This is a genomic window from Brevibacillus sp. AG (genome assembly GCF_028369215.1).
Lineage (GTDB): Bacteria > Bacillota > Bacilli > Brevibacillales > Brevibacillaceae > Brevibacillus > Brevibacillus porteri.
Map to the genome: position 1 here is coordinate 1 of NZ_JAQMYO010000003.1, position 56,879 is coordinate 56,879.

Below are 56,879 nucleotides of genomic sequence, written 5' to 3' on the forward strand. Positions count from 1 at the left end.
GCATTTTTTCCTCATCGCCCAGAGGCGACTTTCTTAATTTACCACATAACCACTTGTGAAATCAAGTGTTTTTTAAAACTTTTTTCTCGGCCGCTCTGCGTTAGCGCAGCAGCAACGTTTGTTAATATAGCATGGATCACAAATAGAAGTCAACACGAATTGAAATTTTTTTATCCCATTAAAATAAAACCTGTTTCTCTGTCGCCATTTCCCCCTTCTTTGCATACGATCTCTTGGATCAACAAGCGCTGAAGCATCTTATCTATCACGAGAGGAATCTCAATCTCTGCCTCTTGAATCATCGGGTGGTTCATCAACTCTTCCAAACGCCAAGGCCCTGATTTCGTCTCCATAAGCTCAACCAGGTATCGAACAGATTCCTTTGTTCTGGATGCGATCCAAAATTCAATTGCCAGTACAAGTAGTTCAATTCGCTTCTCCAATGCTTCTGCATTAAAAGATAGCTCCTCATACAACTTATAAATAGAAGGATCTATCTGTTTGACTTGCGTCCATAATGCTGGCTGAGGATGATCTCCCGCTTCATATACAATGAGACGAGCCAAATAGTGAATCGTTTGAATGGCAGAGTGATGCGCATCCAGCATCATGCCTTGCTGCAAAAACTCTTTTGTCTCGTGAAAAAAACGAAGGATTTGGGAATACTCCTTACAGATATGTTTTTTCTGAAGAGAAGATGACAAACTAGCCAGGCGCAGCTTCATTTGTTTCATATAATGCTCTTTGTCCCAAACGATTTCTGCCCTTCGAAGCATCTCGGCAAGTCGTTCATCCAAACCACAGATGACTCCCTTCTCCAACTGCCACGTGCTGATTTGCTGCTCGATGATTACTTGTTCCTGAAAAAGCATGCGACGGATTTTACCATCAGCATGGGGCTCATTTACTACGACGAAATAAAAGATTCCCTCGCGAAAGGGGACTAGCATATCCGAATCATTCAAAACAAGCACCGCTCGCACATCCAAACGCTGCTGGAGATTTTTCAGATACGTCTGCCTTACAGTCATGCCTTGTTCCTCCCTGCCCCCTGGGTTGAACTTATGGATTCTACAAGTCTTGTCCGTTTCCTGCTTGTCAACAGACAAATCCTTTGTATGCTATACTATAGGGTAGGAGGAATGATCATGAAAAATACAGAACGCCTGAGCAAGATCAAACGCATGCGCACATGGGGCAACTGGAGCATGGTAATCGGCATTTTGCTGATGTATACAGGGTACGCATTTTTTGCAGGTTATTTGGACTTTATTCCTTTACTTGGAAGCCTCTTAAAAGGCTCTTACATTTTTATGACGCTGCTTTTGATCATCGGGTTCATTCTGACAATGGGCAGTACAGTCTTGTTTATGATTTCCGGGATGGTCTCCACTTCGGCTCCACAGGTGCAATGCCCTTCATGCCAAAAAGTCACGAAGATGTTGGGTAAAGAAGACGCCTGTATGTTTTGTGGACAACCTTTACGCATTGAAGACGGACATCCTCAACAAAACCAGACATAATATAATTCCTTTCATCTATACGTAAAAAGCCACCTGCTATTTCCCGAGCATTCGGGGTGCAGGTGGCTTTCTTTCGTGAAAGCTGTCTGTCTTTTATTTCAGAGTCTCGTCAATTGCTTGCCATATCTCCGGCACCTCAAAACCACGGCGCCAAGAAGCTGCACCCGCCAAGTCGTACTTATTGACGATCTCCATACGCTTCTTCATAGAAGTTACATCTTCTATCCACATTTTATAGACGTTGCCATCCTTCGGGTCTTTGTACTCCACGTAATGTTGACCGGAAGCTTCATCCATAACTGGCGTCAGCTTGCGTTCGTTGATCCATTCCTGGGCTTTCGTCATGGAATAAGCTTTGGAGCTAACCTTCACAGTGCCATCAGCCTGCTTGGCTTCTGTCCACAAGCGTGTGTAAAAAGGTACACCCAGCAGCAGTTTTTCGTTAGGGACCTCTTCCAACACTCCTTGCAAGCCTCGCTCCACCCATGGCAACGATGCGACAGAACCAGCTTTTGGACTCGCTGCCCAATGCTCATCATACGTCATCACCGCAACATAATCGACGACCTCGGCCAAAGCTTTCCGATCCAGGAACATGGACCATTGCTTAGCATTTGACTTGATCGTCACATCTATGGAAACGGTCAGTCCTTGCTGATGGAGATACGGCGTCAGCTCCCGAACAAACTGAACGAGTTCCTCTTTCTCTTCTAAATACACGTTCTCAAAATCGATGTTGATGCCATCGAGATCGTATAGATGAGCGTAGTACAAGAGTTGGGCAATTAACTTATCTCGCTTGTCATAGCTGCTGAGAACGGACTTCGTCCAATCAGGATTAAAGCCGTTTGTAACTAAACCCCAAACCTTGTAGCCCCTCTTATGGGCCCATTTGACGTACGCAGGATCGGCTCTGTTCAACAGATTTCCATCTGCATCCTTCATTTCAAACCAAGTAGGAGAAACTACATTTACCCCTGGTAGTGCACCAATTTTTGAAACATCCGGATTTTTATTGACGACGTGCTCCCATACGAGGTTGATCTTGCCCTCAGGCTTCCAAGTAGCATGTTGTTGTCCGGTAGCAGTCGAATGCTCCAGCTGGACTTTGCGCACATCCGTCATCTCAATACTTTTCTCTGAAATGAATCCTCCTACTCCCGAGGCGGTTAAAACGCGATACCAGTTTTCCTTTTTGCCAAGAACGTCGACAACCTCACCCGCAGACAGCTCTGCTACAATCGGTGTTCGGTGAGAAGCACCAGTACGGACTGCTTGTTTTTCCTCGGCAGCGATCACTTTGGCTTGCTGGATTTCGTAGCCCTCTTTTTCGACGACCAGGACACCCGTATCTGCTTTTCGCTCAAAAGAATAAGGATACAGCTTTTCCAAAGGATCCAACGGTACATAGCGTGTGCCGTCGACCTCTTTCACCGGAACGAGTAAATCCACAGGTTTTTTGTTCAGATAGGCGACAACTTCTCCGCTCTCCATCCGAAGCACCTTATCCTTCGTCGTGACAATAACGGAACGTGTGGGCTCATCCCAAAAAATAGCTGGATCAATGTTCTCTTTAATGAAATCAAAGGGCAGCAATATTTGCTCTGATTCCACTATATACGAGGACTCTTTCCGCGAGCCTTCGTATACAATCACATTTTTATCTCCATCATACGGCTGCACATGCTCAGTTGAGGCACGGAGCACAAAAAACCAGTAAATGCTGCCGAAGATGGCCAACAAGAGAAAACTTAACAAAAACATCGTGCGAAAAACCCTTCGTTTTCTTCGTCTTGGTCGCAGAGTTCTACCCGACTCCCTGCTCATAATCTCCACCTGCTTCCCGGTACATAAGCCTGTCTTCTGACTTGGGCTGTATGATTTGACTCATTATTTCGATCATAGCGTTGGTTCAATCCATTCACAACCTTTTGTATTCTGGTAATTCACGGACAAGCTTCCTACCAAGAAGAAGACGTATGAGAAGCCAAAAGGTTACAGATATCGACAGAAAGGGTTATGTCCTCCAAAAGCAAACACCCCCTGCATCACCGGGATTATCCGATTCAAGCAGGAGGTGCTCATCCATCCAATACATTCTTAGTGGGGATTCTTTTGACAGGAATCACAAACGCCATAAACTTCCATACGATGCCCGGTTACTTTGAAGCCGATGTCTTTGGAAGCAGCTACTTCTGCATCCCGCAAATACGGAAAGTGGAAGTCTCTGATTGCACCACAGGTGGAACAGATTGCGTGATAATGATCTTCTTCCACATTGGCATCGAATCGGCTGGACGCATCCCCGTAAGTGAGCTCTGTAACCAATCCAGCATCTTTAAAGACTCGCAGATTGTTGTAAATCGTTGCAACGCTCATATTCGGGAATTTGCCTTCAAGGGCTTTATATATTTCGTCAGCCGTCGGGTGAGTCATCGTTTCCAGCAAATAGGTCAAAATTGCATGGCGCTGTGGTGTCATGCGAACCCCGGTATTCTTCAGGATTTCAACAGCTTTCTCCACACGTTGTACCATCTTGTTACACCCCACAGTCTTTCGCAAGACAAAAGAACAAGCTTCTCTAATGTCATTGATTAGAATTACTATAAATAAGTGTACGTCTAGTCGGCGAAAACTGTCAATATCCATTCATCCGATTTAAAAAGAAAGAAGTGGAAAATCAAGTTTTTCACTTTGCTTTTGCGGGCTTTTTGGTTGCAGGTTTTTTGGATTTTTTGGCTTCCGCTTGTGCAAACTTACACATGGATTGGATTGTACAGCTGCCGCACTGTGGATTGCGCGACGAACATACACGTCTGCCGTGCCAGATTAACCAATGATGCGCATCCGTCCACTTCTCTTTTGGAATGCGTTTCATGAGCTGACGCTCCACTTCGTCCACATTGTCGCTATTCGCAAGGCCTAATCGGTTTCCGACGCGGAATACATGCGTATCCACCGCAATCGCAGGAATTCCGAATGCATTAGACAAAACGACATTTGCAGTCTTTCTCCCTACCCCTGGCAATGCTTCGAGCTCGGCATGCGTTTGTGGAACTACGCTATTGTATTTTTCGTACAAGATTCTACAGGTCTCTAAAATGTTTTTACTCTTATTCTTATACAACCCGAGACCTTTTATATGCTCTTCCATTTCTTCCTGTGTCAAATGAAGGTAATGCTCCGGCTGGTTTAGCTGCTGGAACATGGGTGCCGTAATCTCATTCACCCGTTTATCTGTACATTGGGCAGAAAGAATGGTCGCAATGAGAAGTTCAAACGGGGTTGTATAATTCAACTCACAGTGCGCATCCGGATAAAGCTGCTGCAAATTATCCAAAATGTCGGCCACAGGTACTTTGCGTTGTGCCATAAATATATCCCCCTTTTCCCTACATTATACCGCCTTGGTCAACACAGCGATCGATAGCACCGCAAGCTGCACCTGTTGTACAATAAGTCTGGAAGGATTTAACGGGAGGAGGTTTTCCATGAAAGTATTCCTGACTGGTGCCACAGGGTTTGTTGGAAGGGGTATACTCGAGCGCTTGCAGGCAGAAGGATATGAGACGGTTTGCCTCACCAGGGCTGGTTCAACAGCTAAGCTTTCCTACAACGAAACTTCCAATGCGCATATAACGGAAGCAACTGGCGATCTATTTAATAAAGAATCACTGATGAGAGCGATGCAAGGCTGCGATGCTGTCATCCACCTCGTCGGAATTATTCGCGAACAACCGGGGAAAGGCATTCTCTTTTCTCGTATCCATGTAGAAGGCACAAAAAATGTACTGGAGGCCGCCAAGCAAGCTGGAATCAAGCGTTTTGTCCATATGAGTGCTCTGGGTGCACGTGAAAACGCCACGAGCGCCTATCACCGAACCAAATACGAAGCAGAGCAGCTTGTTCAAGCAAGCGGTATTCCGTACGTCATTTTCCGTCCATCTGTCATTTTTGGTCCTGGGGATGAATTCGTGAACATGCTCGCCGATCTGGTTCGGTTACCTGTCACACCGGTCATTGGCGATGGCTCCTACCCTTTGCAACCAGTTGCTCGCAAGACGGTGGCGGATGTATTCGTCCAAGCATTGAGCAGACCCGAATCAACCAATCAAACCTACGAAACAGGTGGGCCCGAACCACTCTCCTACGGGCAAATCCTCGATACGATTGGCGAGGCCATCGGAAAGCGGAAGGTCAATAAATTTCACATTCCCCTTGCTTTCATGAAGCCTGTGGTAAATATGATGGAGAGATTCCCCTTTTTCCCGATTACCAACACGCAGCTCACCATGCTGCTAGAAGGAAACGCATGTAAGGACGGAAAGCTTCTCTACGATACTTTTCACACAGAGAAAATCGACTTTCTCCCGGGAATCACCACTTACCTGCGGACCAAATAAAAAAAGGAAGCCCCCTGCTTGATCCCAGGGGGCTTTTGCCTATTCGTGCAGCGTTTTCTCAACTGCATCTGTTTCTTTATTAATATGACGAGCCACAACGAACAGATAATCAGACAAGCGGTTGAGGTATTTGACCACGGACGGGTTTACCTGCTCCTGCTGTGCCACATGGACTGCTTTGCGCTCTGCACGTCTGACGACCGTACGCGAAACATGGAAGGCTGCCGCAGCCGGATGTCCGCCAGGCAATATAAAATTGGTGAGCGGAGGCAACTTTGCATCTAGCATGTCAATTTGCTCTTCCAGAAAAGTAACGTCCTCTTCTGCAATTGGCCAGCCTACCTTTTTGCCTTCTGGCGTCGCCAGCTCAGCCCCTACATGGAACAGCTTTGTCTGAATGACATGGAAGACATCCTGCAATTCCTTCCATTCTTCTGTCGCAGGCAACAGAGCCAGTGCCAATCCAATCTGCGAGTTGGCTTCATCGCACGTACCGTATGCCTCTACACGGTCCGCAAACTTAGGCACGCGGACACCTGCAACCAGTGACGTCTCGCCCTTATCCCCTGACTTAGTATAAATCTTCATTCCGTATCCCCTCCACAGGTTCCGTTTACAAAGCTTCTGCGACCAGAATCAACTCTGAGCTATTCGCATCAAAAGGTGTCTTTGCAAAAGAACCATATCGTTGTGTGACCTTCAAGCCGTTTAAACGAAGCAGATGATGGAGCTCCGCGGGGAAAATATAGCGGAGAGTAAATCGGCCCCTCACCCGTTCCGTTATAACTCCCTGTGCATCCGTACGCTCGTATATGCGTGTCACTTCGGACAGTTGCTGAAAATGGTCATAACGAGTGTAATCCCACATCGCAACCTCTTCCCCCGACGGGAGTGGATACGTGCCACGCAAGGACATTTTTTCATTTTCCTCGTAAAAATGATGAATCTTGGGGACAAACACGTTCATGATGAACTTCCCGCCTGGAGCCAGATGCTTGCGAATGCACGTCAAGGCCTTCATTTGCTCTTGAACATGCAACAGGTGCAAAAACGATCGAAAAGGAATCATAATCAGCGAAAATGACTCCTGCAGATCAAAGGTGCGCATATCCCCCTGCAATAGCTTCAAGCCGGATGTTACACCTTGTTCCTCTGCTTTTACCTGAGCCCTTGCCAGCATATCCTGGGATAGGTCAATTCCGGTAACGTCGATGCCAGCCTGCGCCATCGGAATGCTGATTCTTCCGGTGCCGCAAGCGAGATCTAGTACGTTTCCCCCTGCCAGCTTGGCTTGTTCCAGATAGAACTCAACATCACCCGGAACACCGCGTTGAGTAAGATCATAGTAGTCAGCCCATTGATACATATTGCTCATCTGGCCCTCCTATGCTTGCATTTCTTCTGATTGAAGGTAGGCCATAACGAGCTTTGCCGTGTTATCGAGTGCTTCTTTATGTGTACGTTCATGGGAGTGGGATGCATCTACTCCCGGTCCGATCAAACCATGGACAACGTCATATCCGGCTCTCAGTGCAGCACTCGCGTCAGAACCATAGTAAGGATAAATGTCCACTTGGTAGTTCAGACCATTCGCTTGTGCGAGCTTGGTCAGATGGCTGCGCAATCCGTAGTGGTATGGTCCAGTGGAATCCTTCGCACAAATGGACACGCAATACTCATCTGTCGTCTGTCCATCCCCAATCGCGCCCATGTCGACAGCCAGATACTCCACCACGTTGGCAGGGATGCTGGAGTTGCCGCCGTAGCCGATCTCTTCATTATTGCTGATAAAAAAGTGCGTGGTGTAAGGCAGCTTCGCACCGGATTCACTTAGTTCTTTTAGAACCCCCAGCAGCACAGCTACGCTTGCTTTGTCGTCGATATGACGGGACTTGATGAAGCCGCTATCCGTTACCGTCACGCGCGGATCAAAGGAGACGAAATCTCCGACGGAAATCCCAAGTGCAAGTACTTGCTCTTTGTTTGTAACCTTCTCATCCAGCCGAACTTCCATGTTCGCCTCATTGCGCTCAGCTTTCCCCGCTTCTGAGCTGTATACATGCACGGAAGCTTTGGTAGACAAAATCGTACCAGTTACAAGACGACCGCTACTAGTCTCTACAACGCAGTGCTCCCCTTCAATCGCATTGAATGCAAATCCACCGATCAAGGTCAGCTTCAAACGTCCGTTGCTCTTTATTTCTTTTACCATCGCGCCCAGCGTATCGACGTGAGCGGTCAAGAGTCTTGCTTTGTCGTTATTGGCCCCCGCTACGGTTGCAACGATTGCCCCTTTGTTTGTCCGTTTATAGAAAACGCCAAGATTTTCTAACTCTTGTGCAACCCAGGCCATTACTTTTTCCGTATTGCCAGACGGACTTGGGATGTTCGCCAATTGGCAAAAGCTTTGTACAACATATTCCGTGGATACACTCATTTGTATGTTCCTCCATTCGCCCGTTGCGAAATAAACGTTAGGATTGAAGCTCTTCCTTAATAAATTGAAGCACTTCCTGTACATGCCCTTTGACCTTTACTTTTGCCCATACTTTTGCAATGTTGCCTTCTTTGTCGATGACGAACGTCGTGCGTTCTATGCCCATATACTCTCGTCCGTACATTTTTTTCAATACCCACACACCATAAGCCTCTGCCACTTGGTGATCCGGATCTGCCAAAAGTGGAAAAGGCAATTCGTGCTTCGCGATAAATTTGTCATGCGATTTCACAGAATCCGGACTGATTCCGAGAACAACTGTATTCAGCTCAGCAAAGCCCGAATGGAAGTCACGAAAGTCGCATGCTTCTGTGGTACATGTCGGCGTTTGGTCCTTCGGATAAAAATAAAGCACTACATTTTGTCCATAAAATTGGGAAAGTGAGAGGGTCTGATTGTCGCTCGCCTGCAAAGTAAATGCAGGTGCAGCTTGTCCTACTGCCGTCAAACTTTTCCCTCCTCTCGATAATATCCTGTTTTCGCTGGTCCCATTTTACCACAATCTAGTAGTCACTTCATCCGCATACAAGTTGCGCTTTGATTCAGAAAAGGATAGAATAAAAAAAAATAAAATTTGGCCTAGTCAGTTGGATGGTGAATTCGCATGAAAGAGTTTTTTGAAGTAACAGATCCAGAAGCGCTAAAATCGCTTGCTATAGCGGAACGGGTTAAAATTTTGGAACTCTTTGAAGATTTGGAGCCCAGAACGGCCAAACAAATCGCTACAGAACTAGGCGAAAATGCTGCACGGCTACATTACCATGTGAAGGAGCTCGTGCGTGTTGGGCTGCTCGAGCAAGTGGATACCCGGGTAAAAGGCTCTATTGTGGAGAAATATTATGAGCCTGTTGCCAAGGTCATTCAGGTCAAGCTCCAATTGATGATTGAAGAAAACGCTCAACAATTAAGTGATGTCATGTTTACTCCGTTTCGTACTACGGAAAAGGATCTCATGCGAACTCTCAATCGCTTCGTCGCAAGCGACCAAGATGTTCGGAAAGAATACCAAAATACGTTCGCTTTTAATTTGACTGAATTTTATTTGAGTCAAGATGAACGAAATCAATTTGTGGAAGACATCTCTGAGCTGTTGCAAAAGTACAAAGGGTTCAAAAAGGAATCTGGCCGTCGAAAATTCAAGTTTTTCGACATCCTGTTCCCGTTGACTCCAGCTGACCCAACAGATGATTCAGATGACCCTTTTGATGATTCGAATGAGTAAGTCACCAAGAAAACCATCAGATACGATGGTTTTCTTTCATTTTCTAATCAAAGGAGGACTCCAATGCGGACGATCTTGTTTGATTTCGACGGCACAGTTGCCGATACCCTCCCCTTGATCTTCACCGCTTTTCGTTCTACCTTTCAGCAGTTTTTACAAGAGCATTATACTGACGAGCAGATTGTAGCTCTCTTTGGCCCCACAGAGATAGGCATTTTGCAAAACGAGCTTCCCTCACATGCGCATGACAACGCCCTCGCTCATTTTTATCGTGTATACACAGATGAACACTCCCGCGTACAAAACCCGGAAAATATCCGAAGCATGCTCGACGAACTTCACTCAGCAGGTATCCAAATGGGAATCGTAACAGGAAAAGGACGAAAAAGCGCTGACATCTCCCTTCGAGAATGGGGATTAGATTCGTATTTTTCCGTCGTGATCACAGGGGATGAGGTCACACATCCAAAGCCTCATCCAGAAGGTATTTTTACCGCTATGCAACAGCTAGGTGCTACGCCTGCAGAAACCATTTTCGTAGGTGACAGTGATGCTGACGTGTTAGCTGGTCGAGCCGCTGGCTTGCGAACAGTCGGTGTGGATTGGCTTTTGGTTACACAAAAGTCGGGAAAATTCGATCCCGAGCCTGACTACCACTTTACGGATGTGCACGCTTTTACCGATTGGATACTCAGACGCTAGATGAAAAAAGGGTGTGCCCTGCCGCCGAAGCGTGGGATTAATATGCCCGTCCGAACCAGACGCTATGCTGTGACTCTTTACCGCAGCAAATGCAGGCTTTCTTTCGTACAGGAGGCTCAAACGGGATGTTGCGAGAGGTGAACTTGGTTTCCTCTTTGATCTTCGATTCACAAGCATCATCCCCACACCAGCCAGCTAACACCCATCCACTCAGCTTGTTTTCGCTCTCGCTTTTGGCAATATGAGCGGACAGTTGCTCCAGTGTATCGATCCCCAAATGTGAGTTCTCATCACGGAAGGCTAGTGCTTTTTGGAACATATGTTGCTGAATCTCTTCCAACAGTTGAACAACTGTTTGCGCGATACCTTCAAGTGAAACCGTCACCTTCTCCCCTGTATCACGTCGAGCCAGAATGACTTGACCATTTTCCACGTCGCGTGGGCCGAGCTCCAGACGCAGAGGAATCCCGCGCATTTCCCACTCATTGAACTTCCAGCCTGGTGTTTCTTCACGAAGATCAGCACGGACACGCACTCCTGCGGCCTTGATCTCGTCAAAGAGTGGATCAAACGCCTCCATGACTTTCTCGCGCAGTTTCATCGGACCGACTGGGATCATAATAACCTGTGTCGGAGCCATGCGAGGCGGCAACACTAGACCACGGTCATCGCCATGCACCATGATCATCGAACCAATCAGTCGCGTAGAGGTTCCCCATGATGTAGTGTGAACGTACTTGAACTGATTGTCACGATCCAAAAACTTGATTTCAAAGCCGCGCGCAAATTTATCGCCCAAATAGTGCGAGGTACCCGCTTGCACTGCTTTGCCATCCTTCATCATCGCTTCAATGGAATACGTGTCTACAGCACCAGCAAAGCGTTCACTTGGTGTTTTTTGTCCCTTCCAAACCGGAATGGCCAGCTCCTGCTCGACGACCTCTCGGTAAATCTCCAGCATTTGCATCGTTTCCTGACGAGCTTCCTCCTCTGTCGCATGTGCCGTGTGGCCTTCCTGCCAGAGAAATTCCGATGTCCGCAAGAACGGCATCGTCCGCTTTTCCCAACGAAAAACGTTTGCCCATTGGTTGATTAATACAGGCAGGTCGCGGTAGCTCTGAATCCATTGGCTGTACATATGTCCGATGATCGTTTCGGAGGTTGGACGTAGCGCGAGCTTCTCCTCTAGAGGCTCGCCCCCAGCCTCTGTTACCCAAGGCAACTCTGGATTGAAGCCCTCGATATGCTCTTTTTCTTTTTGAAAGAAGGACTCGGGGATCAGCATCGGGAAATAGGCATTACGATGTCCTGTCTCTTTGAAGCGCTTATTCATCGCCTCTTGAATTCGCTCCCAGAGCTCAAAGCCATCCGGCTTGAACACGATGCAGCCGCGTACCGGTGTGTAGTCCATCAAATCCGCCTTTTTAATGGCATCGATGTACCAACGCGAAAAATCCTCCGATTGCGGTGTAATTTCTTTTACAAACGCTTTGTCCTCTTTCATCCGTCTACGCTCCTTTTTGATCTTACGTAAAATGCAAAAAATCCCCCATCCCAAAAAGGGACGGAGGATTAACTTCCGCGGTACCACCCTGATTGACTACAGCATAGCCATAGTCCTCTCGATAACCCGATAACGGTGGGCATCCGGCTAAGCTCTTCACCAGCGGCTTCAGGATGGGGTGCAGTTATCCTTTACGTATCAGCCTTCCAGACTAGGGCCGACTCTCTGTCACGGGGAATAGCTGTGGGTCCTTTCATAGCCTTTTGTGACTATCTATTAACTAAACATATTAGCGAGTCACATCGTGGTTGTCAATTGTTGGTACGCGCAGCGATTCTGGAGCCGAGCTTCACGTAGATCGGATACGCGACCACTGAAATCATAACACCTTTGAAGAGATTGAATGGTACGATTCCGTACAGAACCAAGGACCAGATACTTGTCGCATTGAACATGGTCAAAAGCTGTTCAATCGGCATTTGATAAAGCACAGCGTACGCAGGCAACAGTACATATGCATTTGCCACAGCCATGACAATCGTCATCAACAGCGTTCCCAGAGCAAGACCAGTCAGGAAGCCTTTTTTGCCTTGGCCGAGACGCTGCATGTAGACAGCCGCAAAAATAAAGCTTGATCCTGCTACGACGTTTGCGAGCTCACCGATCAACAGACCGTCTGTATTTTTGAAGAGCATGTGCAATGTATTTTTTAGTACCTCGATAATAACGCCAGCTACAGGTCCGTACATGAGTCCCCCGATCAATGCCGGGAGTGTACTGAAGTCCAGCTTCAAAAAGCTTGGCATCAGCGGAACAGGAACCTCGAGATACTGCAGAATAAATGCAACGGCCGCCAGCATGGGAATCGTCACCAGCTTTTGGGTTGCACGTGTGCGCGAAGAATGCAGCGCTGTTTCTTTCATGTTTACCATCTCCTCATTTTTCTACTCCTTCTTGAGGAATGGCAACAGTCGTTGTAGGCTCACACGTCTTGTTACACAAACAGAATAAACCCTGTGGCTATAAGTTCCACAGGGCATTTGCAAGCGTATGACAAAACCGTGCGCAAATAAAAGGTACAAGAAACAAGAGGGCTTGCCTCTACGTTCTCGTCCCGTTTGCACAGGCAAACAAGCACGTGTGATAAACGTACTGTCGTCATCCTTCTCCCATCCAGACTGTACTGTCGGCTCTGGAATCACACCAGATCCTGCACTCCGTCGCTATTTGCAGCTCGGGAGGCTCGCGGGCTTAACATGCACAAAGCATGATCACCGCCGGTCGGGAATTTCACCCTGCCCCGAAGGAATGTGTAGTTGTATACAGCATATTATACTGCTGTTTTTTGATTTGACAATAGAGGAAACTGCCAGCTCGACACTTTTTGTTTATTTTTCCGATGAGTTTAGTGCGAATAACGAATAAAAAAAGACACTTGCTAACTAGAGAGCATTTTCATGCTATCATTCGCTTGTACAATAGTATCGGCTCCTCAAGGGTGGTCGCGGCTCATCCCCATTTGATAGGGGGTGAGGCCTGTGGTAACGAATGAAACACTCGGACTGCTTTTCCAGTTTGGGTTGTTCCTGGTCGCTTTAATCGGCTTGGTTGTTACCTTGACCAAAAAGAAATAGACCGCCCTTGAGTTCGCACCTCAGCGGTCTATTTCACACCCAGATTTGAGCCGCACCCCTATGGGGGAAGCTCCTATTGTACCGACCGTTCCGGTTGCCGCCGGAACGGTCTTTTTTACTTTATGCTTGTAGATCTCGTTACATCCAATATTACCACAGCGAGGTCGAATGATAAATAATCAAGAACCCGCTCCCCGATATTTCGTAACTCCCCAGTTCCAGACGATCAGTCCGATCCCGAAAAAGATGATAGCCACTACCGGAGTCATTGCGGCATACGTGTACCAAACTTCCTTGCGCAAAAAGTAAGCCGCCGGATAAACACCCACGAAGGCAAACGGCAGCACGTATGTGAGCACAAAGCGAATAGCTTTGTTGTACACGTCTACCGGATAGCGCCCATATTGCTGGATGTTGTAGATCATCGGGGCAATCCCTGTCCGCGAGTCAGAAAAGAAGCTAACCGCAGCAATTGCAGTATACACGCCACCGTAAATCAGTGCCCCGCTGATTGAGAGCCCGATAAAGATGAACACGTCGTACCAGTAAAACGACAAATCGAGTTGAATGGCAGCATACCCCATGATGATGATCCCGGTTATGACTCCAAAAATGCGGTCTGGCGCAATCGACTCGAGGCATACCTGTGCCAGATTGTGAATCGGTCTCGTCAGGATGCGATCCATCTCGCCCCGAATGATATACCGTTCGTTGAAGTCCCAAAAGCCGAAGAACATCGAGAACAACGCGTACGGAACCAAAAAGAAACCATAGATAAAGATAATCTCATCACGCGTCCAATCCCCCATCAAAGGAACATGCGTGAACACGACAATAATAAAGATGAGATTGATCAGCTCAGAAACTAGATTGGACACAAAATCACCGATAAAATCTGTTCGATAGGCAAGTCTCGTCTTGAAGTACTGGCTCAGGTAGTCGGCAAAAATACTGAAAATATGTCTCATGTTTTGCATGCTCTACCCTCCTTGCACAACCAGCTTGTTGCGGGCAAAACGCCACATCACCAAGATGGGAACCAGTATGACAAACATCCAGATGACCTGAAAACCGATCAATTCCCAGGAACGTTCCGTAGTAATCGCACCTGTGAAAATCAAGCTCGGATAGTAGTTAACTGCCTGAAATGGAAGGTAACCCATTACCGTTTGCGCCCAGCCAGGGAAAAAGCTGATCGGAAGCACGAGACCAGACAACAGATCCACTACGACCCGCTTGGCTCGCATCATACCATCGTTTCGGAACAGGAAGAAAGTCAGCAAGCCTGTCACCAGGTTGATTTGTGTATTGATCAAAAACGCACACATCAAGCTGATCAAATACAGTCCCCATCCAGTCACTGTCGCCGGGAAGCTGAACGGAATGATCAGGCTGATAAGAAAGATCCCTGGACCCGCGAAAAAGAAAAAGCGAAAGATCCCTTCCCCAAACGCCTGCGCCGTTTTCACGGACAAGTAATTATAAGGGCGTATCATTTCGATCGCGACCTTGCCTTCTCGGACGTCCTGGGCTATTTCTGAATCGATGTTGTTAAAATAAAACGCCCGCGACATCCAAGCAATCGCAACGTAGGAAGTCATCTGTTCCACCGTAAGCCCGCCCAGCTGCTGCTGTCCTCCGTAGATCGCTCCCCATAAAAAGTAGTACGCACCGATGTTGATCGCGTAGATAATGATCCCGCTGTAATAATTCACACGATAGGCAAGCATCGTCAAAAACCTCATGCGGATGAGTTCCATATAAAGCTTACGCATGGCTGGCTACCTCTTGGTCGGAGGAATAAATGTTGCGAACGATATCCTCTGTGCTCGTCTCCTCGATTTTCACGTCGCTGACTTCAAAGGATGACATGACCGTCGACAAAACAAAGGGTAGCATTTCCTGACTTCGCGCTACTTTTACATTGAGGGTAAAATCATTGATTTGCTCGATCTCACAAGGCATCTCTCCCAATGCTTGACGGATTGCGGCTGCTGAAGTGCGTTTTTTCATTTGGAAGGACACCTTTGTACCATTACCCCATTTTTCCTTGAGGTCATTCAGCAAGCCATCGAAGATCAGCTTCCCTTTGTCCATGACAAGCACGCGTTTACAGAGTGCTTCGATGTCTGACACATCGTGAGTCGTCAACAAGATCGTCATATTTTCCGTCTCGTTCAGATTGCGGAGAAACTCACGGATTTTTTGCTTAACGAGCACATCGAGTCCAACTGTCGGTTCATCGAGAAATAGCAGGCGCGGCTTATGAATCAACGAAGCAGCCACTTCACAGCGCATCCGCTGGCCTAGACTTAGTTTGCGCACTGGCTGACTGACGAACGGAGAAATCTCCAGCTCCTCAATCAAACGCTCCAGCCACTTTTCTCCTTCTGCCTCGTCTACCTTATAAACACTCTTCAACAGACGGAAGGACTCTAGCGGAGAAAGGTCCCACCAAAGCTGAGAGCGCTGCCCGAAAACAACTCCGATGGAACGAACGTACTCTTCCCGCTGCTTGAAAGGCACATAGCCGTTAATGACGATTTCGCCGTCGCTCGGGGTCAAGATTCCGGTCAGCATCTTGATCGTGGTCGATTTTCCGGCACCATTTTCCCCAATCAGCGCGAACATTTCCCCTTCCTTCACTGTAAAGGAAAGGTCATCCACCGCTTTTACCGTCTTGTACTCCCGACTGAACAAATCACGAAAAGCACCACCAAGGCCCGGTCTGGACTGATGGATGCGGAAATCCTTTTGTAAATGATTTACCTGAATCATGGAAAACCGTCCTTTTTTCTTCGCTTAAATACCATTTGTAGTGTATATGAGCCAATCGAATTGTGCAAAAGGCAAACTGCACCAAACTGTTAATGAAGATAAAGGATCATTCCCGTTTTGTCGTCTGACTTTTTGAAGCGGATATAGCGAATGCATTCGGGATCGTTGTTTTCCAGAGAGATGAGCTCGTCTGTATAACGTTGCAGCCCTTTATGTACGATCGGCAGCACCGTCTCTTCCCACTTCGGCTGTGCTCCACCTAAAGCTCTCGGCATGAAAAGACCATCCGTTGCCAGCACCAATGCCTTCACGCCAACTCGATTCATGCGGCCATACTCTATAAAATCCCGACAGGCAGCATCACCATTCAACACTCCGTAGCCTCCTGGTCCATTCGCCTGATAGCGGTTATGGATCAGGATGTCCATACATCGTTCATACAGCTCTGTTCGAGTACACAATCCTTCTTTGATTCCTTCTTCCCACTTCGCCAAGGCTGCCTGTTCCAAATGGCTGACTTGCGTATGCGTCAGGGGTCGTACCGTGTCATCATCATAAACGGCAAATATCATGCAATCTCCCAACTGCGCGTACTCGATATGGGCATCTCCTACACGGACGCCTGCACAGGCCGCTCCCCACAATGCTTCCTTTTTCTCAAGATCAATGCCGCTTTGCCGCATCTGCTCCTGAAGGGCTAAGTTTATCGTCTCCAAATAAACGTGCAAAGCTACATCCTCCGGCATTGCTTCCAACTGCTTTTTTACGAGCTCAGCCGCGATAGCTCCGCCTGTCTGTCCTGCTGCGTTCTCATACGGAATCAGCGACGTAATGCCGTCGATAACCGCATACACATGCTTGACCTGCTGAATCACATAGGCGTCCTCATTGCTTTTGCCGCTTCCTTTCATGGAGATGCTCTCAAGTTTCATGATGACCCCGCCTTTACCCATGGAGTGATTTGCTTGAAAATTGTATCATTTTTCCTTTCCTTCATCTATAGCTCTCCGTTCATATCCAGTTGTTGAACAGCTGTGGTAAGATAATGAAGGACTTTTTCCAAAAGAGGTAGTTTCAAAAGAAAAGAGGGAATATGCATGAAACGTGAACGATCCGCGCAACTGCACGAGGAAGCACTCGACGTCATTCTAGGCGGGGTAAACAGCCCTTCCCGCTCTTTCAAGGCTGTAGGCGGGGGAGCACCCGTAACGATGGAACGTGCCCAGGGCGCGTATTTCTGGGACGTGGACGGCAATCGATATATTGACTACTTAGCAGCATATGGCCCCATCATTACTGGCCATGCACATCCACATGTGACCGAAGCGATTTGCGAAGCAGCTGCCAACGGAACCCTGTACGGTACTCCTACTCCATGGGAAATTACCTTCGCAAACATGATCCGCGAAGCAATCCCTTCGATGGAGCGCATTCGTTTTAACAACTCCGGTACAGAAGCAGTCATGACCTGCATTCGTGTAGCACGTGCCTATACCGGACGTGTCAAAATCATCAAATTCGCAGGCTGCTACCACGGTCACTCTGATTTGGTGCTGGTTGCAGCTGGCTCCGGACCATCAACCTTGGGGATTCCAGACAGTGCGGGTATTCCACAAAGCATCGCCAGCGAAGTCATTACGGTACCTTTTAATAATGTCGAAGCATTTGCAGAAGCTATGAACAAATGGGGCAGCGAAACGGCTTGCGTCCTCGTGGAGCCGATTGTCGGCAACTTCGGTATCGTGGCACCTGAGCCTGGCTTCTTGGAAGAGGTTAACCGCATTACGCATGAAGCAGGCGCACTTGTCGTCTACGATGAAGTGATTACGGCCTTCCGCTTCTGCTACGGCGGAGCACAAAACCTCCTCGGAGTCGAGCCTGATCTGACTGCATTGGGCAAAATTATCGGTGGCGGTCTGCCAATCGGTGCTTATGGCGGTCGTCGGGAAATCATGGAACAAGTCGCCCCACTCGGACCTGCGTATCAAGCAGGAACAATGGCTGGTAATCCTGCTTCCATCCGTGCGGGAATCGCCTGCCTAGAAGTATTGAAGCAGCCGGGCGTGTACGATGAATTCGAACGACTGGGCTCCATGCTTGCGAACGGAATCACCGAGGCAGCCAACAAACACGGCGTAACCATCCAGCTCAATCGTGTAAAAGGGGCATTGGCAGTTTACTTTACGGACGAGCCTGTTCATGATTATGATGCAGCTCAGAAAGCGAATGGAGAAATTTTTGCCCGCTTCTTCCAGCTGATGCTGAATGAAGGTGTATGTCTGGCACCATCTAAATATGAAGCTTGGTTCGTGACCACAGCTCATACAAAAGAAGACATTCAATTCACCATCGCAGCTGTAGACCGCGCCTTTTCTCAGCTGTAAACCATTCCCACGTCCTTTCGCATCCGTCCAAGGAAATAATAAGCCTGTTCGCGATTATGTTTTCGAGGAGGATATTTCGGTGTCCAAAGGTGAAAAATCATATCCGCAGGCTCCTGAAAAGACGTTGGATTCCAAAATGAGCAGTAAAATGCTCGAAGTGACCGGCTTTCAAAACCCGCGAAAAACCGAGCATCACAAAACTCAAAATCACGACAGATAATCAAGAAAACAGACACATTCCCCATCATGATGACGAGGAATGTGTCTTGTTTTTTCGCATGTGGCAACATTGTCAATAATGGTCAGAGATTGTACAATAAAATAGTGAAACTGTCATAGGACTTATTCGTATACATGAATATGGGACAGAATGAAGTAGTAAGGTTACATGTATGGCTTAGCAACATTTCGTTTTCATAGATTACAACGAGGAGTGAGTGTGGAATGTTTTTCCATCCTATGGATTTCCTGATTCTGATTGCATTCGGACTGTCGCTCTGGGCACAGTTTCGTGTGAAAGGAACTTTTAACAAATTCGCCGAAGTTCCTACCTCCTCCGGTCTTACCGGTGCAGAGGCCGCCCGCCGCATGCTTGATGCGAACGGCTTGACGAACGTTCCTGTTCAACATATCCCAGGTACATTGACTGACCACTACGACCCGACTGATCGTGTCGTACGCCTGTCTGATCCTGTATACTTCGGCAACTCGATTGCCTCTCTGTCCGTTGCTTGTCACGAGGTCGGCCATGCGATTCAGCACAAGGTCTCGTACCCGATGCTGGTAGCACGCCATCGCATTTTCCCGGTAGTCAACCTGGTGTCCGGTGTAGCACCATTGCTGCTGTTGGCTGGTTTCTTCTTTAAAATGGCTGGACTTTTGCTCATCGGGATTATCTTCTTCTCCGGAGCGGTTGCCTTCCAGCTCGTCACACTACCTGTCGAGTTTAACGCAAGTAGCCGTGCGAAAGAACTGATGCTCAAAATGGGCTTCATCCGCAATGAAGAAGAGCGTGGCGCAAGCAAAGTACTGGGCGCAGCCGCTCTGACGTACGTAGCTGCCGCTCTGATCTCTGTTCTGGAGTTGGCGAAATACATCATGATTTTCCGTAGCTCTGACGACTAATCCGTTTAACGAAACGGCAAAGGTACAGCTCTCTCACAGGGGAGGCTGTACCTTTTTTCATAAGGCTACGTTACAATTAGGCGGGGGGTTTTGCACATGCGAATTGGAATCATTGGATTAGGCAGTATGGGACAAATGCTGGTGAAATCGCTCTGTAAAAGCGGTGTGATCCAGCCCGAGCATATCACCGTCTTCAATCGAACAAGAGAAAAGGCTGAAAATCTGCAGGCATCACATGGTATTCTCATAGCCGAAAGTGCGCAAGAGGTGTGCAACCAAGCAAATCTGGTCTTCCTCTGCACAAAGCCACTGGATATCCTGCCTGTACTGCGAGAGTTGTCTATCCCTGAAAGTGTACATATCGTTTCTGTGGCAGCAGGTGTTAGCATCGATGATTTGGAAACCGTCCATGCTGGTGCCGTAAGCAAGGTAATTCCTACCGTTACTTCGCAAGAGCTGCATGGTGTATCTCTATTTACATCTAGCTGTCGAACAAGTACAGAGGATCGCAATGAGCTTCTCACTCTCCTGTCTTCCATTAGTCAATCACAGGAAGTATCCGAGGTCGAGATTGAAACAGCGACGATCCTCACCAGCAGCGCACCAGGACTGATCGCAGGGATTCTTGATTCGTTCGCGCAGGCAGCCGTTCGCAAAGCACCAGAGCTAGACCTGGATACGGCGAGAAGCATGCTGGTGGAAACGATGCTGGGAACCGCTCTTTTGCTCAAAAACGAACAGCTTAGCTTCGACCAACTGATCGAACGTGTGGCTACCAAAGGTGGCATTACCGAGGAAGGCTTGCGTGTTCTTGACAAGACGCTTCCTTCTGGGTTTGACGAGTTATTTGCGATGACAGAATCCAAGCACGCTGCTTTGAAGATACTTGTCCAACAACAAATAAAAGCATAAATCGCGGATAGGAGAACAAGACGATGATCATCGGTTGGATTGGTTTAGGAAACATGGGCATACCAATGGCTAGCAATCTGCTGGCTGCTGGCTACGACGTACGTGTCTGGAATCGTACGCCGGGAAAAGCTGCACCATTGGTGGCATTAGGTGCGAAAGAGACTGCGACTTTGTCCGAGCTGGTAGCACAAAGCGATGTTCTATTCACCATGGTAAGCGACGATGATGCCGTAAAAGCAATCTATACGGGCTCAGATGGTCTCTTTAGTCTTCCCGTGCAAGGAAAACTGGCGGTGGACATGAGCACCATTTCACCGGATACTTCCCGTTTTCTTGCCGAGCAGGCCAAACAAGCTGGGCTGCGCTTTCTCGATGCGCCTGTCTCTGGCAGTGTAGGACCTGCAAAAGAAGGGAAGCTCGTCATCATGGTAGGTGGCGAGCAGGCGGATTATGAGGTAGCCAAGCCTATGCTGGACAAGCTGGGCAAAGCCGCGTTTTATTTGGGACCAAACGGAGCGGGTACATCTGCGAAGCTGGCGATCAACTTGCTGCTCGGCATTACAGTACAAGGTGTGTCTGAAACATTACTATTCGCACGATCCCTCGGCATTGGTACGGAGCAAATGCTGGACATCATTTCCGAGAGCGCCGTAGGAACATCACTCATTCGCGGAAAAGCGGCTTCCATCCTCGCTGACAACTATCCGGCTGCCTTTGCCCTGAAGCATATGGCCAAGGACCTTCGCCTTGCGAATGAAGCAGGCGTCTCTACCCCATTGGCTGAATCCGTAAATGCGACCTATCGTCATGCATTGGAAGAAGGCTTGGGCGAGCTGGATTTGATGGCGATCCTGCGTCATCTCGGTGGAAAATAGGCTTCGTTGTTTAGATTGACCCTACATAAATGAAACAGCGGCTACCTAAGACCTGAAAATCACGTCTTAGTCTGGCCGCTGTTTTTTGCATTCCACGCAGAGCATACACCTATGTTTGACATATATTGCATACAAAAGGAGGAGTATGCTATGCATCATCCAAATTTTCAATATGTACAATACGGCCATCTACCACCTGTATACGCTGGTAAGACCTTTCGCTATGATTATGAAGATGGCAATGTATTTATCATTCATTTCTTTGACGCTACTCATCGGCATGATGAAGGGATTGCTGGACCGCATAAAGGATTCAATGGTTACTATACATTCAACTACGTGGAGATAGCTCCTTGCGTATACTTTATGTATTGGTTGGAAGAAGTCTACACGGTCAGCCAAGTTGCTGATTTTAATAGGATGCTGGTCTATACACATTATACCTATGATGCACAGGGTTTTCGAAAAAGTCTATTCCATTCCGGTACCATAACCGAACTTTGATAGCTTCCCCTCATAATCCGTGAAAGATGACAAAGCGAAAGACCGGAATTACTTCCGGTCTTTTGTCGTCCAATACGCTATTGCTTGGCCTTCAGCCACGCATTAAAAATCTTTGCTTCCTCTACTGCCCGTTGATCTGACCATACATCACCGGGTTTGTTGCCTTCCCCGATCATATAGCCTGCAAATGGCATTCCGACGAAAGAAAAAACATACTGAAACTGCTGGATTAGTGGCAGCCCCTTCAATCTGGGCTGGTCTCCACCAGTCGTAATGACATATGCCTGCTTTTGTCCGAGAGATTCTTTGAAGGAATAACGCTTATCACGCAAGCTCTGCGACCAGCGATCCACATAGTTTTTCATATGCCCTGACATGCCGTACCAATAGATGGGCGTAGAGAAAATCAGAAAATCATGGGCAAGTACCGCTTCTGTCACTTCATCGTAATCATCCGCGACTGCATCGAAGCCTCCCTCGTCATGCCTTTGGTCGTGAATCGGGCGAATGTTTTTTTCTCGCAGACGAATACTAGTGTGCGGTACGCCGTCCAATGCTAGATTTGTCAATTGCTCCGTATTCCCTGCATCTCTTGAGCTTCCATGCAATACGAGAATGTTCATGTGCTCACCCATCCTTACATCTTTGTTTGCTCCTTTCATTGTATGGGGAAAGAAGGGCTTTCTCAAACCTTAAAGGGCCTAATCGATTCTTTAAACTGTCGGACGACCACCTCCAAACAATAAAGGCTGCCTTCCCAGTAGAAAAGTCTACGGAAAGACAGCCTGTTCTGTTTTAATTTACGGAAACCCCACTCGAATGCTCCGTCTGCTTTTTTTGCAAGCGCAACGCAAAAAGGAACGCAACGAGTAACAATCCAGCAGATACATAATAAACAGCCCGGACTCCCTGCCATTCAGCGATAGCCCCCATCACCAAGGCAGAAACGCCAAAGACAAGTAAATCAATCGTCCCCTTCGCTGACATGACATAGGGCAGTGCTGATTCCTCAGTGTCTTGCTGCAATAGTGTCTGCTTGCTTACATGCACCATTTCCAAAAATGGGCCCAGTGCAAAGGAAAACAACAGTGCCACAAGAGCGTTCGTACTGCTGCCAAAACAAAAGGTAAAGAATCCGACGCCAATCGTACCGCAAATGATCCAGCGAAATAAATGGCGACGCATCCGCTCTGCATACATCAATAGCAGCGTCCCTCCTGCAATGGCTCCAAGCATGTAACCGGCATTGATGTAGCCCCACCATTCTTCTCCTTGTCCAAGCACATCGAGGACAAATGGCAGCATAATCGCAGCGATCCACACACCCCCGGACAAGCCGATCACGATATCCATTGCGACCAGCAGTCGTAGTACAGGTACATCGCGAATTGTCTTCCACCCAGTGAGCCAGTTTGTTGTCGCCTTAGCTGCCTGTTCTTCACGCGGCTTTTCTCTTTCTGGTGCAATGCCTGTCATCGCGATCGTTGCCACAACATAGGCACCAACCGTTCCCCACAGAACAACACCTGCTCCCAGCCAAGAAACGAGTAATCCCCCTGCGGCCCAGCCAGCAAAATGAACGGTTTGATCCGAGGTGGCAAGCAACCCATTCGCTCGCATGAGGTCTTCTCGTCCGACCAACTGCGGCACCATGGCATTGCGCGCAGGGTTTGCCCAGCCATCCATAAAGGCGATGGTTGACCCCAATCCGAATAACAGCCAGATCCACTCTCCCTGCTCTCCTACACCGCTGCTGACAGCTAATGAGGCTCCAGCCAAAAGTATCGTCTTCAAGCCTTGCGACAGCACGAGCATGCCCGTCAACGACAATCGCTGAAACACCAACGGAGCCAACAAGCTGCTCACAGACTGCGACGCTACGATGACAACCGGAATAAACGCCGTGTACATGACAGAGCCAGTTGCAGCGTAGATGATCGAAATAAACGCGACAATATAAAATACATCCCCAAGGTTGGCCAATGTCTGACCCGCCCAGAGGCAAATAAAGCGTCGATGCCACATAAAGCACACCCTCCTGTCGGTTCAGGACCAGCCTATACGTCCTGATGGAATATGAAGTTATTCACACCGACTCGCCATCACAATGGAGGTGCACCTCTTTTCGCGAAAATTACCTTTTATTCTATTCCAGAATCAGAATGCTGTACAGATTTGTTTCGGAAAAAGCTGTAGTACACCCAGCCTGCGTTAATAAATAAGAAAGCACTCGTCATGTAAAAGACTCCGCTAATACTCACATAGCCTGCCAAAAAGCCACCAATCATCGGTCCAAGCATGCTGCCGATACTGACGAAGCTGTTGTTATAGCCGTATACGCGACTGACCATATGTACAGGTGTTGCTCGTCGCAGCAAAGCATTGACGGATGGAAGCAATCCTCCCAGCGATAATCCTAACAAAAACCGGAGCGCGACCAATTGCCATACCGTATGTACCAGACCTTGTGGAATGAAGATGATTGCGGCAGCCAAAAGCGAGAACAAGAGCACCTTTTGCGAACCAAACCGATCTCCTAAACGCCCCAGCTGTGGAGAGGCAAAGACGTTTGCTACCCCCATGCATGCCTGGACAATACCGGCCCACAGTGCTACCTTTGCCCCTTCTGATCCAACCAATTGCGAAATGTAGATCGGCAACACAGGGATAATGCTAAACAACGCAAACTGGATCATTACGGTTACAAAAAAGAGCGCCGGGAGTTCTTTGGAAGAGAAGATCATCTGAAAATCTTCCCGTAGACTCGACCGTTCCTTTTTTTCAGGTGGAACAAAATTCTCTTTCACCATAAACGTAATGACCAAGGTCGCCAGTAATAATACGCAACCGGTAATCACAAAAATCATCCGAAAGCCGATCTTCTCCGCGAGAACACCGCCAAACAGCGGTCCCATAATGGTTCCTGCCGTAATAAAAGACTGAAGCAACCCCGTTGCCCAGCCAATTCGTTCTTTTGGTACAGAGGATGCTACCAATGCGGTACTGGCAGGGATGATTCCCCCTACAAGTCCATTGAGCAGACGAAGGGCCAAAAGCTGCCACAGACTTCCGGCAAAACCGGTCAGTGCCATGGTAATGGACATGAAAAATCCCGAGCGCAAAATCATGATCTTGCGCCCGTGCTTATCGGCCAAATTTCCCCAAATAGGTGAGACGAGGCCCGCCGTCAAAAAGTTGGCTCCAAAAATAATCCCCGCCCAAGCCGTGACTTGATGAGGGTCTTCAATTCCGAAATCCTGCTGAATGTAAAGCGGTAAAAAAGGCATGATCATGCTCATCGCCACCATGACGAAAAACAAGGATCCGCAGAGTACATATAAATTACGGCGCCATATCTCCATCGGATTTCCTCCAATCCCATCTGCTTATCCCAGTTGCGGGTCGGATGTACTTCCTAAATCTTGCACACTCCACAGGCCATAGTATACTCCCTTTCTCGCAAGCAATTGCTCATGCGTGCCTTCCTCAACGATTTGGCCCTCTTTCATGACAATGATTTTGTCCGCATGGGTAATCGTCGAAAGTCGATGGGCCACGATGAGCGTGGTTCTTCCTTTTGCCAACCTAGACAGAGACTCCTGAATCGTGTGCTCTGATTCCAAGTCGAGTGCAGACGTCGCCTCATCCAGGATCAGAATACCCGGGTCACGCAGGAAAACACGCGCAATCGCGATTCGCTGCTTTTGTCCGCCCGAGAGCTTCACGCCACGCTCTCCCAGCTCCGTATGGTACCCATTCGGTAATTCGCTAATAAAGTCATGGGCATTTGCCGCCTTCGCAGCTTCTTGCACAGCACTGTCATCCGCATCAGGATTGCCCATTAAAATATTCACTTTTGCTGATTCACTAAACAAAATATTATCTTGCTGCACCATCCCGATGTGGTAACGCAAATTTTGCTGCTTCACATCGCGGATATCGATGCCATCAATCGTAATTTTCCCCTCTGTCACGTCCCAAAAACGCGGCAGCAAGCTAATCAGAGAAGATTTTCCGCCGCCTGACATCCCGACAATTGCAACCGTTTCGCCAGAAGAGATGTTCAGATTCACATTGTTCAAGACGAGAGGGCCTTCCTCCCGATAGCGGAAGGACACGTTCTCAAAGCGGATTTCTCCGCGAATTCGTTTGGTTGCAGGGTCTACAGGCAGATCCCCTGCATTTGGCTTGTCAACGATATCGTATGATTCATCGATAAACTCGAACATCCGGTCCATCGAGGCAATTGCCTGAGTCAGTACTGTACTGGAATTGACCAGACGTCGCAGCGGCGTGTACAAGCGCTCCAAATAAGCATAAAACGCAACGAGCGTCCCTACGCTCATACTCCCGCCAATGACTTGGTAGCCAGCATAGGCAATGACCAGGAGCGGTGCGATATCCGTCACCGTATTGACCACGGCGAAGGTTCGTGCATTCCACCGCGTATGTGCCAGTGCCTTATCCAAAAACTGATTGTTCTCCTTGGCAAATTCCTTGCTCTCCTGCTTTTCTAATGCAAAGCTGCGGATGAGCGACATGCCGTTCACGCGTTCGTACAAATGACCTTGCAAATGCGCCAGTGCAGCAGAACGATCCTTTGTCAATTGACGCAAGCGCTTGTAGAAAAACTTGACGGAGATACTGTACAAAGGGAAAACGATAATCGCGACAATCGTCAGCTCCACGTCCATATAGAGCATGATCCCCATCGTCAGCGTAATCGTAATCAGGTCCAACCAAAGATTCATCAATCCCGTTTCCACGAAGCTTTTGGTTGATTCCACGTCGTTAATGACGCGAGAGATGATCTCACCCGTTTTTGTATTGTTGTAGTAGCGCATCGACAGTCGTTGTAAATGAGAAAACAATTGATTGCGGATGTCAAACAAGATACGACTGGATACCCACTGTGCATAGTATTGCCGGATGTACTCAACAGGGGCGCGAACGAGGGTAAATAACAAAAAGGCCCCCAGCATCAGCCAAAATAACTGTTTCAGCTTTTCCTCTTGAGGAAGCGGACTTGGCAGCAGGTCATCAATGACGTATTTGATAAGAAGCGGAAGAGCAAGTGGGATCGCAAACTTAATCATTCCAATAAATATAGTGCCCAATATTTGTTTCCAATAGGGCAGGACATAAGCCAAATAGCGGCGTATGCTCAACCATCATACCTCCTTTGCAAACAAGGAAATCCCTCCCCCGGTCATTCGGGAAAGGGATTATTCCTCATCATCTCGCACTAAAAGATAACGCTCGTACCAACGTTGGACGAAACCGTTTTGAAAAGGGCCACGTCGCGCGCTTACCCAATCCAGCACCTCTCGCAATGCTGTCTGCACTCTTTCCACAACAAATGGAGGATAGTTCATCTGTTTGCTGTGCAAAAGAAACTCCTCTTCGTCGAGAATCGAGTACGTCATATCGGGAAACACTTTTACGTCGAGATCATAGTCTATGTAGCTAAGCAATTGTCCCTTCATGCTGAAGGGCGAACCAATGTTGCAATAATAATAAATACCGTCATCACGAATCATGGCAATGGTATTGAACCACTGGCCTCTACCAAATGTACAAATGGCCGGTTCACGCGTACGCCATTCCCGCCCGTCTGCTTCTGTCACCTTGACCCGATCATTTCCCCCAATCACCACCGCATCACTGGTATGAATCAACGTAGATTTGTCCCATATGCGGTGCAACGAATGGTCATGTTTATAACTTTCTATGCGGATATTGGAGCCCGGAGTTGGTGACATGACTCTCCCCTTTCTTCTCTTCTCTATTTGAATGGGGACAAGCCTCCTTTAAGAAGAGAGCTTTTTGGAAAGTGTAACATATTTTTGTACTTCATAGCCAAGTGAAAGGTAAAACGGAAGGACTTCCGGATTTGATTGATTGACCATGATCAAGACGTTATTGACACCTCGTTGCTTGAAACGCTTTTCAATTGCTTCAACGAGTTCGCGACCAATACCTGAGCCTTGCATCTCTGGAAGTACAGCCAATCGGTAGAAATAGGCACGTGCACCGTCGATCGTGCCAACCACGACCCCTACAACTCTGCCTTCCATTTCTGCAACCATTACCAGATCGCTGTCCCAAGCCAAATGCTGGGCCAAATCGTTCAATGACTCTTTGTCCGATTGGTCCAACCCCGTCTCCTGCCAAATACGTGTGATAGCCGAATAGTCACCGAGTCGAAACGGACGAATCAGCATGTGTTGCCTCCTTCGTAACCTTCTTCCTCTATTGTACAACACATGGACAACTTTGTCTTGTGTCGCAACACCACAAAGTCTCCAACTCCATACTCCATCTTCAATAAATCATTATGTCAAAAGAGAAATACCGCCGTCTACAATCAATGTTTGTCCGCGAACCATCCACGCTTTGTCAGAGAGCAAGAATATCACCGCATTAGCCAAATCTTCCGGCTCCACAATACGTCCTGCTGGCGTACGCTCTGCTGAGCTACCGAGCAATTCTTCACGATTCGGGAAATGTTTGAGTGCATCCGTATCCACCGCTCCGCCAGAAACAGCGTTTACTACAATATTATGCGGTGCGAGCTCGACTGCCAAATAACGAGTAATCGCTTCTACAGCTGCCTTCGATACGCCAACCGCTGTATAGTTGTCGAGAACGCGAATGGACCCAAGGCTGGACAAGCTCACGATTTTTCCGCCGTTGCCGCCCTTGATCATTAGTTTTGCCGCTTCTTGCGCACAGAACAACAGCGCCTTGCTGTTAATTTCCATGGTCCAGTCCCAATGGCTTTCTTCCAGCTCCATTAGCGGACGCAGTACACCCGATGCCGCATTGTTCACAAATACATCCAAGCGACCGAATTCCTGGTCAATTTCTGCGAACAACTCTTTGATTTTTGCTACATCCCCTACATTGGCTTTGATCAGATGGACACGAGCGCCCTTTGCTTCCAGCTCTGCTGCTGCTTCTCTTGCCGCAGTGCGGTTACGCAAATAGTTCAGCACCAGGTCATAGCCCTGTTCCGCCAATTGAAGCGCAATCGCTTTTCCGATTCCTCGCGTTCCGCCAGTAACCAGTGCTACTTTTTTCGTTGTATTCATAAAAAGATTACCTCCCGATCTGACCAACTATTAATAGTAGGTACTAATAAATAAAAATCACTCATTCATTATACAACTCCACCTGCGCTTTTTCTACCTGCGGAAAAAATCCCAGCATGACTTGATCCTCTCAACTATAGCCATACTAAGCTCGCAGTATCAGGCAAACCACTACCACATAAGGAGGAATGGCAGGGTGTACATAGGTCGGGAATTGTCTGAATTAACCATAGTGCCACTGGCTGATTGGGAAATGAATGAGCTGCTTTATTACCATCACAGCTTTTCACAACTGGCAGCTTACCTCAGTGCAGAAGGAGCCTCTCTTCACGTCAAAGTCATCCATGAGCTTGAATCCCGTGGGCCTGTGAATGGAGACAGCGGGGGATGGGATCATTCCTCGTCACCTATTTACGATTAAGTAAAAAACCCGGCTGCTCGTGTATGTAAACACGGCGCCGGGCTTATTTTTAGATACGGAATTTGCCGATCTGGTTTTGCAATTCCTCCGCGAGGTGTTCGAGAGAAACGGCTGAGGAAGCGATCTCTTCCATAGAGGCTAGCTGCTCCTGGGCAGCTGCGGATACACTTTGTGTTCCATCAGATGCTTGCAGTGTCACTTCGGAAATATGGCCAATGATCTCAACCACTTGCTGTGCCCTTGTGGAGAAATCACGCGTCGCTTCAGATACCTGACCGATTTTCTCTGCCACTTCATTGACGGCTGATTGAATTTGTTCGAAGGACTGGCCAGCTTCGTTCACTTTTTCAATACCTTCCGTTACTTCACGCTTGCTCTGATCCATAACGATCACAGCATGGTTTGTCTCCGCTTGAATCGTGGTGATCAGTTGACTAATTTGTTGTGCCGAGCTTGCGGATTGCTCTGCCAGCTTGCGTACCTCATCAGCCACCACAGCAAAGCCTCTTCCATACTCCCCTGCTCGAGCCGCTTCGATTGCCGCATTTAGTGCGAGCAGGTTGGTTTGATTAGCGATGGCAGTAATCACATCCACGATGTTTCCGATTTCTTGGGAACGCGTCCCCAGATTATCCACAACTTTTGCCAGACCGTGAATCGATTCGCTGGATGCGTTCATTTGCAACACAGCCGATTGAATGGCTTTGTTTCCGACCACTGCCAAGTCCGACGAATCCTGGGCTGCGGTGAATACATTTTGTGTATGCTCTACAATCTGACCGATTCTTGCCGACATTTGTTCGACTGCTGCGTTCCCCTCCTGCGTATGGGAGACTTGCTGCTCGGTTCCCTCCGCCATTTCTTGCATGGTCTCTGCGATCTGTTCTGTGGCTTTGCTTGTCTGATCCGCACTGGCCGCGAGCTGCTCTGCCGAAGAAGCCAGCTGCTGAACAGAATCATTCACAGAATGGAGCAAGGAACGAAGAGATTCCGCCATATGATTGAAGGCTTTGCCCAACGTACCCAACTCGTCGTCACTTCGTATATCTACTTGTTGTGTCACATCGCCTTGGCTCATTTTTTCCGCTGCTTCTGTCAACATGCGCAAAGGACGGAGTAAGGAGCGCAAAATCAGGTAAATGACTCCGCCAGCTGCCACCAGCGCTGCAATTATAATCACGACCATGGTGTGAAAAATTGGATTTGCTGCTTCTGCTGCTTCACTTTCATACATCACGCCTACAAGCTTCCAGCCCGTATTTTCATTCGTAGTAAACACGGCTTGGACGGGATTTCCCTCGTGATTAAATTGTAAGCGTCCGGACTCTTCCGCATAAACAGTATCTGCCCAAGACTCTGCAACTTCAACGCCCGACTCTCCATTTGGATCGACAAGCATCTTGCGGTTTTTATCCAAAATAGCCATATATCCTTGCGTACCAATCTTCGCCTGCTTAACGGTTGTGTCCAGCGCAGTCAGTTGAATATCAATCCCAAAGACACCGGACTGATCAGGCAATGCCATGGCTATTCCCACGACGACTTTGCCCGTAATGGCATCAATGTATGGGTCCACAATGATACCCTTGCCAGGTTGCTTCATGGCTGCTATGTACCAATCTCTCTTTCGCGGGTCGAATCCGTCCGGGAGCTTGGAGCCGGTTGCGGTCATCATGCCGCCATTCTCGTCCCCGATATACGCTTCACTCACTTCCGGATTCATAGCGAGAAAGCGCTGTAATTTTTTTTGCGTATTTGTTCTGGTCTCTTCCATGATATCGTTGCGTACAATATCAGCAGCGACCCATTCCACATTCCTTGATTGTTCCAAAAGTGTACGATTCAAAAGCGCGTCTACTAAACGGACATTTTCAGAGGCAGTCGTAAGCAATTCTTCTGACAACTCGGCCTTGGCACTCTGATACGAGAGACATCCAAGTGTCAGCATGGGGATGACTAATATCGTGGAAAATGTAGCGATCAGCTTGGATTTAACAGTGAGTCTAGGTGTTTTCATTCGCTGCATCACCTTTCTGCGTGTTATCATTGTCCTATATTAATACCCGGCATATGCATGAGTAAACCTAAAATTGCCAACCAAACGCACAAAAGTTTATTATTTATTATTTTTTATTATATTCAGAATATACTTTCTTCTAGAAATAGGTAAAAAATCGCTTTACAACAAGAAAAAAATGCCATATTCTAAGAGTACGTTCCACACACTACTACTACGGAAAGAAAGGAGGCAGCACAATGATGATGATAGCTATGAATCTAAAACCAGCTTTTATTGATCGTCTTGTGGATGTTCCAACTGAATATAGCAGCGCCTCCTGGGTCGACGAATTCCAGTAGTATTCGTACTCTTCAACATTTCTATTTCGTCTATTACCGACCACAGGTGTTGTTGCTTGTGGTCTTTCTATGTCCTTCAAAACGGCATGTCCGTTTTTGTTGCCAGAAGACCGCAGGCTTTCGCCCGTGGTCTTTTTCTTTCTCATCAATTAACATTTTCCACCTTGAAAGGGGGTGATTGGTAATGGTACTGAACTTTTTGCTTTTCACAGTCAAGATTGAACGCAATAAGGAACAAGCAGAGAAACTTTTCACAGAATCTGCTCGCTGTCGCTATCTCGAAGAACGCGCCGAAGAACATGCTTTTGAAGCTGCACAATTTGTGAGCCGCATTTAATGGACACCACTACTTGACTACAGGAGGGATTTTAGTATGAAAAACAAACAACGGCGTCAGATGATGAGGTTTACGGGAGTCAAAGCGATAGATGGTAGCTGACTGCACCAAACTAACGGGATGGGAGGGATATACTCATGTACATTCCAATGATTTTCTTCACAATCATCATTGAGAAACGGAAATTGACACCGAAGCAAATTGAAGCAAAATACATGCAACAGCAAGCGCTGAAACGCATCGAAGAACAAAAGCATCAGATCGTCACACAATTTCCAGAGTTTTTGATTCGCTAAAAAGAAACGGTTTTACAAAGATCATGTCTGCGGGGGCATGATCTTTTTATTTTCCACTGCTCTTCCCCTCTCTCGAAGCTTTATAATGGATTCAAAAGAGAACAGTGGGGAGTGAAATCATGGAGTATCAAATCGTCTTTTTAGACATTGATGGAACACTCGTCAACGAAGAGAAAATCATACCACCGGATACTCTCGAAGCCATTCAAGAGCTGCAAAGAAACAAGATCGAGGTCGTCCTAGCAACAGGCAGAGCTCATTATTATTTTGACGAGCTTGCCCAACAGTGCGGCATCGACTCGTATGTCAGCTGCAATGGCGCATATGTCGTCTATCAAGGAAAAACCATTTATGATCGCCCCATCCCGACCACAACACTCGATCAATTGCAGCAGATCGCAGACCAGCACGACCATCCCATCGTGTTTCAAGGCAGTACGGCGGGCTTTTCTACCCATAAGCAGCATCCTTATTTGGATTGGACCTTTCAGCAATTGAAGCTTGATTCCCCTGATCACAATGCAAACTTCGCCCATTCTGAAAATATTTATCAGGCGCTGTTGTTTACACCAGAAGCACACGAACAACAGTACAGAGAAGAGATTCCCGCTCTCTCGTTTATACGCTGGCATGAGTATTGTATGGATGTTTTTGCAAAAGGCGGTTCAAAAGCCCTCGGTATTGAAGCTCTCCTCTCGCATATCGGGCTTGCGCCAAGTAAAGCAGTTGCTTTTGGAGACGGTCTGAATGACAAAGAAATGCTGTCTTATGTCGGGATGGGAATCGCGATGGGCAATGCGCATGAAGCTTTGTTGCCGCATGCCACTTACGTAACACGGAACGTCGATGATGGCGGGATATCTCACGGCTTGCGTCACATCGGTCTAATGAAATAAAAGCTGCCGAGAAATGCTCGACAGCTTTGCCTAATCGTTATTTTTGTCCCAACAGCTCGCGAATTTTTTGATGCGCCATCGGGATGGTGTAAGCATCTAATTCCTCCCAAGCTGCGTATCTTGCATGAGCGGGGAGCTCTTCCCCTTCGATCCAGTCACAGGACCATACTTGCATGTTCCACTGCAAATGGGAGAAGACGTGCTGAACCGTACCGAGTGGCTGCATGACTTCTACATCGATTCCGAATCGTTCACGCAAACCAACTGCAAGTGCCTCCTGCTTGGCAGCATCACTTTCCTGTTCGGTTTCAACAGTAGGGAATTCCCACATACCGGCGAGAAGCCCCTGATCGGGACGCTTGTTCATCAATACTTTGCCGTCGCGAATGATAATGCCTACTTGCAGATCAACAGGACGTGGAGGTTTGGCTTTGCCTTTGACCGGCAGCTCTTCTGCCACTCCCTCCTGACGGGCCATACAGTAGTCAAACACCGGACAGGTCAAGCATTGCGGAGTGCGCGGCACACAGACCATCGCTCCCAGCTCCATTAAAGCCTGATTGAAATCACCAGCTCTCCCCGCTGGAATGACCTGGCGTACGAGATGCTCGATTTTGATTCTCGCGGCAGGCTTGGCGATGTCGTCCGTTAAATACAGCAGACGTGAAAAGACACGCATAACATTTCCATCCACAGCCGGCTCCGCCTTTTCATAGGCAATGCTAAGAATGGCTCCTGCTGTATACGGACCGACACCTTTTAGTGTAGCGATCTCTTCTGGTGTATCCGGCACAACTCCTCCATAGCGAACCGTTACCTCGCGGGCTGCGGCTTGAAGATTGCGCGCGCGGGAATAATAACCGAGCCCTTCCCACGCTTTTAAGACATCTTCCTCGGGCGCTTTCGCTAAATCACTCACCGTCGGAAATTTCTCCATGAAATTCGCATAATAAGGTTTAACGGTCTCTACGCGTGTTTGCTGAAGCATGATCTCCGATACCCAGATTCGATATGGGTCTTTGTTGATCCGCCAAGGCAAATCCCGCTTTTGTGAGTCGTACCAGGCCAGCAAATCTTGGGCAAAGCCAAACACATGAAATTGTTCAGGAAGGGTATATTTCAAGCTTTCTTGTTTTCTTGCCATTTCCGTTTATTCTACTCCTTTTCATCCCAGTTCCGCGGGACGAAACGCCCACACATGCAGTTTCGCAGCTCCGCCGGAAATACAGTCGCAAAAGTCTTGATCTGCCAATCTGTTTGCCTTGATTTCTTCGTATAGTTGAACAGTCTCGACCTCAAACATTTCAACAAACAGACCGGGCTGATCCAAGCCCTCCATTGAACGATACTGACGTGCACCCATCGCTTCCATTCGCTCAGACATCGAGGTGAGTAATCGCAGAGCGTGACTCCGTTTTTCAGTATCCAACTTGTATTCAATGAAAACCGTTAGCATGCGACATGTTCCTCCTTTAACGATTCAACGCTTTCATCATACCCTTCCCACCCCGTGCGAACAAGCACACAAATATTTTCAGAACGGGCGAGAATTAAGCTTAGGCAAACGCTATAATAAACAATAAAAGTGGAAGGAAGGGAGGAAGACAACGATTCCATGGATACAGCCACACATTTTGCCATGGGCTTTGGGTTGGCCGGGCTCGCCTATCTTGATCCTGTCGTAGCTTCTACTCCGTCACTTGCAGTGGCCGTCATGATTGGTACGGTCATTGGCTCGCAGGCACCTGATTTTGATGGCTTAGTCCGCCTTCGTGGTACCGCTGCCTACATTCGCAACCACCGAGGTGTTTCTCACTCGGTTCCGGCTTTATTTCTCTGGACGGGAGCCATTTTCGTTCTCATCCAGGCCATGATGCCACAGCCCCATTGGCTGCATTTGCTCGGGTGGATATTCCTAGCCGTCTGTTTACACGTCTTCGTTGACTTGTTCAATTCCTATGGCACAAAGGGCCTGTACCCGTTTCACGACAAATGGGTGGCTCTCAACGCCATTTTCATTTTCGATCCCTTCATTTTCGCTGCTCATCTCGTCGGCTTTATGCTATGGGCAGCAGGTGCGCATCCAGGACACGTCTTTTTATGGATATACGTGATCATTGCCGGATACTATTACTGGCGTTGTCAGGCGCAAAGACGAACGACCGAGTTGGTTCGTCAGCGAATCGGCAAAGCTGGTACCTTCACCATCATCCCTACGCTTTCCTGGACGTATTGGACCTTCGTCGCCAAGACAGACCAGCATTGGTATGTAGGTGAAGTCATTTCAGGCGATGTCGTCATCCTGGACACCTTCTCCATCAAACCGGAAAATGAGCGGATTGCGGCAGCCAAGAAAAGCTACAAAGTCCAGTCCTTCCTCGCTTTTACCCATCATGTGCATGTAGAAACAAAGGAGCGCTCCTTTGGCTATGAGGTCAAATGGATTGATCTGCGCTACCGCTCCCGTTTTCAAGGGAAAAGTCACTACATGTTCGTCTCCGTGGTCTACCTCAATTTTGATCTGACCATCCGCGATTCCTTCGTCGGTTGGATCCACCACGGAGAAGAACAGCTTACCAAAAAATTGGATTCAAAACGCTCGTAATCGACGAGAATGCCGCCCCTGCCAGTAGAGGGCGGTTATTTTTTTGTCATCTGACCCGTTCATTTTTACCAAAATTGCACCTGTTCTCCTAGTCAAATACCCATTACGATCAAAATAACAACGACAGACTGGGGGACTCGACATGATACCAATTCGTTATTCCAAGCGTACCATTACTGATCAGGAGCAAATTGACCAGTTTTTGCAAGTGGCTAAGGTCGGCCATCTCGGCTTGTCTAATGAAATCGAGCCGTACATCCTCCCTTTGAATTTTGCATGGTGGAATGGCTGTATTTATTTTCACGGCGCGGATTCTGGCAGAAAAATCGAGATGATGAATGGCAACAACCGTGTATGTTTCAGTGTTTGCGAGGAGTACGGCACAATCGCCTCACCTGTGCCTGCCCATATCGATACGGCTTACATGAGTGTGTTTATCGCTGGGACAATTGAGCGTGTTTCTGAACCTGAGGAGATGCGCGATGCGATGCAATCCATGATCGACAAGTACGTACCCGGCTACTATTCAGAAGCGTTGCCTTTGCAGCATGTCATCAAGTATCGTTCTTCGATGGGAAGTACGACCGCCATCTTCCGGATTACGCCTACCGTGCTGACCGCCAAAGGTAATCCACTTTCCGAAGAGAAACAGTTCTATCCAGGCAGAAAAGTCGAGATGGATGTATAGCCGAAAAAGACACGCTCTTTTTCCTAAGAGCGTGTCTTTTTCTTGCCTGATCTTTACTTATTATACGGAGCACTCATTCCTGTCGAAATCGCGATTCGGTTCCAGCTGTTGATCGTATTGATCGCCATAATCAAGGCAACGTACTGATTCTCGTCAAAATGCTCGCGGACCTGCTGATAGAGCTCTTCCGAAACTCCGTTAGCCGTAATGACAGTGACAGCTTCTGTCAGAGCAAGGACGGCCCGCTCTGCCTCTGTGTAAACCGCGGATTCTCTCCATAGGCTGAGTAAATAAATGCGTTGCTCTGTTTCACCGAGTTTGCGTGCATCCTGTGTATGCATATCCATGCAAAAAGCGCAGCCGTTGATTTGGGAAGCACGAATTTTGATCAACTCAATCAGTTTTTTGTCCAAGCCGCTCTCATTCACGAAATTTTCCAGCTTGAGCATGGTTTGATACGCCTCAGGATTTGCTGCACGATGATTGAATCTAGCTTGCATCATTCATCTTTCCTCTCCACTCGAATTTGCTTTCAACCTCAAAGACGAGTGAAGCGTCCTTCTTGTGACGAATCATCCATTTTCTTTTTGCAAATGAGCAAGCTTATCTGGATTGACCATCATGTACAATCGTGAAATGCGATCTTCTTCATTCATTGTGATCTGGATGATTATTTTCAGCTGACCTTCGGAGTAGACGGCAATCCCATCTTGGCCATTGATCGAGCGAATCTGCATCGTAGCATGAGAAGCCCACCTCGGCCATACACCCATCCAGAAGGCAGTAATCCGCTCGTCTGAAAAGATGGGATGAATAGCCGCACGGACTTTCCCACCACCATCGCTGACAAACACAGCATCTTTTGTCAAAAGTCCGATCAACGACTTCGCATCTGATTGGGAGATGGCCTGCACCAGCTGTTCTACCAAGCTCGAAGTCCGATTCGACTGAGGGACGATCGCCTGATATCCTGCTTCAGCCAGCTTTCTTCTCGCAAGGCTAAACTTCTTACGACAGTTTACTTCGGTCATTTCGAGCATCGCTGCAATTTCGCTGTATTCGTAGTCGAGTGCCGTTCGGAGCACAAAAACGGCACGTAACGTCGACGGTAGATTCTCTAAGAGAACAAGCAAGCCATACGAGACTGTTTCTTCGGCAATCACTGTTTGCAAGGGATCATTGGTTTCCGAAGCGTCCAGCATCGGCTCCGGCAGCCATTCCCCTACATACTGCTCCCGCTTCCAACGGGCTGATTTTAATAAGTCCAGACAACGATTTGTCACAGCTTTGCACAGATAGCTTTTTACATGGTGAATGTCTTGGATGTCGGTACCTGCCAACGCAAGAAACGTATCCTGTACAATGTCCTCCGCCTCCGTTACCGAGCCAGTCATCCGGTACGCAAGGGAAAACAGTAATGATTTATACTCCCGATAAACATCCCCCATGTGCACTGTCATTATTTCGTATCACCAAACTGCCAAATGGTGTGACTGAGACTTCCATAGCGGATGCTCATGTGCAGGCGCTTCGCTGTACGTTCATCGTCGGCAGCTCCCATGACATACACAAGCGGAACAAAATGCTCGGTTCCATATGCGGGAACAGCTTTTTCGGCATGTGGAGCAAGCTCGCGGTAGTTGGCAAGATCCTCGACATTCCAGTCAGTCAATGTTGTTTGCAGCCAGTCTTCGAATTGCTCCGCCCACTCAAAGGTAGCACTATCGGACTCTCTCAGGTTCATATAGGAAAAATTATGGACGGTTCCGCCACTGCCGAGGATCAGAACGTCTTTTTCGCGGAGCGGACTGAGTGCTTTACCGATCTGATATTGCTCTGTCACGGTCAGGTTCGGATTAACCGATAAGGCAACAACAGGAATATCTGCATCCGGATACATATGGCGCAGAATGACCCAATGTCCATGATCAAGTCCGCGTGTCGTGTTGAGAGCAACTGGCACGCCCGCTTCCTGAAGAAGGCGGACTGTTTCCTCCGCTATTTCTCGCTCTCCTTTTGCTGGATACTCAATCTCATACAACTCCTGCGGGAATCCGCCAAAATCATGAATAGTCGGGAAGATATCCATCGTTCCCACCGTTTGCTCAAAAGCTTCCCAGTGAGCCGAAAACATGACAATCGCTCGTGGCTTGCGCGGGAGCAGGTTAGGCAATTGGTTCAGTGCTTCTGTATAGGCATTGTTTTCTATGGCAAGTAACGGGGCACCATGTGCAATGAAAAAAGACGGCATCATTTGCGTACACTCTCCTCTATACTTTTTAAACTTAGTTACTTTTAGTAAGTATTATATCTCATAATCACCACGGTTACAAGTGTATCCTAAATTGATGCCGTTTCTTTTCTCTGAACAAAAAAAGGCTTGCCGCTCTTAAAGAACGACAAGCCTTATGACAGGTAGAGTTACAATTACTTCGCTGCTGCGAAACGCTTGCTAACTTCATCCCAGTTTACTACATTCCAGAACGCGCCGATGTAGTCAGGGCGTTTGTTTTGGTAGTTCAGGTAGTAAGCATGCTCCCAAACGTCCAGACCAAGGATAGGTGTTTTACCTTCCATGATTGGGCTGTCTTGGTTAGGAGTAGAGCTAATTGCTACTTTTCCGCCTTCTGCAGTCAGCCAAGCCCATCCGGAACCGAAACGAGTAGTAGCTGCTTTTGCGAATTCTGCTTTGAAGTTGTCAAAGCTTCCGAAAGCCGCGTTGATTGCGTCAGCCAGTTCACCAGTTGGTGCGCCGCCGCCATTCGGGCTCATGATTTCCCAGAACAGTGTGTGGTTAGCATGGCCTCCACCGTTGTTGCGAACAGCAGTGCGGATGGACTCAGGCAGAGCATCCAGATTGCTGATCAGCTCTTCAATGCTTTTACCTTGCAGGTCAGCGTGTGCTTCCAGAGCTGCATTCAGGTTGTTAACATAAGTAGCATGGTGACGTCCGTGATGGATCTCCATGGTTTGCGCGTCGATATGTGGTTCCAAAGCGTTGTGTGCATAAGGCAATGCAGGAAGTTGATGTGCCATTGTAACATTCCTCCTCAAATTATGTAGGTCAAGCTTACGCCTTCATTATACTGTAAGCCAAACAGTTTTTCAACAAATCGGTATGCAAAGTATATTAATCTATTTATTATTTCAAAGATTTCTATCTTGAAAACAAAACCGAGCGTGCTAGACTTGGATTATTACAAACGAAGAGAATCAGGTGATATTTAGTGGAAATGGACTTATCAACGATCGTACTTCTCGCTGTCTTTGGATTCATTGCAGCATTCATCGACAGTACTGTTGGTGGAGGCGGACTCATCTCCCTCCCCGCTCTGCTCGGTCTAGGAATGCCACCGTACCTTGCTCTTGGCACGAACAAATTGGCTGGCACGATTTCATCAGCCACCAGTTCTTACACCTTTATCAAGAACGGTAAATTTGACAAGAAGCTCATGCTGATCTTATTTCCCGTCTCCCTGATCGGCGCCTATTTCGGAGCGAAAACAGTTCTATTCGTTCCCCAGGAGTTTTTGAAGTTCCTTGTCGTTATCATGATGGCACTCATTTTCGTTTACACCCTTTTCAACAAACGTTTCGGTCAAGATTCCAACTACAAAGGGCTGACCAAATTTACGCTAGGCATCGGGATTCCTTTTACCTTTTTAATCGGATTTTACGATGGATTTTTCGGGCCTGGAACTGGTTCGTTCTTTGTTTTTCTAATGGTGCTTCTGTTTGGCTATGATTTTGTGATTGCGGCCGGCAATGGCCGAATTTTGAATCTGGCCAGTAACATTTCAGCGCTTTTTGTCTTCACAATGGAGGGCAAGGTTGTCTTCATGACTGGTCTTATCATGGGGATCGCGATGCTGTTGGGCGCTAACCTCGGTGCCAAAATGGCCATCAAAACGGGGGTACGTTATGTTCGTCCATTGTTCTTGGTCGTATCCATTACCTTGATTGTGAAGATGGTATATGAGTTGATTTTTACTGGTTGATATAAAAAGACCTTCTTGCACGTTACTGTAGTGGTGGGGAGGAAACAGGAGAAAACGCTCAGCTTCTAGGGCCACCCGCTGTGGGATTGACTGCCCGACTCCATGCAAAAAGCGAAACCGCGTCCAAAGTAGTCCATTCAGGAAGTTTTTCAGAGGTGGACGCTAAAGAGCGTGTTTCGCTTTTTGCATTCCGTTTCGGTAGGCGTCCCTAAGATCTTCGCTTATTTCTCCTGTTTCCTCTACGAGCTTTCCATACTTAAACGGGTTTTAGAAGACTTTAAATCTTCAGCAACGACAGAGAAGAATATTTCCAGACGTAGCGACTTGTGGAGTCCTACCGAGCGGAGAAGGGATTAGCGGGCAAAAAGAAACGCAACCGTGCCCATGCGACGTAGCGGCTACCACTTTTGCGTTTCCCCGCGAATCCCTTCGGAGCGAGCAGTCTTAACCCCCAGCAGGACGGAGCCTGGAGCCTAGACTGGAAATATTCTTCTCCCCACTACAGCCATAAGCACGTGATGAGTCAGCCTGTAACCATCTACAGGCTGACTTTTTATGTTTGGCTCTTAGTTAGCTCCGGCTGCAACAACTTTGGCCTGATGATCACGCACCGCCTGATTGCTAGCCGCCATAAACGCCTGCGCGACCGCCATCAGTACATCTCGATGCTCGGCAACACCTTTAAAATGGCTTCCATTAGCGCTGACCGTCACGATCGCTTCGCCTGTCGCATGTTCTCCCGACGACAATGAATACAGCTCCATGTCCGTAAACTCTACGTCGAACGGCAGTGCCTGCTTGATGCCTGCCACCAATGCCTCGACAGGTCCTTCTCCGGTGCCCGAGTATGCTTGTTCTTCGCCTGTCACATTGTTCGTAATGGTGCAGGAAGCCATACGACTTCCGGATGTGCCAGTGAGCACTTGCGCATTGACCAACGTGAACGGCTCCAGTACCGCGTTCACGGTATGTCCTACCAGCTCAAGCAACTGATGATCCTGGACCACTTTTTGCTTGTCAGCCAGCTCTTTAAATTGGACGTACAGTGTCTCCATCTGTTCGTCGGTCATCTGTATCCCGCATTCGTTTACGCGGTGCTTGATGGCATGACGACCGGAGTGCTTTCCGAGAATGATCATGTTACGAGGTACGCCCAAGCTCTCTGGGTCCATGATTTCGTATGTGCTGCGCTCTTTCAAGAGGCCGTCCTGATGAATTCCCGCTTCGTGCTGAAAGGCATTGCGACCGACAATTGGTTTGTTGAAGGCAATCGGGAAGCTCATGGCACGGCTCACCTTTTGTGAAGTGGTGTAAATGTGCTCTGGTCTGATGCCAGTCTCAGCATCCAATGCTTCTTTGCGCGTCTCAATTGCCATCACCAGTTCTTCTAAGGAGCAGTTCCCTGCTCGCTCACCGACCCCGTTGACCGTTACTTCGACTTGGGTGACCCCAGCACGAATTGCAGCCAAACTGTTTGCAACCGCGAGTCCCAGGTCATTGTGGCAGTGTGCACTGAACTCTACCTTGTCGCTGCCACGGACATTTTTCATGACACGAGTGAACATGGCTCCGTACTCTTCCGGTAGCGCATATCCGACCGTATCCGGGATGTTGATAATGGTTGCTCCTTCTTCGATCGCTGCCTCGATCATTTCAAACAGGAACTCATCTCCAGTACGGGTCGCATCCATTGGTGAAAATTCGATCCGGTCTACAAACTGTTTGCCGTACGCAATCATCTCGCGGGCGATTTTAATCACCTGCTCTCTCGACTTGCGCAGTTGGAAATCCAGATGAATGCTGGAGGATGACAGGAACATGTGGAGTCTGCGTCGCTCTGCCGCTTGTGTAGCCCGAACGGCAGCGTCGATGTCCTCTTTCACCGCACGAGCAAAGCCACAGATCTCCACGCCGTGCACCTCTTGCGAAATACGTTGCACCGCCATGAAGTCACCAGGACTGGAGATCGGGAAGCCCGGTTCAATGACATCCACTCCGAGGTCTGCCAAATGCTTCGCTATCACGATTTTTTGCTCAGGAGAAAGAGACGCTCCTGGTGCTTGCTCTCCGTCACGCAGTGTCGTATCGAAAATATGAATTCGTTTTGTCATGGGTATTGCCTCCTCAATTTTTCGTTATTTTCTCAATAAAAAAAGCCCGCCGTCTCCATATACAAGAGACGACAGGCTTTTGGCTGCCGCGGTACCACTCTCGTTGATCCCCTCTTTTTTCAAAAGAGAATCCACCTCGCTATCCCGATGACGTGGGACGATCCGTCAAGGTCTACTGTATGTTTTCAACCTTGCCGCTCCCGGGTGAGATTCGAGCATTTCCTGACTGCGTCGCACCTACCCGCAGCTCTCTGGACAAGAAATTCGCTTTACTAGCTCCCGTTCTTCGCGTTTGCTCTATGTCGTTGTGAAAATCAAAAAGGCCTGCCGTCTCTATCGAAGAGACGACAGACCTTGTCTATCGCGGTACCACTCTCGTTGACCCCAGCTACTCGCCAGAAGTCCACCTCATGTACTGATCCTAGTCGATCAGCACAACCCGATCACGGAGGTTAACCGTCAGAACTTACTGCTCGATGCAGCGCTACATCTTGTTCAGTCCTGCCGCTCCCGGGCGAGCTTCACTGGCTTCTCTGACTGCGTTGCACCATCCCGCAGCTCTCTAAACAGATCAGACCACTTACTGTTCCCGTTCTTCGCGTTATTGTTATTATTGTTTGAAATTTTATTCGGTTTATTTCTGGTTGTCAATGGAGACTGGCAATAAAAATAATTTTATTAACCCAATCAATGGAGTTCTCTCACCGAGCTGCGGCCGAACTGTCTGTAATAAAGGCAAGCGAGCCCCAGTATCATGAGCACTAAAACGGAGTAAATATTGCTATAGACGGACGCTCCTGGATAGCTATTGAGCAGATTCCAGCTAACAGCAGCTCCTCCATCAATCGATTTGCCGTACAAGGTAGCTGCAAGTGCACCTGCAATAAAGTTCAGCATTGCCAACAGTCCCATACCGACGCCGATCTGTTCTTTTGGTAGAGACTGCGAGATTGCGTTTGACATCGAAATCATCATAAACGATAGTCCGACATTGCCAAAAATCAGAAAAACGGCAATGAGAAACGGAGATACTCCCGCAAAGGAAGAGAAGAGGACAAAGCTGCTCAAAAGCAACCCAGACGCTGTGTAAAATAAATACGAATTCCCTTTCTTATCTGCAAGAATCCCGGCCTTTTTCCCCAAGAACGCGGTCACAATTGCTCCCGGCACCATGACAAAGCCGATGAGTCCTGTTGCCAGGTGATTCACATTGGCCAACAACTGTGGACTAAGGAAAGCGAACGAATAGCCACTCCCTATCATCAAAAAGGCAATGAACAGCCCGAGTGAATAGCGTTTGCTCCGGAATAAGCCAGGGCGAACAAAAGGTTCTGCGGTCGTCCGAATTCTTACCAAGAACAGAACGAATGAGAGGATGCACCCCAGTGCCAACAACAAGCTCTGATTCGTAATAGCCAACAGAAGCAACGCAATCGTGATTGCGAGAAGCCCACCGCCGATCCAATCCATTTTGACGGCTTCCTGCTCCTCCTCCTCCAAATACTTACGGAAAAAAGGCACGGCAAAAAGCGTGAACAACGGCATGCAGAACAGCCATCTCCAATCGAGCAGACTGACCAGCAAAGAGGAAAGAACGGGACCTAATGCGCTACCGATTGCCATCCCGGTCATTGAGATCCCTAGAGCTCGCCCCCTACTCTCCGGGGGAAAATAGCGCACCGGAATAATGGAAGACGTCGCCGGAACAACCGCAGCTCCTGCTGCCTGCACAATTCTCCCAAAAAGCACCATGCCATAATTATGAGCGAAAAATCCGATAAGGGAGCCGATAGCAAACAGAATTAATCCGAATGTAAGCAAATGTTTGAGCTTGTAGGAATCGGCTAGCTTTCCGTACATCACGGTTCCAACCGCATAGATTAACAAAAAGGCAGACGTCACCCAGCTTACTTGGCTAAAAGATAAATGAAATGCTGTCCTGATTTGCGGTAACACGATATTGAACATCGTAGCACTCATCACCGTAATCATGAGGGTAAACACGAGTACGCGAAGTACTTTTTCAGCAGATTGTTGTTGTGGTTCGGTTTGCATATAAAGACACCTCTCGTTATCACCGATTTCTTCCCGGGAAGGTGATTGTTTGCCTTGCTAGATGTAGTTTATAATGATTTTAAAATAAACGAAAATATATCTTTTGATATGTAGTTGATATACCTGAGTATATGGAGTTGAATCGAATGGAATTGTTGCAATTGCACTATTTCCGGACAGTGGCCAAGTGGCAGCATATGACGAAAGCCGCCCAAGAGCTGCGGATTGCTCAGCCTGCTCTCAGCAAAACCATTGCTCGGTTGGAAGAGGATGTCGGGGTTCCGTTATTCGACCGCGAGCGAGGACGTATTCGGCTGAATACATTTGGGAAGGCGTATCTGGAGCGTGTAGATAAAGCACTGAACTTGTTGGAGGAAGGTCAAAAAGTCGTATCGGATCTAGCCGGAATGGAACATGGTCGTATTCATCTGGCAACGTCAACCTTGGATTTGTTATCAGAACCGTTGGGTAAGTTTCTCGCCCTCCATCCCGATGTACACTTCCAGATCACGCAAGCCAGCATCGAAGAAATGGCAACCCTCCTGGAGTCAGGCGAAGTGGATATTTGCTTCACGCATTTGCCGATCAGGGTGCCGGATATTTTGACTACGCCCGTATTGAAAGAAGATATTCATGTAGCTGTCCCCCGCACACATCACTTAGCCAAGCAAAGCAGCATTCGACTAAGCGAGCTGGCTGAAGAGTCATTTATCGGCTACAGGGAGGACTTTCCCATCCAAATGCTGTACGATCAGTTCTTTCAAAAAGCAGGGATTACCCCCAAATTCGCTTGTCGGGTAGATGATCCCGGCTCTATACAAAAGCTGGTCCGCGCAGGTCTTGGCATCGCCCTCTATGGCTGTATCAGTCGAGAGGAAGACCCTCACCTTGTCATGGTTCCGATCGAACACCCGATCTGCCAGCGACATTTTCAAATGATTCGTCACGAAAAAAGATATCTCTCCCTGGCAGCACGCAAATTCTGTGATTTTATCGTCCAGTATTTTGCTGATTCTCTTGAAAAATAAGCCCCTTTCCAAAAGAAAAAAGCCTGGCATCATTCGCCAGGCTCTTCCCCTACTCTTGTTTTCTTTTTTTCATACGTAAAATAATGCCGTCAATGAGCAGTCCAATCCCCGCTCCGTAAAAAGGGGCCGCAAACCGAGTTCCTTCAGCAAGCGGCAGGTCTTTCAAATACACGATAAACACCCCGATTATAAAACCGATCATCGTGTAGCGCAGCCGGGTCGCCCCCATCAAACGACACTCCCTTTCACGCTACTTCCCGAATTTATTTGGCATTTTCATGTTTTTCATCGTACGGCTCATTTGTTTAAGCTGCTTTTGGTTGAGATTCATCCCCATTGAACGGGCCATGGCTTGAAGCTGCTTGTCGTCCATTTGCATGTTGGACATTTGTTTTTTCAAAAAATAAGTCCCTCCATAAAATCCACCAGCGAGACCGATTAACAATGTAACAATTGGAATTACCCAGTTGTACCAAGCCATCAATACATTACCATCCTCTATACGTAATTATGAACTCTTTTATTGTACCATAGTTGAGCTATCTTCTGTAAATTGTGATTAGAAAACTTGGAAAATGAGAACACTGCCCTCAACAATATCTTTGTCTCAAGCATATTCTAATAGCAAGAGGTGAAGCAACTATGACTCCAATTGTGATTCTGGACGCTGGACACGGTGGCAGCGATCCAGGTGGAGGAAACAACACGCAGTTTACCGAGAAAGATATGAATTTGCAAATATCGCTCTATCAATATAATCGCTTTTTGGCTCTAAATATTCCTGTCGCTATCACACGGACAACCGATGTGACTCTGACAAGCGAGGCTCGGACTGCTCTGGTTCGAAACAGCGGGGCTCGCTACTGTATAGCGAACCACATTAACTCAGGTGGCGGTCGAGGTTCCGAGGTCATTTACTCGATTTACGGCTCCCCAACCTTTCCCCAATTGATCCAGGATGCCCTAGCAGCGGAAGGAATGCCGAATCGACGCATTTTTACGCGGACACTGCCAGATAATCCTCGGCTCGATTACTACTTCATGCACCGGGAGACTGGCAGCGTAGAGACGGTTATCGTCGAGTATGGCTTTGCTGACAATGCTTTGGACGCAAATAAACTGCAACAGGATTGGCGAGATCTCGCGGAAGGGGTAGTCCGAGCATTTTGCACGTACGCCAAACTTCCCTACCAGCCCCCTACGACTCCTACTGCTACTCCAAAACCTACTGCAGCACCGACCCTTGCTCCCACCACTTCTCCTGGAAACGGGACAGTCCCTGACTGGAAGCAGGAAGCCGTCAACTGGCTGTATGATCAAGGCTTATTAACCGACGAACAATGGCGTAAGCAGCCTGACCAGCCTCTGCCGCTCTGGGCACAGGCTGTCATCCTAAAACGTTTATTCGAAAAGCTCAAAACGTAACGTAACGTCTCCGTTTAATCGTCTGTCTTAAAACGGGTCAGCGGCGTATCCGTTAAGCCCGAATAATTTCTCTTTGCTGGCACACTCACCAATTCGTCCTCTGGGTAGCGGTAGGCGGTTAACATTCCGCCGAACACACATCCTTGGTCGATGTTGATGGTGCCATTTTTTCGTTTTGGTTCTGGATGCGGATCATGTCCCCATACGATGATGGGCGAAGTCACTTTTCTCTCTTTTGCCCATTCTCTGCGGATCGGGCGTCCATCTGGTCCCGTCCCTGCCACATCGCCATATCGGCAAAACGTATAGACCGCAGGCGAATCCATCCCTATGTAATCATCACGAATCCCCGCATGAACGGCGACTGCTACTATTTTTTCATTCCGTTTGATGATCATGTGCGAAGGAGAAGAAAATAGCAATCTGCGACTCTGCTCTCGTAGCAAGGAGGCCTTCTTCGGCCCGTATTCTTGCTGATACAGCCGAATCTCCTCTTCTACCTTTTCATCTCCGTGTGCCAATGTCACTGGTCTGCCATCCAACCAGCGGGCTACTTTCCACCCATGATTACTATCCACCATCTCAGCCAGGCCTGCCGTGACATGATGGTGAAAAAATTGCAGCATTTTGATTGAGTAAGGTCCACGACTCGTGATATCACCGAGGGAAAGGAGCTTTCGGCCGTGGGGATGGCGATAGGTCCCGTCTGGGGTTTGTTCATATCCCAAGCGTTTGAGCAATTCTATAAATTCGTCGTAACAGCCGTGAACATCTCCAACGATATCCACACCATCGTCAGCCGAAAGCACCTTGGAGCGTGTTTGAGGTTTGTGCCTCATAACCCGTCCCTCCTTTCCGTAATCTCTCATTCGTTACTTACTATCTTTACCACATCTACGAAAAAAACTCACGGTTTGTATACAAGAAAACTGTTTAAACAAGTAAACGCGCGAAAGAGCCCCTGTTTACCGAGGAGCTTTTTGGCGCGTTTACTTATACATGATGCTATGTGATTAGCCTAAGCTATGCGTATGCACGTAAATGGCCGCTTGCGTGCGATCCTCCACATTCAGCTTGGCAAGAATGTTGCTCACATGAGTCTTGACCGTTTTGATCCCGATAATCAGCTCATCTGCAATCTCCTGGTTGGACTTGCCCTGACCGATCAGCTTTAAAACTTCCAACTCACGCGGCGTCAGTTGCTCATGGGGATGGGACTCTTGACCGTGACGGAAACGGGCCATGATTTTTCCTGCTACCCTCGATTCCAAAACTGGCTCACCCGCCGCAGCAGAGCGGATTGCCTTTGCAATCTCGGCTGCACGCGAAGTCTTCAGCAAGTAGCTGAATGCCCCCGCTTCAATGACCGGATATACCTTTTCGTCATCAATAAAGCTGGTCAAGACAATAACCTTACTGGATGGACAGCTTTCACGAATACGCCGAGTCGCTTCCACACCGCCGATGCCTTCCATAACTAAATCCATCAAAACGACATCCGGGCGCAGTTCTTGCGTCATCCGCACCCCTTCTTCTCCACTGCCTGCCTCTGCTACGACTTCAATATCGTCCTCTGTAGACAAATAAGCAGCCAGACCCATCCGAACCATTTCGTGATCATCTACCAGTAGTACCCGAATCACCGAGCCTTCACCCTTCCCGTTCCGTCTGTGACATTAGAGGAATACGGACCTCAATTTGCGTCCCCTTCCCAATTGCCGAGTAAATCTCCATGGAGCCTCCGACCTCTGCTACGCGCTCTTGCATGCTGCGCAAACCGTAGGACGTCATTTTCTCCCCATCCGGATCAAAACCAACACCGTCATCCGTTACTCGCAGGCGAACCTGCTCTTGCAGCGTAAACAGCTTCACTGTAATCTGGGTGGCTCTGGCATGCCGCAATGTATTGGACAAGGACTCCTGCAAAATACGGAACAAATGATCCTCAATTCCACTCGGCAAGCCTTCGACGTCTTCGATCTCCCAAGACAGCTGCATGGTATTTTTACGCGTCAGCTCATCTAAAAGTTCCAGAATGGCTTCCTTCAATGACTTGTTTTGTAACGTAGCCGGGCGAAGATGCAAGAGCAATGCCCTCATCTCCGCTTGTGCTGCTGCTGCCATCTCTTCGACCAATTCAATCTGTTGTGCTGCACGTTGCGGATTTTTTTCTACAAGCCGTTTCATCGCCGCGGTCGTCATGGCGATGGCGAACAGCTGCTGACTGACTGCATCATGCAGTTCTCTCGCCAATCTCTGGCGCTCCTCTGTTACCGCTGCATGCTTCAATTGCTCTGCGAGAGCCGCATTGTGGTTCGACAGCCGCTGCAAAGATGCCACTTGCTCTTCCCATTGTGAAGCCAAGCGATTGATCTGCCATCCTAATTCGCCGACTTCATCGACGCCCAATTCTGGAACCCGATACGACAGCATCCCGCGCCCAAGCTTCATGGCAGCTTCCCACAGTACACTGAGTCTCTTTTTCAACAAATTGCCAATGATATAGGAAATGATCAATGCCACTAAGACACCTGCAGGCAAAGAGACAACAAAAGCAGCAAGCTGAATCAAGCCCTCTGGATCGGCAGGCAGATTGATGCCTATATATTCTTGAAGCCACCACATGAAGTTGCGGTCGCTGATCATTTCGTTGTACCACCGATGAATCCCGGGGTGATCTCTCCATAAAAAGTATAGCCAAAAGAAACAAATAAACGCGGCAGTAATTGCACTGACGGCCAGTAACATGCCATAGCGCACGTATTGCCACTGAATACTTGCCAATCGCTGTCGACGCATCCGCCAGTACCTCCTAGATGTACTTGACTTTTATATCGCCGACAAGCAGCGAGATATGCAAGTTTACTTTTTGCAATGCTTCATCATACTGATCTGAACGAATCTTAACACTGCGATTGATACCTCCCTGACGGTGGCTTAGCACCTCCAGGTCACCAATACTCAACCCTGCTGTTACCGATACAGGAAGATCCACAGGGACATAAATCGTCACATCGCCTATCCAGCCCTCTACGACAAGAACTGCCTCATCCCGCATCAACACTGCCCGGGAAAGATCAATCACAACATCCCCGATTCCATGCCAGACATGCAAGTGATTCAGTTCAAAACGCCCCGAGGTCAGGTGATAATCTCCAATCAGAGAACTGCGGGAATCTTTTGGCAATGTGTCGTCAGGTGATGAAGACATTCTTTCGTGATGGGGAATTTTGCCACCAACATGCTTCCATTTGTTCCAGCTGTCTAGCCAAGGGCGCTCCTCTGTTGAAACCTTTACGTCACTCGGAATACTCGCATCACTTGTCAAAATCGTCTCCGCAGCAGATGGGGTCCCCGTATCACCCAATGGTTGATTCACACGGTGATCTCGTCTGCTGTTCTTGCCCCGAATCAACTGAAACCCGAAATAAATAAACACAATTGGCACTGCAATCTGGAACAAATCATCAACCCCGACACCAAACCACATATCCATCGCGATGATGGTCCCCAGGGAGAATAGAATCCCTCCGCCAATCCGATTTTTCTGCCCCCACAAACGAAGGCCGAAATAAATAAGCACCATCGGCCACAAATCAAACAGACCGAACGAAATGATACCCAAACTGTCTAATAAAAGGCCGATTCCCGTAAAAATAATCAGGATACCAGCCAACATTTTGTGCAAACGGGACAGTTTCACAAAAGTCTCCTCTCTCACGCCCCATGCTGATCGTTTTCACTTTGACCATTACGACATGTATATATGAATGCAGGCGGAATGTTCAACAGGGTAAAGTCGATCTTGACCCAGGGAAAACGACCCTGCAACTCAGCTTGGAGTTGTAGCGAATATTGGAATGTAATAAACAGGCCCCCTGGCTTCAGTACAGATTGAACTTCGTCCAGAATTGCTGCCCGCAGCTCTTGTGGAAAATTGGCGAATGGCAGACCTGAGATAATAACATCTGCACCTGCAAGGTTCTGCTCCTCCAAGTAAGACCTAAGTTTAGTCGCTTCCTCCCTGATAGGAAGATCGGGAAAACGTGATTGAAGCATAGAGCGAAAATGGGAATCTCGTTCCACAAGCACGTAATGTGTGCCGGGACGCAAGCGCTGATAGATCGTTTGGGTAAATGCCCCTGTACCAGGTCCCAGCTCCAGGATCACATCGGTTGAAGCCCAATCGACGTTTTTCAACATTTGCTCACATAAAAAACGAGAGCTGGGGATTATACTACCGACGCGTCCAGGCTCAGCGATAAACCGCCGCAAAAAGACCAAGAAGTCCTGCAAGAATCGTACCTCCTAGGGGAAAAGCAGCCTGATGTACACAGGCTGCCGAATTGACACAATCTATTCTACACCTAGTCCCCCAGTTCCTGTCGAATTAGGATTGTACTGGTTTGGCTACCGGTGTTTTCACTTCATTAATGGATGCTTTGATGCTGGCAAGTTCTGCATCGAGATCATCCTTTTCCAGTTCAGACAAAGCGTTCTCCCAAGCACGGTTCGTTTGGCTCCATTGTCCACTCATTTGCGCTTCTGCTTCCATGCGCATCACTTTTTCTTCCATGCGGGCGAAGCCACGGCCTGCGGACTGATTGCCGATACCGACAACTGCTTGATTGACTTGCTTTTGTGTACGAGCTACTTGTGCACGTGCCATCAGTGTGAACCTTTTCGCACGCATTTTATAGAACTCTTCCTTCAGCTCAGCCAGCTTCTCACGCATTTGCGAAGCTGCCTCGGATGCTGACAGGTAAAGACCTTCGTATTCCGCTGCACGGCCTTCGTACTGCTTCTTGTCAGCGAGTGCTCGACGAGCCAACTCGTCTTCTCCCTCAGTCAAGGCGAGCTTGACTTGACGATCGCGTTTTTCAATCAGAGCATTGGCTTCATCCAATTGCTGGCGGAATTTCTTTTCCAGTGCAACCTGACGGGCAACCGCTACTTCAACTTGTCCGATTTCTACTTCCATGTCACGCATATATTGATTCAGCATTACTACCGGATCTTCCATCGAATCCAATGCATCATTCACCGAAGCTACTGTCAGGTCACGCAAACGTTTAAAGATACTCATTATTTTTTCCTCCTCATCATATCACATCATATTGTTCATCCAAAAGACTCTTGCGACGTAGCGTTATTGTTGTCTTCGTGTTACATGTTTCTCCCAAGTGTCTAGCGTATCTTCCTTTAATACTTTTTGGGCCCATTCACGCTCCCAAGTAGGTGGAGCTTGCTTTGGTTCTTGACTGGGACGTAGTAAGCGATATCCCAGATAAATTACCCCAATGGCCAGAAGCGCGTGAAACAGTAGGTCAAGCTTGCCAATCAGCATCAGGAACCCGAATAGAAAGACGAGGATTCCCCAAAAGCGTGAACCGGTTTGTCCCATAATCTTTTTGGCACCGTATATCATGATCACACCGGGAATGATGAACCCGAGCAAGTCTCCGATATCGATACCCACCAGATCTAGAAGAACCAACCCACCGACTAGCAGCAGAACCAGCCCGAGTAGAACTTTGCCAGACCGTTCGCTCATTACTCGCTTACCTCCATTCGTTTTGCATGTGGTGCTTGTGGAACGTTATGCCCTTATTGTAGCCCTCGGTATAGGCTTCCCATAACGGGCGTGCGGTTGGTTTTTCCCTCCGCCCTTGGACGGAGACAATTTCCTGCCCTAATCGGACGAGCTGTCGCGCAAGGCAGAACAAGCCTGCGTCGAAAGGCGGCTTGCTCTGTCGAACGAAAACGTTACAGCATTTGACGGTAATTTTGTGACGAATATGTGAACTAACGGATGAAAAAGAAGGAAAAAAAGGACTGGCGTAGAATCTTCGTAAGAGTGCGTGTAAAAAAACATCGAAAAATAGCCGAATTCCGCTTGGCGGAAACGGGGGAACCACGTTTTTGGGGTGAATGGTTGCTACTCCTAGCAGCCTAGGGCGTCCTTTCGACCGAACCCTTCAGCTAACCTCGTAGGCTCACGAAGGGAGCAGTTTCTTTTGCGCAAGGTGGTTTTATCTTTATTTATGGCTGGAATGCTTGCTATGGGGGCAGGCGCTGCACAGGCTGCTGAGGAGAATTCTCTGGGTGAAGTAGTCAGCGACTTGTACGGTACCCCTTACAAATCTTCCGGCTCGTCCAAAAAGGGCTTTGACTGCTCCGGTTTCACGCGCTACGTATTTGATGCGTTAGGTGTAGACCTGCCTCACAATTCTGCTTCCCAGTACGAATTAGGTACAGAGGTAGCCAGAAAAGATTTGCAGCCAGGCGATCTCGTGTTCTTTAATACGAACGGTCGCAGCATTTCTCACGTGGGTATCTACATTGGAGACGGCACATTCGTGCACTCGGAATCTGGTCGTGGAGTCGTCAACACCAAGTTGAACGATCCATACTACTGGAGCAAGCGTTATGTAGGCGCTAAGCGTCTCAGTGCTCCTGTTCTAGCGAAAGCAGAAACTCCGAAAAAGGAAAAAGCGGTGCAAGCTGCATCGTTGCCGGAAAAACCAGCTCAAAAATAGTCGTTCGGCAAAATAATAAAAAGCCAGGGACACAATGTCTCTGGCTTTTTCTGACGAAATTTAGTACCTGGTCTAAAGAGGTACCCTTACATATTAGAACAACTTAATAACTTACGGGGTTTCTTTCCCTGATGAGGTCAAAGCATGTTATGATAGACAAGACCCATTCTTTGAATGGTATTCCTTATTAATAGAAGTAACTGGGGGTTGTTCCGGTGAAAGATCACATTTTAATTGTCGATGACAATCTGGAGATTATTGAACTGCTAGAAGACATTTTGGAGAACGAAGGCTTCACCGTTTCCTCCGCAGAGAGCGGAGAAGATGCTCTCTCCCTGCTCAGCCAAGGAGAGCGACCTAACCTGATCCTTTTGGATATTATGATGCCCAACATGAGTGGCTACGAGCTCTGCTCTCAAATTCGCCGTGAGTGGGATTTGCCTATACTGTTTCTCAGTGCAAAAGGAAAAGCGGTAGATAAGGTAGTCGGCTTCGAAATCGGCGCAGACGATTACATCACGAAGCCTTTTGATACAGAAGAACTGCTCGCTCGCATTCGTGCCCACCTGCGTCGCTATGAGCGCATTCGCAAGCATACGGAAGAGCAGCCTGAGAAGGAAACAGCCTCTTCTCCGATTACCGTTTTGAAATTCAAGGACCTAGAAATTCATAAAGAAACGTATTCCGTTTATGTATGTAATCAAAAGATTGAGCTCTCTACAAAAGAATTTCAACTGCTCACATTCCTCGCAGAAAATGCGGGCATCGTCTTTACAAGAGAGCAAATCTATGACCGTGTCTGGGGATATGGTTATGGCTCGCTCAATACAGTGACCGTCCATATCAAAAACCTCCGGGAAAAGCTGGAAACAGAGCGTCAGTTTATTAAAACACAATGGGGGACAGGCTACGTATTTATCGGGGAGAAGCTTTAAATGAGCTTACGTAATAAAATTTTTCTCTCCTTCATTGCCTTGATCACACTCAACATCTTGTTGTTTAAATTTGTTTTTCAAGACATTATTGTCGCTCAACTCAAAAATGATCGGCATAATCAGTATCAGGCTGAGAAGGAAGCTGCAGAGAAGGTCATGCTCAATCAACTGCTTCTCGTCAGTAATTTCAAGGACCCAATCGAACGTTTGGAGCTTGAAAAGCAGTTGCCAGACGACGTGATGTACCGCATGCTCGTGAAGGATGCCAATGGAAACACCATCTACAGCAAAACATCACGCGCCTATAATTTGAAAATGCCTTCTCCCTCCTCATCAAACCGTGGCGATTCTTCCAAGCAAAATGACCTCAAAGTGGTAGCTGAGTACCACTTCCAGCAGGAGCCACCGCGTACAGGGGAGATCGTTGTTTATTTCTACACAGATGATTACGACATGATGGCTACGACAGGGGTTTCCATGATGCTTTGGTTTATTTACGGAAGCATTAGTCTGGTAGGATTGGTTCTGCTCGCTTTGTTCGTTCGCTGGATACTACGGCCCGTGAACGAATTATCGCGCGTCACCCAAGAAATCCAGGAAGGGAAACGGTTAGTGACATTTACGTATCGCTCGCATGATGAATTTGGGCAACTCTTTCGATATTTCGGGGATATGGTTGATGAGCTTCGCTTAGCGGAAGAAAGACAGGCCGAAATGATTGCTTCGATCGCCCACGACTTCCGCACACCTCTCACCACGATCAAAGGGTATGCGTCATATATCGGCTCCGGTCGTGTGACGGATATGACCAAAATACAGAAACAGATGAGCAAAATCGAGCTAAAAACGACGGACTTGGAAAAGTTGCTGGATGAGTTGCAGGACTTCACCGCCCAAAGCTCCGAAGTCCGACTCAACATTAATCGTATTCATGTCAAAAGCTTCTTGAGAGGAATCATTGAGGACTATTTGCCGAGGATTAAAGAGACAGGCCTCACCTTTCATTGGAAGCTGCGTATCTCCAATGAACTACACATCGAAGCGGATGAGACCAAGCTACGACGTGTCATGGAAAACTTGTTGAACAACGCCATTCACTACAACAAACCAGATGGCTCCATTTACCTTACATGTGATCAGCGAGAAGGGCATGTCCTTTTTACTGTGATCGACAAAGGAGAAGGAATCGCCTCTGAAGACTTACCGAAGATTTTCACCAAGTTTTATCGGGCGGAAAAATCACGAAATCGCAACAGTGGCGGTACGGGCTTAGGCTTGACGATTTGCAAAAGCATCGTCCGGCTTCACGGCGGAGATTTGATGGTAAACAGTGAACTGGGAATGGGAAGCAGTTTCTCCTTCACCATCCCCTTCTTCCACGGGTAGCTTTCACAAGCTACCCTTACTTTATATAGATTTATTCTCAGTTAATTATTTCTTTATATTTTACTAGTAAAATAATTTTTGTAAGCATGTTGCTTTCAGTGATAAATAACCCCCAGTTCGGTATCTGACACAATCGGCGAAACCGTAGTGACAAGATGCCTCTTTTTTTGCCCTCTATTTCCATTTTTTTCTATCTCTTCTCCAAACGCATCGGCAATCCGTTCTTTGGACGCAAGGTGACCAACGGCTCGGGTTCCACTTCCTGATTCGGTTCAGCCAGTCGTAGTCGATATCGCTGCGCGATGGTTGCCAATAGCAAAGCTGCCTCCATCAAAGCAAAGTTGTTCCCGATACAAACACGCGGCCCACCGCCAAACGGGAAATAAGCATAAGCTGGATTTCTTTTTAAAAGGTCGCTGTCAAAACGCTCTGGAATGAATTGTTCAGGCTGCTCATAATAGCGTGGGTTACGGTGCATGACATATTGGCTCATCATCAGTGTTTCACCTGGCTTGTACGTTTGACCGCCGATCTCCACCTCTTCTACCACTTCCCGGTTGATCGTCCAGGCTGCTGGATAGAGCCTCAGTGTTTCCTGAACAATGAGATTCGTATACTTCAGCTGGGGTAGGTCCTCTACTGTC

Annotated in this window: 64 protein-coding genes, 2 riboswitches and 2 other annotated features (1 of these 68 running past the window's edge); of the genes, 23 read left to right on the plus strand and 41 right to left on the minus strand. The window is 47.9% G+C overall.

The features are described 5' to 3' along the window. Positions 1-170: 170 nt before the first annotated feature. A complete protein-coding gene (locus POF51_RS08815) occupies positions 171-1,031 on the minus strand; it encodes a nucleotidyltransferase-like protein (RefSeq protein WP_069846620.1) in 861 nt (286 codons plus the stop codon). 117 nt (positions 1,032-1,148) lie between these two features. On the opposite strand from POF51_RS08815, the gene POF51_RS08820 reads away from it, so the two are divergent. Continuing rightward, positions 1,149-1,523, plus strand: a complete 375-nt coding sequence (locus POF51_RS08820; protein WP_007728760.1) for a YgzB family protein — start codon at positions 1,149-1,151, stop codon at positions 1,521-1,523. Positions 1,524-1,616: 93 nt separating this feature from the next. On the opposite strand, the gene POF51_RS08825 is transcribed toward POF51_RS08820, so the two are convergent. From POF51_RS08825 to nth, 3 genes are all read right to left on the minus strand, one after another. After that, positions 1,617-3,350, minus strand: coding sequence for a glycosyl hydrolase family 18 protein (locus POF51_RS08825; RefSeq protein ID WP_271755115.1), 1,734 nt, complete (start codon positions 3,348-3,350; stop codon positions 1,617-1,619). Between the two features lie 273 nt (positions 3,351-3,623). Next, positions 3,624-4,058, minus strand: a complete 435-nt coding sequence (gene perR, locus POF51_RS08830; protein ID WP_017250178.1) for a peroxide-responsive transcriptional repressor PerR — start codon at positions 4,056-4,058, stop codon at positions 3,624-3,626. 154 nt (positions 4,059-4,212) lie between these two features. Continuing rightward, entirely contained in the window at positions 4,213-4,896 is a 684-nt protein-coding gene (gene nth, locus POF51_RS08835; RefSeq protein ID WP_017250177.1) for an endonuclease III, read from the minus strand. Between the two features lie 118 nt (positions 4,897-5,014). Between nth and POF51_RS08840 the strand changes: the two genes are divergently transcribed. Then, entirely contained in the window at positions 5,015-5,926 is a 912-nt protein-coding gene (locus tag POF51_RS08840) for an SDR family oxidoreductase (RefSeq protein WP_069846625.1), read from the plus strand. Positions 5,927-5,965: 39 nt separating this feature from the next. On the opposite strand, the gene POF51_RS08845 is transcribed toward POF51_RS08840, so the two are convergent. Genes POF51_RS08845 through bcp form a run of 4 tightly spaced genes read right to left on the minus strand, consistent with a single transcriptional unit; the run spans position 5,966 to position 8,871 of the window. Further along, positions 5,966-6,514, minus strand: a complete 549-nt coding sequence (locus tag POF51_RS08845; RefSeq protein WP_017250175.1) for a cob(I)yrinic acid a,c-diamide adenosyltransferase — start codon at positions 6,512-6,514, stop codon at positions 5,966-5,968. Between the two features lie 25 nt (positions 6,515-6,539). Continuing rightward, a complete protein-coding gene (locus POF51_RS08850; protein WP_069846627.1) occupies positions 6,540-7,301 on the minus strand; it encodes a class I SAM-dependent methyltransferase in 762 nt (253 codons plus the stop codon). 9 nt (positions 7,302-7,310) lie between these two features. Then, positions 7,311-8,363 carry a M42 family metallopeptidase gene (locus POF51_RS08855; RefSeq protein ID WP_069846630.1) on the minus strand — a complete coding sequence of 351 codons (1,053 nt, stop codon included), beginning with the start codon at positions 8,361-8,363 and terminating at the stop codon, positions 7,311-7,313. A 37-nt stretch (positions 8,364-8,400) separates the two neighbouring features. Then, on the minus strand, positions 8,401-8,871 hold the full coding sequence (gene bcp / locus POF51_RS08860; protein ID WP_069846632.1) for a thioredoxin-dependent thiol peroxidase: 471 nt from the start codon (positions 8,869-8,871) through the stop codon (positions 8,401-8,403). A 156-nt stretch (positions 8,872-9,027) separates the two neighbouring features. Between bcp and POF51_RS08865 the strand changes: the two genes are divergently transcribed. Together POF51_RS08865 and POF51_RS08870 are read left to right on the plus strand one after the other, a co-directional pair. Next, the gene (locus POF51_RS08865) at positions 9,028-9,645 is read left to right on the plus strand and encodes a winged helix-turn-helix domain-containing protein (protein ID WP_069846634.1); all 618 of its coding nucleotides are present in this window, start codon (positions 9,028-9,030) and stop codon (positions 9,643-9,645) included. Between the two features lie 63 nt (positions 9,646-9,708). Continuing rightward, positions 9,709-10,347: an HAD family hydrolase gene (locus POF51_RS08870; protein WP_069846637.1), complete on the plus strand. Its 639-nt coding sequence runs from the start codon at positions 9,709-9,711 to the stop codon at positions 10,345-10,347. 37 nt (positions 10,348-10,384) lie between these two features. Here the strand turns inward: POF51_RS08870 and proS are convergent, their stop codons facing one another. Beyond that, positions 10,385-11,851, minus strand: a complete 1,467-nt coding sequence (proS, locus tag POF51_RS08875) for a proline--tRNA ligase (RefSeq protein WP_069846639.1) — start codon at positions 11,849-11,851, stop codon at positions 10,385-10,387. A 311-nt stretch (positions 11,852-12,162) separates the two neighbouring features. Next, on the minus strand, positions 12,163-12,774 hold the full coding sequence (locus POF51_RS08880; protein WP_017250168.1) for an ECF transporter S component: 612 nt from the start codon (positions 12,772-12,774) through the stop codon (positions 12,163-12,165). A gap of 234 nt (positions 12,775-13,008) precedes the next feature. Beyond that, positions 13,009-13,163, minus strand: a riboswitch (FMN riboswitch). A 226-nt stretch (positions 13,164-13,389) separates the two neighbouring features. Between POF51_RS08880 and POF51_RS08885 the strand changes: the two genes are divergently transcribed. Continuing rightward, positions 13,390-13,485, plus strand: a complete 96-nt coding sequence (locus tag POF51_RS08885; RefSeq protein ID WP_012684786.1) for a putative holin-like toxin — start codon at positions 13,390-13,392, stop codon at positions 13,483-13,485. A 179-nt stretch (positions 13,486-13,664) separates the two neighbouring features. Here the strand turns inward: POF51_RS08885 and POF51_RS08890 are convergent, their stop codons facing one another. The 4 genes from POF51_RS08890 to POF51_RS08905 form a co-directional block, all read right to left on the minus strand. Next, positions 13,665-14,462, minus strand: a complete 798-nt coding sequence (locus POF51_RS08890) for an ABC-2 family transporter protein (protein ID WP_069846640.1) — start codon at positions 14,460-14,462, stop codon at positions 13,665-13,667. Positions 14,463-14,465: 3 nt separating this feature from the next. Next, positions 14,466-15,260, minus strand: a complete 795-nt coding sequence (locus POF51_RS08895; protein ID WP_069846641.1) for an ABC transporter permease — start codon at positions 15,258-15,260, stop codon at positions 14,466-14,468. Then, positions 15,253-16,263, minus strand: coding sequence for an ABC transporter ATP-binding protein (locus POF51_RS08900; protein WP_069846642.1), 1,011 nt, complete (start codon positions 16,261-16,263; stop codon positions 15,253-15,255). Before POF51_RS08900 ends, POF51_RS08895 begins: the two co-directional genes overlap by 8 nt. A gap of 89 nt (positions 16,264-16,352) precedes the next feature. Next, positions 16,353-17,195, minus strand: coding sequence for a protein phosphatase 2C domain-containing protein (locus POF51_RS08905; RefSeq protein WP_069847475.1), 843 nt, complete (start codon positions 17,193-17,195; stop codon positions 16,353-16,355). A gap of 165 nt (positions 17,196-17,360) precedes the next feature. Here POF51_RS08905 and POF51_RS08910 point away from each other — a divergent pair, with 165 nt between their 5' ends. The 6 genes from POF51_RS08910 (at position 17,361) to POF51_RS08935 (ending at position 22,063) form a co-directional block, all read left to right on the plus strand. Next, a complete protein-coding gene (locus POF51_RS08910; protein WP_069846644.1) occupies positions 17,361-18,647 on the plus strand; it encodes a glutamate-1-semialdehyde 2,1-aminomutase in 1,287 nt (428 codons plus the stop codon). Between the two features lie 79 nt (positions 18,648-18,726). Then, entirely contained in the window at positions 18,727-18,867 is a 141-nt protein-coding gene (locus tag POF51_RS08915) for a hypothetical protein (RefSeq protein ID WP_007729817.1), read from the plus strand. 224 nt (positions 18,868-19,091) lie between these two features. Further along, positions 19,092-19,772 (plus strand): zinc metallopeptidase, encoded by a 681-nt coding sequence (locus tag POF51_RS08920; protein WP_048031441.1) that lies wholly within the window; start codon positions 19,092-19,094, stop codon positions 19,770-19,772. 96 nt (positions 19,773-19,868) lie between these two features. Beyond that, entirely contained in the window at positions 19,869-20,684 is an 816-nt protein-coding gene (locus POF51_RS08925; protein WP_069846646.1) for a pyrroline-5-carboxylate reductase family protein, read from the plus strand. 23 nt (positions 20,685-20,707) lie between these two features. Next, positions 20,708-21,559 carry an NAD(P)-dependent oxidoreductase gene (locus POF51_RS08930; RefSeq protein ID WP_069846648.1) on the plus strand — a complete coding sequence of 284 codons (852 nt, stop codon included), beginning with the start codon at positions 20,708-20,710 and terminating at the stop codon, positions 21,557-21,559. A gap of 150 nt (positions 21,560-21,709) precedes the next feature. Then, entirely contained in the window at positions 21,710-22,063 is a 354-nt protein-coding gene (locus POF51_RS08935; RefSeq protein WP_069846651.1) for a MoaF-related domain-containing protein, read from the plus strand. A gap of 77 nt (positions 22,064-22,140) precedes the next feature. Here POF51_RS08935 and POF51_RS08940 read toward each other — a convergent pair whose 3' ends face one another. The 7 genes from POF51_RS08940 to fabL form a co-directional block, all read right to left on the minus strand. Further along, a complete protein-coding gene (locus POF51_RS08940; RefSeq protein ID WP_083261609.1) occupies positions 22,141-22,686 on the minus strand; it encodes a flavodoxin family protein in 546 nt (181 codons plus the stop codon). Positions 22,687-22,858: 172 nt separating this feature from the next. Continuing rightward, a complete protein-coding gene (locus POF51_RS08945; protein ID WP_271755140.1) occupies positions 22,859-24,088 on the minus strand; it encodes an MFS transporter in 1,230 nt (409 codons plus the stop codon). A 116-nt stretch (positions 24,089-24,204) separates the two neighbouring features. After that, positions 24,205-25,425: an MFS transporter gene (locus POF51_RS08950; protein WP_106836529.1), complete on the minus strand. Its 1,221-nt coding sequence runs from the start codon at positions 25,423-25,425 to the stop codon at positions 24,205-24,207. A 24-nt stretch (positions 25,426-25,449) separates the two neighbouring features. After that, the gene (locus POF51_RS08955) at positions 25,450-27,231 is read right to left on the minus strand and encodes an ABC transporter ATP-binding protein (RefSeq protein ID WP_271755144.1); all 1,782 of its coding nucleotides are present in this window, start codon (positions 27,229-27,231) and stop codon (positions 25,450-25,452) included. A gap of 57 nt (positions 27,232-27,288) precedes the next feature. Beyond that, entirely contained in the window at positions 27,289-27,825 is a 537-nt protein-coding gene (locus POF51_RS08960; RefSeq protein WP_007729805.1) for a DUF402 domain-containing protein, read from the minus strand. Between the two features lie 48 nt (positions 27,826-27,873). Further along, positions 27,874-28,287 (minus strand): GNAT family N-acetyltransferase, encoded by a 414-nt coding sequence (locus POF51_RS08965; RefSeq protein WP_017250148.1) that lies wholly within the window; start codon positions 28,285-28,287, stop codon positions 27,874-27,876. Between the two features lie 111 nt (positions 28,288-28,398). Then, positions 28,399-29,157 (minus strand): enoyl-[acyl-carrier-protein] reductase FabL, encoded by a 759-nt coding sequence (fabL, locus tag POF51_RS08970; RefSeq protein WP_017250147.1) that lies wholly within the window; start codon positions 29,155-29,157, stop codon positions 28,399-28,401. A 196-nt stretch (positions 29,158-29,353) separates the two neighbouring features. Here fabL and POF51_RS08975 point away from each other — a divergent pair, with 196 nt between their 5' ends. Next, entirely contained in the window at positions 29,354-29,578 is a 225-nt protein-coding gene (locus POF51_RS08975) for a hypothetical protein (protein ID WP_106836527.1), read from the plus strand. A gap of 49 nt (positions 29,579-29,627) precedes the next feature. On the opposite strand, the gene POF51_RS08980 is transcribed toward POF51_RS08975, so the two are convergent. Then, positions 29,628-31,595 (minus strand): methyl-accepting chemotaxis protein, encoded by a 1,968-nt coding sequence (locus tag POF51_RS08980; protein ID WP_271755150.1) that lies wholly within the window; start codon positions 31,593-31,595, stop codon positions 29,628-29,630. Positions 31,596-31,809: 214 nt separating this feature from the next. Continuing rightward, on the minus strand, positions 31,810-32,082 hold the full coding sequence (locus POF51_RS08985) for a hypothetical protein (RefSeq protein ID WP_170831581.1): 273 nt from the start codon (positions 32,080-32,082) through the stop codon (positions 31,810-31,812). A 38-nt stretch (positions 32,083-32,120) separates the two neighbouring features. Between POF51_RS08985 and POF51_RS08990 the strand changes: the two genes are divergently transcribed. The 3 genes from POF51_RS08990 to POF51_RS09000 all read left to right on the plus strand — a co-directional run bounded on the left by POF51_RS08990 (position 32,121) and on the right by POF51_RS09000 (position 33,465). Next, positions 32,121-32,273: a hypothetical protein gene (locus POF51_RS08990; protein WP_170831582.1), complete on the plus strand. Its 153-nt coding sequence runs from the start codon at positions 32,121-32,123 to the stop codon at positions 32,271-32,273. 137 nt (positions 32,274-32,410) lie between these two features. Beyond that, positions 32,411-32,569, plus strand: coding sequence for a hypothetical protein (locus tag POF51_RS08995; protein ID WP_007729792.1), 159 nt, complete (start codon positions 32,411-32,413; stop codon positions 32,567-32,569). A gap of 119 nt (positions 32,570-32,688) precedes the next feature. After that, positions 32,689-33,465, plus strand: a complete 777-nt coding sequence (locus tag POF51_RS09000; protein WP_069846665.1) for a Cof-type HAD-IIB family hydrolase — start codon at positions 32,689-32,691, stop codon at positions 33,463-33,465. Positions 33,466-33,502: 37 nt separating this feature from the next. On the opposite strand, the gene mutY is transcribed toward POF51_RS09000, so the two are convergent. Next, positions 33,503-34,609 carry an A/G-specific adenine glycosylase gene (gene mutY / locus POF51_RS09005; RefSeq protein ID WP_069846667.1) on the minus strand — a complete coding sequence of 369 codons (1,107 nt, stop codon included), beginning with the start codon at positions 34,607-34,609 and terminating at the stop codon, positions 33,503-33,505. Between the two features lie 21 nt (positions 34,610-34,630). Next, positions 34,631-34,921 (minus strand): hypothetical protein, encoded by a 291-nt coding sequence (locus POF51_RS09010; RefSeq protein WP_069846669.1) that lies wholly within the window; start codon positions 34,919-34,921, stop codon positions 34,631-34,633. Positions 34,922-35,080: 159 nt separating this feature from the next. On the opposite strand from POF51_RS09010, the gene POF51_RS09015 reads away from it, so the two are divergent. After that, positions 35,081-36,070 carry a metal-dependent hydrolase gene (locus tag POF51_RS09015; RefSeq protein WP_069846672.1) on the plus strand — a complete coding sequence of 330 codons (990 nt, stop codon included), beginning with the start codon at positions 35,081-35,083 and terminating at the stop codon, positions 36,068-36,070. A 142-nt stretch (positions 36,071-36,212) separates the two neighbouring features. Beyond that, the gene (locus POF51_RS09020; RefSeq protein WP_069846674.1) at positions 36,213-36,758 is read left to right on the plus strand and encodes a pyridoxamine 5'-phosphate oxidase family protein; all 546 of its coding nucleotides are present in this window, start codon (positions 36,213-36,215) and stop codon (positions 36,756-36,758) included. Between the two features lie 53 nt (positions 36,759-36,811). Here the strand turns inward: POF51_RS09020 and POF51_RS09025 are convergent, their stop codons facing one another. From POF51_RS09025 to POF51_RS09040, 4 genes are all read right to left on the minus strand, one after another. Then, entirely contained in the window at positions 36,812-37,258 is a 447-nt protein-coding gene (locus POF51_RS09025; RefSeq protein WP_069847479.1) for a carboxymuconolactone decarboxylase family protein, read from the minus strand. Between the two features lie 72 nt (positions 37,259-37,330). Next, positions 37,331-38,218 (minus strand): RNA polymerase sigma factor SigJ, encoded by an 888-nt coding sequence (sigJ, locus tag POF51_RS09030; RefSeq protein WP_069846675.1) that lies wholly within the window; start codon positions 38,216-38,218, stop codon positions 37,331-37,333. Next, complete coding sequence (locus POF51_RS09035) at positions 38,218-39,012, minus strand: dioxygenase family protein (protein WP_069846677.1); 795 nt, start codon at positions 39,010-39,012, stop codon at positions 38,218-38,220. The genes sigJ and POF51_RS09035 overlap by 1 nt, the downstream gene beginning before the upstream one ends. 173 nt (positions 39,013-39,185) lie before the next feature. Next, positions 39,186-39,794, minus strand: a complete 609-nt coding sequence (locus tag POF51_RS09040) for a superoxide dismutase (protein WP_012684750.1) — start codon at positions 39,792-39,794, stop codon at positions 39,186-39,188. 191 nt (positions 39,795-39,985) lie between these two features. On the opposite strand from POF51_RS09040, the gene POF51_RS09045 reads away from it, so the two are divergent. Beyond that, positions 39,986-40,756, plus strand: coding sequence for a sulfite exporter TauE/SafE family protein (locus POF51_RS09045; RefSeq protein ID WP_069846680.1), 771 nt, complete (start codon positions 39,986-39,988; stop codon positions 40,754-40,756). Between the two features lie 566 nt (positions 40,757-41,322). Here POF51_RS09045 and POF51_RS09050 read toward each other — a convergent pair. Together POF51_RS09050 and POF51_RS09055 are read right to left on the minus strand one after the other, a co-directional pair. Beyond that, positions 41,323-42,867, minus strand: a complete 1,545-nt coding sequence (locus POF51_RS09050) for a 2-isopropylmalate synthase (protein ID WP_271755163.1) — start codon at positions 42,865-42,867, stop codon at positions 41,323-41,325. Between the two features lie 61 nt (positions 42,868-42,928). Next, positions 42,929-43,163, minus strand: a binding site (T-box leader). A gap of 41 nt (positions 43,164-43,204) precedes the next feature. Then, positions 43,205-43,473: a binding site (T-box leader), on the minus strand. Between the two features lie 81 nt (positions 43,474-43,554). Then, positions 43,555-44,922 carry an MFS transporter gene (locus tag POF51_RS09055; RefSeq protein WP_069846685.1) on the minus strand — a complete coding sequence of 456 codons (1,368 nt, stop codon included), beginning with the start codon at positions 44,920-44,922 and terminating at the stop codon, positions 43,555-43,557. 146 nt (positions 44,923-45,068) lie between these two features. Here POF51_RS09055 and POF51_RS09060 point away from each other — a divergent pair, with 146 nt between their 5' ends. After that, the gene (locus POF51_RS09060) at positions 45,069-45,950 is read left to right on the plus strand and encodes a LysR family transcriptional regulator (RefSeq protein WP_106836514.1); all 882 of its coding nucleotides are present in this window, start codon (positions 45,069-45,071) and stop codon (positions 45,948-45,950) included. 49 nt (positions 45,951-45,999) lie between these two features. Here POF51_RS09060 and POF51_RS09065 read toward each other — a convergent pair whose 3' ends face one another. Further along, positions 46,000-46,179, minus strand: a complete 180-nt coding sequence (locus tag POF51_RS09065; protein WP_017250129.1) for a hypothetical protein — start codon at positions 46,177-46,179, stop codon at positions 46,000-46,002. Between the two features lie 21 nt (positions 46,180-46,200). Further along, a complete protein-coding gene (locus POF51_RS09070) occupies positions 46,201-46,431 on the minus strand; it encodes a YneF family protein (protein ID WP_007721554.1) in 231 nt (76 codons plus the stop codon). A gap of 161 nt (positions 46,432-46,592) precedes the next feature. On the opposite strand from POF51_RS09070, the gene POF51_RS09075 reads away from it, so the two are divergent. Next, positions 46,593-47,375, plus strand: coding sequence for an N-acetylmuramoyl-L-alanine amidase family protein (locus tag POF51_RS09075; RefSeq protein ID WP_271755169.1), 783 nt, complete (start codon positions 46,593-46,595; stop codon positions 47,373-47,375). Positions 47,376-47,389: 14 nt separating this feature from the next. Here POF51_RS09075 and POF51_RS09080 read toward each other — a convergent pair whose 3' ends face one another. The 7 genes from POF51_RS09080 to POF51_RS09110 form a co-directional block, all read right to left on the minus strand. Continuing rightward, on the minus strand, positions 47,390-48,214 hold the full coding sequence (locus tag POF51_RS09080; RefSeq protein ID WP_017250127.1) for a metallophosphoesterase: 825 nt from the start codon (positions 48,212-48,214) through the stop codon (positions 47,390-47,392). A 174-nt stretch (positions 48,215-48,388) separates the two neighbouring features. Then, positions 48,389-49,018 (minus strand): response regulator, encoded by a 630-nt coding sequence (locus POF51_RS09085; protein ID WP_007721557.1) that lies wholly within the window; start codon positions 49,016-49,018, stop codon positions 48,389-48,391. A 7-nt stretch (positions 49,019-49,025) separates the two neighbouring features. Next, complete coding sequence (locus tag POF51_RS09090; protein ID WP_017250125.1) at positions 49,026-50,174, minus strand: HAMP domain-containing sensor histidine kinase; 1,149 nt, start codon at positions 50,172-50,174, stop codon at positions 49,026-49,028. Between the two features lie 13 nt (positions 50,175-50,187). Continuing rightward, a complete protein-coding gene (liaF, locus tag POF51_RS09095) occupies positions 50,188-51,078 on the minus strand; it encodes a cell wall-active antibiotics response protein LiaF (protein ID WP_069846691.1) in 891 nt (296 codons plus the stop codon). Positions 51,079-51,092: 14 nt separating this feature from the next. Further along, a complete protein-coding gene (locus POF51_RS09100; RefSeq protein WP_069846693.1) occupies positions 51,093-51,671 on the minus strand; it encodes a class I SAM-dependent methyltransferase in 579 nt (192 codons plus the stop codon). A gap of 94 nt (positions 51,672-51,765) precedes the next feature. After that, positions 51,766-52,461 (minus strand): PspA/IM30 family protein, encoded by a 696-nt coding sequence (locus POF51_RS09105; RefSeq protein WP_017250122.1) that lies wholly within the window; start codon positions 52,459-52,461, stop codon positions 51,766-51,768. 63 nt (positions 52,462-52,524) lie between these two features. Beyond that, on the minus strand, positions 52,525-52,929 hold the full coding sequence (locus POF51_RS09110; RefSeq protein WP_017250121.1) for a LiaF transmembrane domain-containing protein: 405 nt from the start codon (positions 52,927-52,929) through the stop codon (positions 52,525-52,527). 319 nt (positions 52,930-53,248) lie between these two features. Further along, positions 53,249-53,388, plus strand: a riboswitch (cyclic di-AMP (ydaO/yuaA leader). A 4-nt stretch (positions 53,389-53,392) separates the two neighbouring features. On the opposite strand from POF51_RS09110, the gene POF51_RS09115 reads away from it, so the two are divergent. The 3 genes from POF51_RS09115 (at position 53,393) to POF51_RS09125 (ending at position 56,235) form a co-directional block, all read left to right on the plus strand. After that, a complete protein-coding gene (locus POF51_RS09115; protein ID WP_069846695.1) occupies positions 53,393-53,914 on the plus strand; it encodes a C40 family peptidase in 522 nt (173 codons plus the stop codon). Positions 53,915-54,129: 215 nt separating this feature from the next. Beyond that, a complete protein-coding gene (locus POF51_RS09120; RefSeq protein WP_007721564.1) occupies positions 54,130-54,849 on the plus strand; it encodes a response regulator transcription factor in 720 nt (239 codons plus the stop codon). Beyond that, complete coding sequence (locus POF51_RS09125) at positions 54,850-56,235, plus strand: sensor histidine kinase (protein ID WP_069846697.1); 1,386 nt, start codon at positions 54,850-54,852, stop codon at positions 56,233-56,235. A 190-nt stretch (positions 56,236-56,425) separates the two neighbouring features. Here POF51_RS09125 and POF51_RS09130 read toward each other — a convergent pair whose 3' ends face one another. After that, positions 56,426-56,879 carry the 3' portion of a cytochrome P450 gene (locus POF51_RS09130; RefSeq protein WP_017250116.1) on the minus strand. The gene runs 887 nt beyond the window's last position, so 454 of the gene's 1,341 nt are visible here — the last part of the coding sequence; its start codon lies off the right edge, out of view; it ends in the stop codon at positions 56,426-56,428.

Coding starts and splice junctions, on each gene's coding strand:
- POF51_RS09105 (WP_017250122.1), bottom strand. CDS start 52,461: ATGAGTATCTTTAAACGTTTGCGTGACCTGACAGTAGCTTCGGTGAAT.
- POF51_RS08940 (WP_083261609.1), bottom strand. CDS start 22,686: ATGAACATTCTCGTATTGCATGGAAGCTCAAGAGATGCAGGGAATACG.
- POF51_RS08815 (WP_069846620.1), bottom strand. CDS start 1,031: ATGACTGTAAGGCAGACGTATCTGAAAAATCTCCAGCAGCGTTTGGAT.
- POF51_RS09000 (WP_069846665.1), top strand. CDS start 32,689: ATGGAGTATCAAATCGTCTTTTTAGACATTGATGGAACACTCGTCAAC.
- POF51_RS09020 (WP_069846674.1), top strand. CDS start 36,213: ATGATACCAATTCGTTATTCCAAGCGTACCATTACTGATCAGGAGCAA.
- POF51_RS08865 (WP_069846634.1), top strand. CDS start 9,028: ATGAAAGAGTTTTTTGAAGTAACAGATCCAGAAGCGCTAAAATCGCTT.
- POF51_RS09025 (WP_069847479.1), bottom strand. CDS start 37,258: ATGCAAGCTAGATTCAATCATCGTGCAGCAAATCCTGAGGCGTATCAA.
- POF51_RS08945 (WP_271755140.1), bottom strand. CDS start 24,088: ATGTGGCATCGACGCTTTATTTGCCTCTGGGCGGGTCAGACATTGGCC.
- POF51_RS08930 (WP_069846648.1), top strand. CDS start 20,708: ATGATCATCGGTTGGATTGGTTTAGGAAACATGGGCATACCAATGGCT.
- POF51_RS08995 (WP_007729792.1), top strand. CDS start 32,411: ATGTACATTCCAATGATTTTCTTCACAATCATCATTGAGAAACGGAAA.
- POF51_RS09050 (WP_271755163.1), bottom strand. CDS start 42,867: ATGACAAAACGAATTCATATTTTCGATACGACACTGCGTGACGGAGAG.
- POF51_RS09040 (WP_012684750.1), bottom strand. CDS start 39,794: ATGGCACATCAACTTCCTGCATTGCCTTATGCACACAACGCTTTGGAA.
- POF51_RS08820 (WP_007728760.1), top strand. CDS start 1,149: ATGAAAAATACAGAACGCCTGAGCAAGATCAAACGCATGCGCACATGG.
- POF51_RS08840 (WP_069846625.1), top strand. CDS start 5,015: ATGAAAGTATTCCTGACTGGTGCCACAGGGTTTGTTGGAAGGGGTATA.
- perR (WP_017250178.1), bottom strand. CDS start 4,058: ATGGTACAACGTGTGGAGAAAGCTGTTGAAATCCTGAAGAATACCGGG.
- POF51_RS09110 (WP_017250121.1), bottom strand. CDS start 52,929: ATGAGCGAACGGTCTGGCAAAGTTCTACTCGGGCTGGTTCTGCTGCTA.
- POF51_RS08845 (WP_017250175.1), bottom strand. CDS start 6,514: ATGAAGATTTATACTAAGTCAGGGGATAAGGGCGAGACGTCACTGGTT.
- POF51_RS09055 (WP_069846685.1), bottom strand. CDS start 44,922: ATGCAAACCGAACCACAACAACAATCTGCTGAAAAAGTACTTCGCGTA.
- POF51_RS09060 (WP_106836514.1), top strand. CDS start 45,069: ATGGAATTGTTGCAATTGCACTATTTCCGGACAGTGGCCAAGTGGCAG.
- POF51_RS09015 (WP_069846672.1), top strand. CDS start 35,081: ATGGATACAGCCACACATTTTGCCATGGGCTTTGGGTTGGCCGGGCTC.
- POF51_RS08980 (WP_271755150.1), bottom strand. CDS start 31,595: ATGAAAACACCTAGACTCACTGTTAAATCCAAGCTGATCGCTACATTT.
- POF51_RS09125 (WP_069846697.1), top strand. CDS start 54,850: ATGAGCTTACGTAATAAAATTTTTCTCTCCTTCATTGCCTTGATCACA.
- POF51_RS08960 (WP_007729805.1), bottom strand. CDS start 27,825: ATGTCACCAACTCCGGGCTCCAATATCCGCATAGAAAGTTATAAACAT.
- POF51_RS09080 (WP_017250127.1), bottom strand. CDS start 48,214: ATGAGGCACAAACCTCAAACACGCTCCAAGGTGCTTTCGGCTGACGAT.
- POF51_RS08990 (WP_170831582.1), top strand. CDS start 32,121: ATGGTACTGAACTTTTTGCTTTTCACAGTCAAGATTGAACGCAATAAG.
- POF51_RS08880 (WP_017250168.1), bottom strand. CDS start 12,774: ATGAAAGAAACAGCGCTGCATTCTTCGCGCACACGTGCAACCCAAAAG.
- POF51_RS08905 (WP_069847475.1), bottom strand. CDS start 17,195: ATGAAACTTGAGAGCATCTCCATGAAAGGAAGCGGCAAAAGCAATGAG.
- POF51_RS08935 (WP_069846651.1), top strand. CDS start 21,710: ATGCATCATCCAAATTTTCAATATGTACAATACGGCCATCTACCACCT.
- nth (WP_017250177.1), bottom strand. CDS start 4,896: ATGGCACAACGCAAAGTACCTGTGGCCGACATTTTGGATAATTTGCAG.
- POF51_RS08855 (WP_069846630.1), bottom strand. CDS start 8,363: ATGAGTGTATCCACGGAATATGTTGTACAAAGCTTTTGCCAATTGGCG.
- POF51_RS08925 (WP_069846646.1), top strand. CDS start 19,869: ATGCGAATTGGAATCATTGGATTAGGCAGTATGGGACAAATGCTGGTG.
- POF51_RS08895 (WP_069846641.1), bottom strand. CDS start 15,260: ATGCGTAAGCTTTATATGGAACTCATCCGCATGAGGTTTTTGACGATG.
- POF51_RS09075 (WP_271755169.1), top strand. CDS start 46,593: ATGACTCCAATTGTGATTCTGGACGCTGGACACGGTGGCAGCGATCCA.
- POF51_RS08985 (WP_170831581.1), bottom strand. CDS start 32,082: ATGAGAAAGAAAAAGACCACGGGCGAAAGCCTGCGGTCTTCTGGCAAC.
- POF51_RS08850 (WP_069846627.1), bottom strand. CDS start 7,301: ATGAGCAATATGTATCAATGGGCTGACTACTATGATCTTACTCAACGC.
- POF51_RS09070 (WP_007721554.1), bottom strand. CDS start 46,431: ATGGCTTGGTACAACTGGGTAATTCCAATTGTTACATTGTTAATCGGT.
- mutY (WP_069846667.1), bottom strand. CDS start 34,609: ATGGCAAGAAAACAAGAAAGCTTGAAATATACCCTTCCTGAACAATTT.
- POF51_RS08900 (WP_069846642.1), bottom strand. CDS start 16,263: ATGATTCAGGTAAATCATTTACAAAAGGATTTCCGCATCCATCAGTCC.
- POF51_RS08920 (WP_048031441.1), top strand. CDS start 19,092: ATGTTTTTCCATCCTATGGATTTCCTGATTCTGATTGCATTCGGACTG.
- POF51_RS08890 (WP_069846640.1), bottom strand. CDS start 14,462: ATGCAAAACATGAGACATATTTTCAGTATTTTTGCCGACTACCTGAGC.
- POF51_RS08825 (WP_271755115.1), bottom strand. CDS start 3,350: ATGAGCAGGGAGTCGGGTAGAACTCTGCGACCAAGACGAAGAAAACGA.
- POF51_RS09010 (WP_069846669.1), bottom strand. CDS start 34,921: ATGCTAACGGTTTTCATTGAATACAAGTTGGATACTGAAAAACGGAGT.
- POF51_RS09090 (WP_017250125.1), bottom strand. CDS start 50,174: ATGCGTCGACAGCGATTGGCAAGTATTCAGTGGCAATACGTGCGCTAT.
- sigJ (WP_069846675.1), bottom strand. CDS start 38,218: ATGACAGTGCACATGGGGGATGTTTATCGGGAGTATAAATCATTACTG.
- fabL (WP_017250147.1), bottom strand. CDS start 29,157: ATGAATACAACGAAAAAAGTAGCACTGGTTACTGGCGGAACGCGAGGA.
- POF51_RS09065 (WP_017250129.1), bottom strand. CDS start 46,179: ATGGGGGCGACCCGGCTGCGCTACACGATGATCGGTTTTATAATCGGG.
- POF51_RS08870 (WP_069846637.1), top strand. CDS start 9,709: ATGCGGACGATCTTGTTTGATTTCGACGGCACAGTTGCCGATACCCTC.
- proS (WP_069846639.1), bottom strand. CDS start 11,851: ATGAAAGAGGACAAAGCGTTTGTAAAAGAAATTACACCGCAATCGGAG.
- POF51_RS08910 (WP_069846644.1), top strand. CDS start 17,361: ATGAAACGTGAACGATCCGCGCAACTGCACGAGGAAGCACTCGACGTC.
- POF51_RS09035 (WP_069846677.1), bottom strand. CDS start 39,012: ATGATGCCGTCTTTTTTCATTGCACATGGTGCCCCGTTACTTGCCATA.
- POF51_RS08950 (WP_106836529.1), bottom strand. CDS start 25,425: ATGGAGATATGGCGCCGTAATTTATATGTACTCTGCGGATCCTTGTTT.
- POF51_RS08965 (WP_017250148.1), bottom strand. CDS start 28,287: ATGCTGATTCGTCCGTTTCGACTCGGTGACTATTCGGCTATCACACGT.